At 67.1% G+C, this 56,694-nt stretch carries 50 protein-coding genes; 26 read left to right on the top strand and 24 right to left on the bottom strand.

Annotated elements, in window-relative coordinates; genetic code table 11:
- Positions 1-12 precede the first annotated feature (12 nt).
- From JANGC3_RS0125780 to JANGC3_RS0125760, 5 genes are all read left to right on the top strand, one after another.
- Positions 13-1,497 carry a DUF3138 family protein gene (locus tag JANGC3_RS0125780; protein WP_017879382.1) on the top strand — a complete coding sequence of 495 codons (1,485 nt, stop codon included), beginning with the start codon at positions 13-15 and terminating at the stop codon, positions 1,495-1,497.
- Between the two features lie 18 nt (positions 1,498-1,515).
- Positions 1,516-3,003 carry an aldehyde dehydrogenase gene (locus tag JANGC3_RS0125775; protein ID WP_017879381.1) on the top strand — a complete coding sequence of 496 codons (1,488 nt, stop codon included), beginning with the start codon at positions 1,516-1,518 and terminating at the stop codon, positions 3,001-3,003.
- A 149-nt stretch (positions 3,004-3,152) separates the two neighbouring features.
- Complete coding sequence (gene glnT, locus JANGC3_RS0125770; RefSeq protein WP_017879380.1) at positions 3,153-4,502, top strand: type III glutamate--ammonia ligase; 1,350 nt, start codon at positions 3,153-3,155, stop codon at positions 4,500-4,502.
- 11 nt (positions 4,503-4,513) lie between these two features.
- Entirely contained in the window at positions 4,514-5,851 is a 1,338-nt protein-coding gene (locus JANGC3_RS0125765) for a glutamine synthetase family protein (RefSeq protein WP_017879379.1), read from the top strand.
- A 133-nt stretch (positions 5,852-5,984) separates the two neighbouring features.
- Positions 5,985-7,349: an aspartate aminotransferase family protein gene (locus JANGC3_RS0125760; protein WP_026133534.1), complete on the top strand. Its 1,365-nt coding sequence runs from the start codon at positions 5,985-5,987 to the stop codon at positions 7,347-7,349.
- A gap of 99 nt (positions 7,350-7,448) precedes the next feature.
- On the opposite strand, the gene JANGC3_RS31905 is transcribed toward JANGC3_RS0125760, so the two are convergent.
- From JANGC3_RS31905 to JANGC3_RS0125725, 7 genes are all read right to left on the bottom strand, one after another.
- Positions 7,449-9,806 (bottom strand): PAS domain-containing sensor histidine kinase, encoded by a 2,358-nt coding sequence (locus JANGC3_RS31905; protein WP_017879377.1) that lies wholly within the window; start codon positions 9,804-9,806, stop codon positions 7,449-7,451.
- A 165-nt stretch (positions 9,807-9,971) separates the two neighbouring features.
- Positions 9,972-10,844 carry a 3-methyl-2-oxobutanoate hydroxymethyltransferase gene (gene panB, locus JANGC3_RS0125750; protein WP_026133533.1) on the bottom strand — a complete coding sequence of 291 codons (873 nt, stop codon included), beginning with the start codon at positions 10,842-10,844 and terminating at the stop codon, positions 9,972-9,974.
- 133 nt (positions 10,845-10,977) lie between these two features.
- Positions 10,978-11,490 (bottom strand): 2-amino-4-hydroxy-6-hydroxymethyldihydropteridine diphosphokinase, encoded by a 513-nt coding sequence (folK, locus tag JANGC3_RS0125745; protein ID WP_017879375.1) that lies wholly within the window; start codon positions 11,488-11,490, stop codon positions 10,978-10,980.
- Positions 11,487-12,866, bottom strand: coding sequence for a polynucleotide adenylyltransferase PcnB (gene pcnB / locus JANGC3_RS0125740; RefSeq protein ID WP_017879374.1), 1,380 nt, complete (start codon positions 12,864-12,866; stop codon positions 11,487-11,489). The genes folK and pcnB overlap by 4 nt, the downstream gene beginning before the upstream one ends.
- Complete coding sequence (locus JANGC3_RS0125735; RefSeq protein ID WP_017879373.1) at positions 12,859-13,530, bottom strand: HAD-IB family hydrolase; 672 nt, start codon at positions 13,528-13,530, stop codon at positions 12,859-12,861. The genes pcnB and JANGC3_RS0125735 overlap by 8 nt, the downstream gene beginning before the upstream one ends.
- Positions 13,530-14,198: a DnaA regulatory inactivator Hda gene (gene hda / locus JANGC3_RS0125730; protein ID WP_017879372.1), complete on the bottom strand. Its 669-nt coding sequence runs from the start codon at positions 14,196-14,198 to the stop codon at positions 13,530-13,532. The genes JANGC3_RS0125735 and hda overlap by 1 nt, the downstream gene beginning before the upstream one ends.
- Positions 14,199-14,231: 33 nt before the next feature.
- Positions 14,232-15,320, bottom strand: a complete 1,089-nt coding sequence (locus JANGC3_RS0125725; protein ID WP_017879371.1) for an AI-2E family transporter — start codon at positions 15,318-15,320, stop codon at positions 14,232-14,234.
- A 134-nt stretch (positions 15,321-15,454) separates the two neighbouring features.
- On the opposite strand from JANGC3_RS0125725, the gene purM reads away from it, so the two are divergent.
- The gene (purM, locus tag JANGC3_RS0125720) at positions 15,455-16,498 is read left to right on the top strand and encodes a phosphoribosylformylglycinamidine cyclo-ligase (protein WP_017879370.1); all 1,044 of its coding nucleotides are present in this window, start codon (positions 15,455-15,457) and stop codon (positions 16,496-16,498) included.
- A 177-nt stretch (positions 16,499-16,675) separates the two neighbouring features.
- Entirely contained in the window at positions 16,676-17,008 is a 333-nt protein-coding gene (locus JANGC3_RS31000) for a hypothetical protein (protein WP_017879369.1), read from the top strand.
- Between the two features lie 114 nt (positions 17,009-17,122).
- Here the strand turns inward: JANGC3_RS31000 and JANGC3_RS0125710 are convergent, their stop codons facing one another.
- The 6 genes from JANGC3_RS0125710 to JANGC3_RS0125685 all read right to left on the bottom strand — a co-directional run bounded on the left by JANGC3_RS0125710 (position 17,123) and on the right by JANGC3_RS0125685 (position 24,999).
- Entirely contained in the window at positions 17,123-18,337 is a 1,215-nt protein-coding gene (locus JANGC3_RS0125710; RefSeq protein ID WP_026133531.1) for a 6-phosphofructokinase, read from the bottom strand.
- 53 nt (positions 18,338-18,390) lie between these two features.
- Positions 18,391-20,388 (bottom strand): alpha/beta hydrolase family protein, encoded by a 1,998-nt coding sequence (locus tag JANGC3_RS0125705; RefSeq protein WP_017879367.1) that lies wholly within the window; start codon positions 20,386-20,388, stop codon positions 18,391-18,393.
- Between the two features lie 73 nt (positions 20,389-20,461).
- Positions 20,462-22,510 (bottom strand): sodium:solute symporter family protein, encoded by a 2,049-nt coding sequence (locus tag JANGC3_RS0125700; protein ID WP_017879366.1) that lies wholly within the window; start codon positions 22,508-22,510, stop codon positions 20,462-20,464.
- Positions 22,507-22,785 (bottom strand): DUF4212 domain-containing protein, encoded by a 279-nt coding sequence (locus tag JANGC3_RS0125695; RefSeq protein WP_017879365.1) that lies wholly within the window; start codon positions 22,783-22,785, stop codon positions 22,507-22,509. Before JANGC3_RS0125695 ends, JANGC3_RS0125700 begins: the two co-directional genes overlap by 4 nt.
- Positions 22,778-24,310 (bottom strand): sensor histidine kinase N-terminal domain-containing protein, encoded by a 1,533-nt coding sequence (locus tag JANGC3_RS0125690; protein WP_017879364.1) that lies wholly within the window; start codon positions 24,308-24,310, stop codon positions 22,778-22,780. Before JANGC3_RS0125690 ends, JANGC3_RS0125695 begins: the two co-directional genes overlap by 8 nt.
- Positions 24,307-24,999, bottom strand: a complete 693-nt coding sequence (locus JANGC3_RS0125685; RefSeq protein WP_026133530.1) for a response regulator — start codon at positions 24,997-24,999, stop codon at positions 24,307-24,309. Before JANGC3_RS0125685 ends, JANGC3_RS0125690 begins: the two co-directional genes overlap by 4 nt.
- 204 nt (positions 25,000-25,203) lie before the next feature.
- On the opposite strand from JANGC3_RS0125685, the gene recA reads away from it, so the two are divergent.
- The 6 genes from recA (at position 25,204) to JANGC3_RS0125655 (ending at position 30,657) form a co-directional block, all read left to right on the top strand.
- Positions 25,204-26,307, top strand: coding sequence for a recombinase RecA (gene recA, locus JANGC3_RS0125680; RefSeq protein ID WP_017879362.1), 1,104 nt, complete (start codon positions 25,204-25,206; stop codon positions 26,305-26,307).
- Between the two features lie 188 nt (positions 26,308-26,495).
- Positions 26,496-26,963, top strand: coding sequence for a recombination regulator RecX (recX, locus tag JANGC3_RS0125675; protein ID WP_026133529.1), 468 nt, complete (start codon positions 26,496-26,498; stop codon positions 26,961-26,963).
- A gap of 200 nt (positions 26,964-27,163) precedes the next feature.
- Entirely contained in the window at positions 27,164-27,739 is a 576-nt protein-coding gene (locus JANGC3_RS0125670) for a DUF2889 domain-containing protein (protein WP_026133528.1), read from the top strand.
- Between the two features lie 71 nt (positions 27,740-27,810).
- Positions 27,811-28,980: an ADP-forming succinate--CoA ligase subunit beta gene (gene sucC, locus JANGC3_RS0125665; protein ID WP_026133527.1), complete on the top strand. Its 1,170-nt coding sequence runs from the start codon at positions 27,811-27,813 to the stop codon at positions 28,978-28,980.
- 13 nt (positions 28,981-28,993) lie between these two features.
- Complete coding sequence (gene sucD / locus JANGC3_RS0125660; RefSeq protein WP_017879358.1) at positions 28,994-29,875, top strand: succinate--CoA ligase subunit alpha; 882 nt, start codon at positions 28,994-28,996, stop codon at positions 29,873-29,875.
- 305 nt (positions 29,876-30,180) lie between these two features.
- Positions 30,181-30,657: a pilin gene (locus tag JANGC3_RS0125655; RefSeq protein ID WP_017879357.1), complete on the top strand. Its 477-nt coding sequence runs from the start codon at positions 30,181-30,183 to the stop codon at positions 30,655-30,657.
- Positions 30,658-30,707: 50 nt separating this feature from the next.
- On the opposite strand, the gene JANGC3_RS0125650 is transcribed toward JANGC3_RS0125655, so the two are convergent.
- Positions 30,708-31,421 (bottom strand): flagellar brake protein, encoded by a 714-nt coding sequence (locus JANGC3_RS0125650; protein ID WP_017879356.1) that lies wholly within the window; start codon positions 31,419-31,421, stop codon positions 30,708-30,710.
- 121 nt (positions 31,422-31,542) lie between these two features.
- Positions 31,543-32,070 carry a cyclic pyranopterin monophosphate synthase MoaC gene (gene moaC, locus JANGC3_RS0125645; RefSeq protein WP_017879355.1) on the bottom strand — a complete coding sequence of 176 codons (528 nt, stop codon included), beginning with the start codon at positions 32,068-32,070 and terminating at the stop codon, positions 31,543-31,545.
- Positions 32,071-32,205: 135 nt separating this feature from the next.
- On the opposite strand from moaC, the gene JANGC3_RS0125640 reads away from it, so the two are divergent.
- Positions 32,206-33,789, top strand: coding sequence for a M48 family metalloprotease (locus JANGC3_RS0125640; RefSeq protein ID WP_017879354.1), 1,584 nt, complete (start codon positions 32,206-32,208; stop codon positions 33,787-33,789).
- A gap of 141 nt (positions 33,790-33,930) precedes the next feature.
- Here the strand turns inward: JANGC3_RS0125640 and JANGC3_RS0125635 are convergent, their stop codons facing one another.
- From JANGC3_RS0125635 to JANGC3_RS0125620, 4 genes are all read right to left on the bottom strand, one after another.
- Positions 33,931-34,524, bottom strand: coding sequence for a DUF2946 family protein (locus JANGC3_RS0125635; protein ID WP_017879353.1), 594 nt, complete (start codon positions 34,522-34,524; stop codon positions 33,931-33,933).
- 23 nt (positions 34,525-34,547) lie between these two features.
- On the bottom strand, positions 34,548-35,537 hold the full coding sequence (locus tag JANGC3_RS0125630; RefSeq protein WP_017879352.1) for a YheT family hydrolase: 990 nt from the start codon (positions 35,535-35,537) through the stop codon (positions 34,548-34,550).
- 15 nt (positions 35,538-35,552) lie between these two features.
- On the bottom strand, positions 35,553-35,975 hold the full coding sequence (locus JANGC3_RS0125625; RefSeq protein ID WP_026133523.1) for a YybH family protein: 423 nt from the start codon (positions 35,973-35,975) through the stop codon (positions 35,553-35,555).
- Between the two features lie 96 nt (positions 35,976-36,071).
- Positions 36,072-36,266, bottom strand: a complete 195-nt coding sequence (locus tag JANGC3_RS0125620) for a zinc-finger domain-containing protein (RefSeq protein ID WP_017879350.1) — start codon at positions 36,264-36,266, stop codon at positions 36,072-36,074.
- A 237-nt stretch (positions 36,267-36,503) separates the two neighbouring features.
- Between JANGC3_RS0125620 and JANGC3_RS0125615 the strand changes: the two genes are divergently transcribed.
- From JANGC3_RS0125615 to JANGC3_RS0125575, 9 genes are all read left to right on the top strand, one after another.
- The gene (locus tag JANGC3_RS0125615) at positions 36,504-37,244 is read left to right on the top strand and encodes an AzlC family ABC transporter permease (RefSeq protein WP_017879349.1); all 741 of its coding nucleotides are present in this window, start codon (positions 36,504-36,506) and stop codon (positions 37,242-37,244) included.
- Positions 37,244-37,576: an AzlD domain-containing protein gene (locus JANGC3_RS0125610; RefSeq protein WP_017879348.1), complete on the top strand. Its 333-nt coding sequence runs from the start codon at positions 37,244-37,246 to the stop codon at positions 37,574-37,576. Before JANGC3_RS0125615 ends, JANGC3_RS0125610 begins: the two co-directional genes overlap by 1 nt.
- 66 nt (positions 37,577-37,642) lie before the next feature.
- Positions 37,643-38,857 (top strand): phosphoglycerate kinase, encoded by a 1,215-nt coding sequence (locus JANGC3_RS0125605; RefSeq protein WP_017879347.1) that lies wholly within the window; start codon positions 37,643-37,645, stop codon positions 38,855-38,857.
- Positions 38,858-39,037: 180 nt separating this feature from the next.
- A complete protein-coding gene (gene pyk / locus JANGC3_RS0125600) occupies positions 39,038-40,486 on the top strand; it encodes a pyruvate kinase (protein ID WP_017879346.1) in 1,449 nt (482 codons plus the stop codon).
- Positions 40,487-40,569: 83 nt separating this feature from the next.
- Positions 40,570-41,634 carry a class II fructose-bisphosphate aldolase gene (fba, locus tag JANGC3_RS0125595; protein ID WP_026133521.1) on the top strand — a complete coding sequence of 355 codons (1,065 nt, stop codon included), beginning with the start codon at positions 40,570-40,572 and terminating at the stop codon, positions 41,632-41,634.
- A 120-nt stretch (positions 41,635-41,754) separates the two neighbouring features.
- Complete coding sequence (locus tag JANGC3_RS0125590; protein WP_017879344.1) at positions 41,755-42,648, top strand: phosphoribosylaminoimidazolesuccinocarboxamide synthase; 894 nt, start codon at positions 41,755-41,757, stop codon at positions 42,646-42,648.
- Between the two features lies 1 nt (position 42,649).
- Complete coding sequence (gene purE, locus JANGC3_RS0125585) at positions 42,650-43,162, top strand: 5-(carboxyamino)imidazole ribonucleotide mutase (RefSeq protein ID WP_017879343.1); 513 nt, start codon at positions 42,650-42,652, stop codon at positions 43,160-43,162.
- Complete coding sequence (locus JANGC3_RS0125580; protein ID WP_035789071.1) at positions 43,162-44,400, top strand: 5-(carboxyamino)imidazole ribonucleotide synthase; 1,239 nt, start codon at positions 43,162-43,164, stop codon at positions 44,398-44,400. The genes purE and JANGC3_RS0125580 overlap by 1 nt, the downstream gene beginning before the upstream one ends.
- An 11-nt stretch (positions 44,401-44,411) precedes the next feature.
- Positions 44,412-45,446 carry an L-threonylcarbamoyladenylate synthase gene (locus JANGC3_RS0125575; RefSeq protein ID WP_017879341.1) on the top strand — a complete coding sequence of 345 codons (1,035 nt, stop codon included), beginning with the start codon at positions 44,412-44,414 and terminating at the stop codon, positions 45,444-45,446.
- Positions 45,447-45,501: 55 nt separating this feature from the next.
- Here the strand turns inward: JANGC3_RS0125575 and JANGC3_RS0125570 are convergent, their stop codons facing one another.
- Positions 45,502-48,360 carry a bifunctional diguanylate cyclase/phosphodiesterase gene (locus JANGC3_RS0125570; RefSeq protein ID WP_017879340.1) on the bottom strand — a complete coding sequence of 953 codons (2,859 nt, stop codon included), beginning with the start codon at positions 48,358-48,360 and terminating at the stop codon, positions 45,502-45,504.
- 284 nt (positions 48,361-48,644) lie between these two features.
- Between JANGC3_RS0125570 and JANGC3_RS0125565 the strand changes: the two genes are divergently transcribed.
- The 3 genes from JANGC3_RS0125565 (at position 48,645) to JANGC3_RS30175 (ending at position 52,947) form a co-directional block, all read left to right on the top strand.
- Positions 48,645-49,373, top strand: a complete 729-nt coding sequence (locus tag JANGC3_RS0125565; protein ID WP_026133520.1) for a Crp/Fnr family transcriptional regulator — start codon at positions 48,645-48,647, stop codon at positions 49,371-49,373.
- Between the two features lie 102 nt (positions 49,374-49,475).
- The gene (locus JANGC3_RS0125560) at positions 49,476-51,737 is read left to right on the top strand and encodes a PAS domain S-box protein (RefSeq protein WP_017879338.1); all 2,262 of its coding nucleotides are present in this window, start codon (positions 49,476-49,478) and stop codon (positions 51,735-51,737) included.
- A gap of 43 nt (positions 51,738-51,780) precedes the next feature.
- A complete protein-coding gene (locus JANGC3_RS30175) occupies positions 51,781-52,947 on the top strand; it encodes a response regulator (RefSeq protein WP_017879337.1) in 1,167 nt (388 codons plus the stop codon).
- 16 nt (positions 52,948-52,963) lie between these two features.
- Here the strand turns inward: JANGC3_RS30175 and JANGC3_RS30170 are convergent, their stop codons facing one another.
- From JANGC3_RS30170 to JANGC3_RS0125535, 4 genes are all read right to left on the bottom strand, one after another.
- The gene (locus JANGC3_RS30170; RefSeq protein WP_017879336.1) at positions 52,964-54,298 is read right to left on the bottom strand and encodes a hybrid sensor histidine kinase/response regulator; all 1,335 of its coding nucleotides are present in this window, start codon (positions 54,296-54,298) and stop codon (positions 52,964-52,966) included.
- An 11-nt stretch (positions 54,299-54,309) separates the two neighbouring features.
- Positions 54,310-55,776 carry an ATPase domain-containing protein gene (locus tag JANGC3_RS0125545; RefSeq protein ID WP_026133519.1) on the bottom strand — a complete coding sequence of 489 codons (1,467 nt, stop codon included), beginning with the start codon at positions 55,774-55,776 and terminating at the stop codon, positions 54,310-54,312.
- A 4-nt stretch (positions 55,777-55,780) separates the two neighbouring features.
- Positions 55,781-56,185, bottom strand: coding sequence for a hypothetical protein (locus JANGC3_RS0125540; protein ID WP_017879334.1), 405 nt, complete (start codon positions 56,183-56,185; stop codon positions 55,781-55,783).
- Between the two features lie 214 nt (positions 56,186-56,399).
- Positions 56,400-56,694, bottom strand: a 295-nt coding sequence (locus JANGC3_RS0125535) for an IS4 family transposase (protein ID WP_026133518.1), incomplete at its 5' end; no start/stop codon positions are given.

Here is a 56,694-nt window from a genome sequence, read left to right as displayed (position 1 = left end):
GAGGGAGTCACCATGCACTTGCTGAAGAAAATCGTGGTCGCCGTCGCCATCGCCTACCCGGCCGTGGCCATGGCGCAAAGCACCAAGGAACTGAAGGCCGAACTGGAGGCGTTGAAAACCCACGTCAAGAAGCTCGAGGCGATGATCGAAAAGGTCGGCGCCCAGGCGCAGCAGGCCAACACGGTGGCGGCCGCCGCCAGCACCGAGGCGGTGCAGGCGACAGCGGCGGCCAAGGCCGGCAACGCCGGCGGCGAGTCGGTCGACGTGGCCGAGTTCAACCGCATCCGCATCAAGACCGAGGCGATCGAGGACGCCACCGAGGCCAGCGGCTTGAAGGGCTTGAAAATTTCCGGCTACGTCGACCCGACCTATATCTACAACCGCAACGCGCGCACGTCGAGCTTCGTTTTCCTCAACAATAACAGCAGCATCAACGGCTCCGGCGAGGCCTTCAGCTACGACAACACCTTCTTCGGCAGCGGCATGCTGAACGTCGAGAAGGAACTCGAGGGCGGCACCAAGTTCAAGATGACGCTGATGCCGAGCAAGAGCGCCGGCGCCGGCTACAACTTCGGCAACCTGGTGCACGAAGCGTCGGTGTCGATTCCGCTGGGCGACCTGAGCACGCGCCTGATCGCCGGGCAAATCCCGGACTGGGCCGGCTACGAGTACATCCCGTCGACGCAGAACAAGCTGATCACGCACAACCTGCTGTTCGACTTCTCGGCGGCGAACTTCTACACCGGCGCCGGTGTCGAACTGTCGCGCGGAAAGTGGCTGTCGAAGATCATGCTGGGGAATCTGAACCTGGCCCGCGTCAACACCGCCAAGCAACAGGCGCCGGGGCTGTTCTACCGGGTCGACTACGCCAAGGGCGAATACAACGGCTTCGGCTTCGCCGGCATCCATTCCGGCTTCGACGACAAGGCCCAGTTCGGCCGCCTCGACCTGCTGGAAGTGGACGGTTACTTCACCCGCGGCGACTGGAATGTGCAGGGCCAGTTGTCGTACGGCCGCCAGGGCGCGACCGCGTCGAACGGCTATAGCGCCGACAAGCAAAAATGGTGGGGCCTGTCGACGCTGGCCTCGTTCAAGGTCACGCCGCGGCTGGAAACCATCGCCCGTTTCGACTACATTAACAACAAGCGCAACGGCGGCGGCCTGTTCGGCTCGACCTACGGTTCCGGCGACAGCGTCAACGGCATGTGCCGCATCCTCAACGGCGGCCCCGACGACGAGGCCAACTGCCCGGACGGGCGCAACGGCTTCGGCTCCGGCATGGTGTTCGACGGCACCGGCTGGGTGCTGGCCGACCCGAGCGAGGGCAGCAACCGCTACGCGCTGTCGCTGGGCCTGAACTACGCGCTGATGCCGGGCGTGAGCCTGAAGGGCGAATACCGCTACGACCGTTCCAGCAGCAACGTGTTCAAGACCTCGGACGAGCAGTACCGCCGCGACAACCACGTGGTGGGCGTCTCGACCGTGGTGAGTTTTTGATTTTATTGGGGAGTCAGCATGACAACAACACTGTGGCATGAGCGCGCCAGCGCCCTGCAAATCGACGGCCGCGCCTTCATCGACGGCCAGCGCGTGTGGGCCAAATCGGAACAGCGCTTCGACGACCTGTCGCCGGTCGACGGGCGCAACCTGGGGCCGGTGGCGCGCTGCGACAGTGCCGACGTCGACGCCGCCGTGGCGGCGGCGCGCGCCGCCTTCGACGACCGCCGCTGGGCCGGCAAGTCGCCGGCCCAGCGCAAGCGCGTACTGATCAAGTTCGCCGACCTGGTGCAGCAATACGGGGCCGAGCTGGCGCTATTGGAAACCCTGGACATGGGCAAGCCGATCAAGTACAGCCAGAGCGTCGACGTCGGCGCCACCGCCAACTGCCTGCGCTGGTACGGCGAGGCGATCGACAAGATCTACGATGAAATCGCGCCGACCGCCGCCAACAGCCTGGCCCTGATCACCCGCGAACCGGTCGGCGTGGTGGCCGCCATCGTGCCGTGGAACTATCCGATGATCATGGCGGCGTGGAAGATCGCGCCGGCGCTCGCCGCCGGCAACAGCGTGATCCTGAAACCGTCCGAGAAGTCGCCGCTGACGGCGCTGCGGCTGGCCGAAATCGGCCTGGAGGCGGGCCTGCCGCCGGGCGTCTTCAACGTCGTGCCGGGCTACGGCCACGAGGCCGGTTCGGCGCTGGCGCTGCACATGGACATCGACTGCATCGGCTTCACCGGCTCGACCCGCACCGGCAAGCTGATCATGCAGATGGCCGGCCAGTCGAACCTGAAGCGCGCCTGGACCGAGTTGGGCGGCAAATCGGCCAACATCGTCTGCGCCGACTGCCCCGACCTCGACGCCGCCGTGCAGGCGGCCATCGGCTCGATCTACTTCAACCAGGGCGAGAGCTGCAACGCGCCGTCGCGGCTGTTCGTGGAAGAGTCGATCAAGGAGCGCTTCCTGGAGAAGGCGTTGGCGATGATGCCGAGCTTCCAGCCGGGCGACCCGCTCGACGAGGCCACCGTGATGGGCGCCATCGTCGACGCGACGCAGCTGAAAACGGTGATGGGCTACATCGACGCCGGCAAGGCGGCCGGCGCCGCCCTGCTGTCGGGCGGCGAACAGGTGCGCGGCGACAGCGGCGGCTACTACGTGCAGCCGACGCTGTTCGACAAGGTCGACAGCGGCATGAGCATCGCCCGCGAAGAGATCTTCGGACCGGTGCTGTCGGTGCTCAGCTTCAGCGACATCAACGACGCCGTCAAGCAGGCCAACGCCAGCCCGTTCGGCTTGCAGGCGGCGGTATGGACCGCCAACATCAGCAAGGCGATCCAGACCGCGCGGGCGCTGCGCGCCGGCACCGTGCACGTCAACCAGTACGACGGCGACGACATCACCGTACCGTTCGGCGGCTACAAGCAGTCCGGCAACGGCCGCGACAAGTCGCTGCACGCCTTCGACAAATACACCGAGCTGAAAACCACCTGGATACAGATCGGTTAGCGTTAAGTTAGCGTGTCGTGGGTCGGGTTAGCCCATCCCCGTTACACGGCGTGGCTAACCCGACTTGCGACAATCGCGCTCACTTAACGCCATCAGGGCTGACCCCAGGTTTTAATGCATCCAGCGCCCCGCTTTTAAAAGACGAGACCATGAGCACAGCGGAATCAGAAATAGCCCAGTACCAGGCCAGCCTCGCCGCCAGCGGCGTCAAATTCGTCTTCGCCCAATTCACCGACATCCACGGCGCCGCCAAGGGCAAGCTGATCCCGCTGGCGCACCTGGCCGACATCGTCCACCCGGGCGCCGGCTTTTCCGGGCCGTCGATCTGGGGCACGGGTCTGCCGCGCACCGGCGTGCGCTCCGAATATTACGGCCGCGCCGACCTGGCCACGCTGCAAGCGATGCCGTGGCTGCCCGGTTACGCGCGGGTGGCGCTGGACGGCCACGTCGCCGGCGCGCCGTTCGAGGTGTGCCCGCGGCAGATCCTGCGCAAGCAGGTGGCGCGGCTGGCCGAGCGCGGCTGGACCCTGAACGCCGGCCTGGAACCGGAATTCTTCCTACTGCAAAAGGGCGCCGGCGGCGCCGACGCCGAACCCGGCGACAAGCTGGAAAAGCCGTCCTACGACAGCAAGAGCCTGCTGCGCCGGCGCGGCTTCCTGGAAAAACTGACCGCCTCGCTGGACGCCTGCGGCCTGCAGGTGTTCCAGATCGACCACGAGGACGCCAGCGGCCAGTTCGAGCTCAACTACCACTACGCCGACGCGCTCAAGGCGGCCGACAATTTCATGCTCTTCAAGATGGCGGCGCACCACATCGCCGAGGAGGAGGGCATGCTCTTCTCGATGATGCCCAAGCCCTTCGCCGACCGCCCCGGCAGCGGCCTGCATTTCCACCTGTCGCTGGCGGACCAGGCGGGCCGGCCGGTGTTCGCCAGCGACAGCGACGCGAATAAGCTGGGATTGTCGCAGACCGCCTACCATTTCATGGCGGGCCTGCTGCACCACGCGCCGGCGCTGGCCGCCCTGTGCGCGCCCACCGTCAATTCGTACAAGCGCCTGATGTGCGGCCAGTCGCTGTCCGGCACCAGCTGGGCGCCGGCCTTCATCGGCTACGGCGACAACAACCGCACCACGGTGGCGCGGGTGGTCTACAAGCGCATCGAGTGGCGCCTGCCGGACAGCGCCGCCAACCCCTACCTGGCGTTGGCCGGCGTGATCGCGGCCGGGCTGGACGGCGTCGAGCGCGCGCTCGACCCGGGCCGGCCGGTGAACCGCGACGTGTACGAAATGACGGACGCCGAGCGCGCCGAACTGGGGCTGGCGATGCTGCCGCAGAACCTCGGCGTCGCGGGCGAGGCACTGCGCCGCGACGCGGTGCTGGCGGCCGCGCTGGGCCAGGCCTTCGTCGACGAATACGTGGCGCTGAAAAGCGCCGAGTGGATCGAATACAGCCAGCAGGTCAGCGCCTGGGAAACCGCGCGCTACCTCGAGCGCTTTTAAGGAGAGACGAGATGACCCAGGCCATGCGCGAGTTCCTGCGCGAGCACAACATCCACGAGGTCGAGTGCGTGATCGCCGACATGACCGGCATCGCCCGCGGCAAGATCCTGCCGAAGGACTTGTTCCTCAGCGAGGGCGAGATGCGCCTGCCCAAGAGCGTCTTGCTCAACACCGTCAACGGCGAGCAGCCGAACAATCTGCCCTACGTCGGCGCCACCGACCCCGACATGATCTGCGTGCCCGACCTGGCCACCATCCGGGTGGTGCCTTGGGCGGCGGAGTCGGTCGCGCTGGTGATCCACGACTGCCAGGATTTCGAGGGCAATCCGGTCGGCCTGTCGCCGCGGGCGGTGCTGCGGCGGGTCCTGAAGCTGTACGCCGAACGCGGCTGGCAGCCGGTGGTGGCGCCCGAAATGGAGTTCTACCTGGTGGCGCGCAACAGCAATCCGCACGAGCCGCTGTCGCCGCCGCTGGGGCGCAGCGGCAAACCGGAGTCGGGCCGGCAGTCGTACTCGATCGACGCGGTCAACGACTTCGACCCATTTTTCCTCGAACTGACGACGTTTTGCAAGCTGCACCAGCTCGGCGTCGAAACCCTGATCCACGAGGCCGGCGCCGGCCAGATGGAAATCAACTTCAGCCACGGCGACGCGCTGGAACTGGCCGACCGCGTGTTCCTGTTCAAGCGCGCGGTGCGCGAGACGGCGCTGCGGCACGGCATCTTCGCCACCTTCATGGCGAAACCGATGGAGGCCGAGCCGGGCAGCGCGATGCACATCCACCAGAGCCTGCTCGACAGCGGCAGCGGCGAGAACATCTTCAGCCGCCGCGACGGCAGCGCCAGCCCGTTGTTCTTCAACTACCTGGCCGGGCTGGAAAAATACCTGCCGGCGGCGACCCTGCTGCTGGCGCCGCACGTCAACTCCTACCGCCGCCTGTCGCGCTTCATGTCGGCGCCGACCAACGTGCGCTGGGGCTACGACAACCGCACCTGCGGCCTGCGCATCCCGAATTCGACGCCGGCCAACCGCCGCGTCGAAAACCGCGTGCCGGGCGTCGACGTCAACCCCTACCTGGCGATGGCGGCCACGCTGGCCTGCGGCTACCTCGGCATGATCGAGGACCTGACGCCGTCGGCGCCGACCGCCGACAGCGCCGAACACGTGCACGACGAACTGCCGCGCAACCTGGAGGACGCGATCTCGCGCATGCGCCAGTGCGGGCCGCTCAGCGACATCCTCGGCGAACTGTTCGTGCGCGCCTTCTGCGAGGTCAAAGAGCTGGAGTTCGCCACCTACAGCCGGGTCATCAGTTCGTGGGAGCGCGAGCATCTGATGTTGCTGGTGTGAGCGCCGGCGACGCCGGAAAAAGACCGCGGCGTGGAGCCGGGGCCAGCCCCTGGGGGTCTGGCCCCGGGGGACGCCCCCGGTTGACGGCGAGCCGGCGGCCCGCACAATCTATTCGACTGCATTTGGAGTGCGCATGACGCTGCGACACGGAGTGAACTGGGAGCGCGCGCTGGCGCTGGCCGGCGCCGAACGGGCCTTTTTCGAGCGGAACAACCCGGCTTCGCGGGCGCTGGCCGCGCGCGCCGCCGAGCACATGCTATTCGGCGTGCCGATGCACTGGATGCGCGACTGGTCGACGCCGTTCGCGTTGACGGTGGACGAGGCCGGCGGCGCGCGCTTCAGCGACGCCGACGGCCACGAATACGCCGACTTCTGCCTCGGCGACACCGGCGCCATGTTCGGCCATGCGCCGGCGCCGGTGGCGCGGGCGATCGCGCGCCAGGCCGCGCGCGGCTACACCGCCATGCTGCCGTCGGAGGACGCGGTGTGGGTCGCCGCCGAGCTGGCGCGCCGCTTCGCGCTGCCGTTCTGGCAGTTCGCGCTGTCGGCCTCGGACGCCAACCGCTTCGTGCTGCGCTGGCTGCGCGCCGCCACCGGCCGCGCCAAGATCCTGGTCTTCAACGGCTGCTACCACGGCACCGTCGACGACGTCTTCGTCGACCTGGTCGACGGCGTCGCCACCCAGCGCGACAGCCTGCTGGGCCAGGTGCACGACTTGACCGCGCACACCCGCGTGGTCGAGTTCAACGACCTCGCCGCGCTGGAGGCGGCGCTGGCCGACGGCGCCGTCGCCTGCGTGCTGGCCGAACCGGTGATGACCAACATCGGCATGGTGCTGCCGCGGCCCGGCTACTGGGAAGCGGCGCAGCGGATCCTGCGCCGCCACGGCACCTTGCTGGTGATCGACGAGACCCACACCATCAGCAGCGGCCCGGGCGGTTACGCGCGCGCGCACGGCATCGAGCCGGACGCGCTGGTGCTGGGCAAGCCGATCGGCGGCGGCGTGCCGTGCGCCGCCTACGGCTTCACGCGCGCGCTGGCCGGCCGGGTCGAGCGGGCCAAACGCTCGGCGCCGCCCGGCCATTCCGGCATCGGCACCACGTTGACGGCGAATATGTTCGCGCTGGCGGCGATGCGCGCCAATTTGGACGAGGTGATGAGCGAGGCGGCCTACGCCAGCATGTTCGCGCTGGCCGGCCAACTGGCGGCGGGCCTGCGCGCGGTGATCGCGCGGCGCCGGCTGCCGTGGTGCGTAACCCAGGTTGGCGCCCGCACCGAGTTCCAATTCGCCGCCGCCGCGCCGGCCAACGGCAGCGAAGCGGCGGCCATCCTGGACGGCGAGCTGGAACAGATCATCCACCTGTACCTGCTCAACCGCGGCATCCTGATCACGCCCTTCCACAATATGCTGCTGGTGTGCCCGGACACGCGCGCCGCCGACGTCGACCATCTGCTGCGCGTGTTCGACGACTGCGCCGCCGCCCTCATGACTGGTTAAGCTTTCGTAGGTCGGATGCGGGGGCCGCCGAGGCAGCGTAATCCGACGCCGGGCCGCCGCCGACGCCAGTCGGGTTACGCCCTGGCGGGTTAACCCGACCTACGAAAACCCGGCGGCGTCGGCCGAGATCGGCAGCCAGAAGCGGAAGCGGGCGCCTTGTCCGGGCGTGCTGGCCATCTCGAAATGGCCGCCGTGGCGTTTGACGATGCCGTAGGAAACCGACAGCCCCAGGCCGGTGCCCTTGCCGACCGGTTTGGTGGTGAAGAACGGGTCGAAGATGCGCGCCTGCACCTCGGGCGCGATGCCGCAGCCGTTGTCCTCGACCTCCAGCCAGACCCGCTCGGCGTCGACGCCGGAGCGCACCACCAGCTGGCCCTGGCTTTCAATCGCGTGGGCGGCGTTGACCAGCAAATTCATCAACACCTGGTTGATTTGCGCCGCGTTGCAGTGCACCGGCGGCAGTTGGCCCAGTTCGAGCCTGACCTCGGCCTTGTATTTGATCTCGTTGCGCACCATGTTCAGGGTGCTCTGGACCCCGGCGTTCAGGTCGGCCTCCTGCCATTCGCCCTCGTCGACGTGGGAAAAATCCTTCAAGTCCTGGACGATGTCGCGCACCCGCAGCAGGCCGTCCTGCGACTCCTGCAGCAACGCGGCGACGTCGCCGCGCAGGTAGTCGATGTCGGCGGCCTGGCGCGCGGCGGCGATGGCGCGCGCGGCCGGCGCCGGCAGCGCCACGCCGTCCAGCGCGTCCTGGTAGCCGTCCAGCAGCGCCAGCAGCTCGCCGACGTAGCGGCCGAGCGAGCCGAGGTTGGAGTTGACGAAGCCGATCGGGTTGTTGATCTCGTGGGCGACGCCGGCGGCCAGTTGACCGATCGAGGCCATCTTTTCCGACTGCAGCAGTTGCGCCTGGGCCGCCTCGAGCTGGCCGTGGGTTTCCTTGAGTTCGGCGTAATTGCGCTGCAGCGCCTGCTCGGTTTGCTTGAACGCGGTGCGGTCCTCGATGATCCACCAGGTGCCGCGGGTCGGGTCGGCGGGGTCGGCCACGTAGCCCGACAGGTTGCCCCAGAAGTCGCTGCCGTCGCGCCGGCGCAGGTACATTTCGCGGCGCACCGGCTTGCCGGTCGACAGCGCCGGCGCGACCTCGTCGGCCATGTCCTGATATTCCTCGTCGCTGCGGTACAGCGCCCGCCCGGGCAGGCCGACCACGCCGTCGTCGCTGTAGCCGAACATCGCCTCGAAGGCGGCGTTGCAGCGCTGTATCTTGCGTTCGCTGGTCAGTACGATGCCCAGCGAGGCGTTGTTCAGCACGCCCTGGTAGTCGCGCAGCGCGCTGTGCAACTGCTCCTGGGCGGCGCGCGGCGCGGTCAGGTCCTGGACGATCCAGACGGTGCCGCTTTCATTGCGCTCCGGGTCGAGCATTTTGGCGCAGACGTGGCACCAGACCATGCTGCCGTCGCGGCGCCGCAGTTCGCAGTCGATTTCGTAGGCGCGCCCGGCCGCCAGCGGCGGGTTGGCCCGCTGGCGCGCCAGTTCATAGCTGTCCGCGTCGGGGAAGATGGTGCTGGTGGGCAGGCCCTCGAGTTCGTCGACGCCGTAGCCGAGCATGGCCGCGACGTGGGCGTTGCAGCGCTGGATGGTGCGGCCGTTGGTGACGCCGATGCCGACGGTGGCGCTGTTGAAGATCTCCTCCCACTCGAACAGCGAGGCGCGCAGCAGGCTTTCGGCGCTCTTGCGCACGGTGATGTCGCTGACGATCCAGATGGCGCCCTGGTCCGGTTCGGCCGGGTTGGACGGGAAGCCCCAGGCGCCGCCCCAAAAGGTGCTGCCGTCCTGGCGCCGGAAGCGGATCTCGTCGTGGAATGACCCCTGTTCGAGCAGCTTGGCGTAGGCGTGCCGGCCGACTTCCTCGTAACTGGCCTCGGACGCGTACAGCGCGCGCGCCAGCTGGCCGACGCCGTTGCCGGCGTCGAAGCCGAACAGGCGGGCGAACTCGTCGTTGTAGCGCACGATGCGCCGCGAAATGACGAACACCACGCCGACCGGCGCGTTCTTCATGATGGCCTGGTATTCCAGCAGGGCCCGTTCGCGCCCGGCGAAGGCCTGGTCCAGGCCCGCCATCGGACTGACCGAAAAGATCCGCGGCGCGGCGGCGGCGGTCGGCACCCAGCGCAGATACACCGGCAGCTTGGCGTCGGCGCCGCGCAGCAAGGTGGCGATCTGGCTGGTTTTGGCGCCGTCGCCGGCTTGCGCCAGGAAGTCGCGGCAGTCGGCCAGCGGCAGCAGTTCGGCCAGCAGCAGCCCGGCCGCCGGCAGCGGCCCGAGCATGGCCGCCAGCGCGGCGTTGACGCGCAACAGCTGGCCGTCGGCGCCGACCATGCCCAGCGGCAGCGCAAAGCTGTCGAGCGACAGGCCGGTGTCGGCCGGGTCGCGCGGCTTGCTGCTGTCGGCTCGGTGCATGCTCACGTCGCGGCGCCTCTGCTGTCGTGGATAAAGATGTCCTACCGCAATTTACCACCAAGTGGCGCGCAAGGACAGGCCGCGATGAACGGCGTGTCCGGCGCGCGGCGGTGGCGCAGGTCGGATACGCGGCGGGCGTACTCCGACCAGCAAAACCTGGCTCCCCTAGAAGCAGTGTTCCAGCGCCGGGAAGCTGCCGTCCTTGACGGCGCGCACGTAGGCGATCACGGCGGCGTCGATGCTGCTCTGGCCTTCCATGAAGTTTTTGACGAAGCGCGCCTTGCGGCCCGGGAAGACGCCGAGCAGGTCGTGCATCACCAGCACCTGGCCGGAGCAGTCCGGGCCGGCGCCGATGCCGATGCTCGGCATCGCCAGCAGTTCCGTCACCTCCTTGCCCAGCTGCGAGGGAATCGCCTCCAGCACCACCAGCGCGGCGCCGGCGGCCTGCAGCGCCAGCGCGTCGGCCTTCAACTGCTCGGCGCTTTCAATGCTTTTGCCTTGCACCTTGTAGCCGCCCAGCTGGTGCACAGACTGCGGCGTCAGGCCGAGGTGGGCGCACACCGGCACCGAGCGCTCGGTCAGGAAGCGCACCGTGTCGGCCAGCCAGGCGCCGCCCTCGATCTTGACCATGTGGGCGCCGGCCTGCATCACCTGCACGGCGTTGGCGAAGGCCGTTTCGGGGGTGCCGTAGGCGCCGAACGGCAGGTCGGTGACGATCATCGCCGACTTGCTGCCGCGCGCCACGGCGGCGGTGTGGTAGGCCAGCTCGGCCACCGTCACCGGCAGCGTCGACTGGTGGCCGTTGCAGACCATGCCGAGCGAATCGCCGATCAGCAGCACCTCGACGCCGCAGCGGTCCATCAGCGAGGCGAAGCTGGCGTCGTAGCAGGTCAGCATGCTGATCTTCTCGCCGCTGGCGCGCAGCGCGTTCAGCGACGGGATCGTCACGGCCTTGGTGTGGACCGGCTTGGCCGGGGCGGGCGCCACTGGCGCGGCGGCTTTCCCGGCCAATTCTGTTCCTTGCAAATATGCTGACATCGGAATCCTTTAGTGAGTGTGTTGGCTGCCGGCGCGCGCGGCGAATCCGCCATTCTAACTGCGAACGGCAGCACCGGGGACAGACCACGATTTCCGAGAAAGTTTCTCGGAAATCGTGGTCTGTCCCCGGTGTTCAGTCGAGTTTGTCGATGGCTTGCGCGGCCACGGCGGCGCTGGCGGCCAGCGCGCGCGCCGGGCCCAGCCCGGGTACGACGATGGCCGGCGCCAGTTCCAGCAGCGGCACCAGGACGAAGGCGCGTTCGCCCAGGCGCGGATGCGGCACTTGCAGCGTGGCCGTGGCGATCCGCTCGTCGCCGTACAGCAGCAGGTCCAGGTCCAGCGTGCGCGGGGCGTTGCGGTAGGGCCGTTCGCGCCCGTGCGCGCTTTCAATCGCGTGCAGCGCCAGCAGCAGCTCGTCGGCCGCCAGCGCCGTGTCGAGGCGCGCCACGGCGTTGATGTAGTCGTCGCCGCCGGCGTCGATCGGCGCGGTGCGGTACAGGCTGGAGGCGCCCAGCAGCGCGCTGTCGGGCAGGCGCGCCAGCCGCGCCAGCGCGTCCCGCACGTTGCCGCGGGCGTCGCCCAGGTTGGCGCCGATGCCGATGTAGGCCGGTTGCCGCGCCGGCGCCGGGTGCGGCGAGTCGCTCATTCGCCGCCGGCGGCGCCGCCGGTGGTGCCGCTGGCGGGGCGGCTGCGCGGGCCGCGCCGCGGCGCGCGTTTTTTCTTCGCGGCGCCCGGCGCGGCGGCCGGGTTGGCGCCGCTGGCCACCAGTTCGTCGCGGTTCTCTTCGTCGCTTTCGTAGAAGTCGGTCCACCATTCGCCGATTTCGGCGTCGATCTCGCCGGAGGCGCAGCGCAGCAGCAGGAAGTCGTAGCCGGCGCGGAAGCGCGGGTGCTCCAGCAGCTTGTGCGGGGTCTTGCCGCTGCGCCGCTCGAAGCGCGGCTGCATGGCCCAGATGTCGCGCATGTCGGAGCCGATCTTGCGCTGCAGCGCCAGCTTCTCGGTCTGCGAGTCGAGCACGTCGTCGGCCGCCAGGTGCAGCGCCGGGATCGGGAATTCGCCGGCGGCGCGGTAGGCGGTCCATTTCTCCAGCACCTGGTGCCACAGCAGCGCGGCGAACAGGAAGCCCGGCGAGACCGTCTTGCCGGCGGCGATGCGGGCGTCGGTCGAGTCCAGCGCCAGCGTGACGAACTTGGCGCCCAGCGGCTGCTCCAGCACCACGTCGAGCAGCGGCAGCAGGCCGTGGTGCAGGCCCGATTTGCGCAGTTGCACCAGGCACGCCAGCGCCCGCCCGCTCATCAACAGTTTCAGCATCTCGTCGAAGACGCGCGCCGCCGGCACGTTGTTGATCAACGGCGCCATCACGGCGATCGGCGCGGCGGTGCCGGGCTCGATGCTGAAGTTCAGGCGCGCCGCGAAGCGCACCACGCGCAGCATGCGCACCGGGTCTTCGCGGTAGCGCGCCTCCGGCTGGCCGATGATGCGCAGCGTCTTGGCGCGGATGTCGGCGCTGCCGCCGTGGTAGTCCCACACCTCTTCGTTGGCCGGGTTGTAGTACATGGCGTTGATGGTGAAGTCGCGCCGCAGCGCGTCCTCGTGCTGCGGGCCGAAGGTGTTGTCGCGCAGCACGCGCCCGTGCTCGTCGGTCGGCGCCGAGTCCGCGCCGATGCCGCGGAAGGTGGTCACCTCCAGCAGGTCCTGGCCGAACATCACGTGGACGATCTGGAAGCGCTTGCCGATGATGAAGGCGCGCCGGAACAGGCGTTTGACCTGTTCCGGGGTGGCGTTGGTGGCGATGTCGAAGTCCTTCGGCTTGACGCCCAGCAGCAGGTCGCGCACCGCGCCGCCGACGACGAAGGCGTCGAAGCCGGCCTCCTGCAGGCTGCTGGTGACGCGGATCGCGTTCGACGACACCAGTCGCGGGTCGATGCCGTGCTCTTGCGCGCGCAGCACCACGGCCACGCTGTGGTCGCGCGCCGCTGCTTCTTTGACGCCGAGGATCTTGCGGATGAGTTTTTTAATCATTGAATAAATGGAGTAATGGCCAGCCGTGGGTCGACGCGTGCGCCGTCAGCGCGGCGTTGGGGTTGGTGGCGACGGGGTCGGTGACGACCGACAACAGCGGAATGTCGTTGTGCGAGTCGCTGTAGAAATGGCTGCGCGCGAAGCCCTCCAGGCGCTGCCCGCGCCCGGCCAGCCAGGCGTGGGTGTGGCTGACCTTGCCGGCGCCCTGGGTCGGCGTGCCGAGCAGCTTGCCGGTGACGTTGCCGGCGCCGTCGAACTCGGGCGTGGCGGCGATCAGGTGCGCGACCCCCAGCGCCCGGGCGATCGGCGCGGTGACGAAGGCGTTGGTGGCGGTGATGATGGCCACCAGGTCGCCGTTGTCGTGGTGCCGTTGCAGCAGCGCGCGCGCGGCCGGCAGGATCGCCGGCTCGACCACCTCGGCCATGAACTGGGCGTGCATGCGCTCCAGTTCCGGGCGCGGGAAGCGCGCCAGCGTGCCCAGGGCGAATGCGAGGTATTCGACCGGGTCCAGCGTGCCGGCCTGGTACTGGGCGAAAAAGGCGTCGTTGCGGCCGGTGAAGGCGGCGCCGTCGACGGCGCCGATGCGGACCAGGAACTGGCCCCATTCGTGGTCGGAGTCGATCGGCAGCAGCGTGTGGTCGAGGTCAAACAGGGCCAGATTCATCATTCTTTCGCTTCCGCCTGCAACAACTCGCGCAACAAAGGCAAGGTGATCGGGCGTTGGGTTTCCAGGGAGTATTGGTCGAGGGAGTCCAGCATCGTCGACAGCGAGCGCATGTCGCGCCGGAAATGCGACAGCAGATAGGGTAACACGCCCGGCGACAAGGTCAAGCCGCGGGTGGCCGCCGCGTGGGTCAGCGCCGCCACCTTTTCGTCGTCGGTCAAGCCGTGGATCTGGTAAATCAAGCCCCAGCCCATGCGCGTGCGCAAATCCTCGCGCACCGGCAGCACCGCCGGCGGCACCGCGCCGCTGCAGACCATGAAGGCGCCGTTGGCGCGGATTTCGTTGAACAGCGCGAAGGCGTCGATCTGCGCCACCGGCGACAGTTTTTCGCAGTCGTCGAGCATGTACAGGTCGACCTCGGGCGAGTAGACGAATTCCGACTCGATCGAGAACGGCGAGATGTAGCGGGCCGCAGCGGTGTTGCCCAGTGCCTGCAGCAGATGGGTCTTGCCGGCGGCCACTTCGCCCCACAGGTAGGCGAAGTGCTCGCGCGAGGTGCGCGCGGCGAACTGGCGCATCAGTTGCGCCACCTCGGCATTTTGTCCTACCTCGAAGGAATCGAGGCTGTGCGCCTGGTCTGCGCCTAAATCGAGCACCAGTTGTTTCATGGCGTTCGCCCTGTCCTAGTATTTTGCATAGCTTTATATAGACGCATTATAGAAGCTGCTGCTCAGGTAGTGGCGGCGAAGGTGCTTAAAAGCGACCATTAAGATGGCCGAGGCCGGCAAAGCGAGCAAAACGCCGACGAATCCGAACAATTGGCCGAACGCCAGCAGCGCGAAGATCACCGCCAGCGGGTTCAGGCCGATGCGCTCGCCGACCAGGCGCGGCGTCAGGAAGAAGCCCTCGATGACCTGGCCGCAGCCGTAGATGACGGCCACGGCGACGACCCCGCTCCAGTCGCTGAACTGCAGCACGGCGGCGATCAGCGCCAGCACCAGGCCCAGGCCGAAGCCGAGGTAGGGGATGAACACCAGCAGGCCGGTGATGATGCCCACCGGCAGGGCGACGTCGAAGCCGGCGATCATCAGCGCCGTCGAGTAGTACACGGCCAGCACCAGCATCACCAGCAACTGGCCGCGCAGGTATTGCGCCAGCAGCGCGTCGACCTCGTTGGCCATCGCCACCGTCTGGCCGACCCAGCGCCGCGGCACCGCGGCGGCGATGCGCGCCAGCATCGGGTGCCAGTCCAGCAGCAGGTAGAACAGCAGCACCGGGATCAGCACCACGGTGGCCAGCCAGCCCAGCACGGCGGTGCCGCCGACCCGCGCCGAGGCCAGCACGGCGCTCCAGATTTCGTCGCCGCTGGTGGTCATCTGCTGGGTCAGCAGGGTTTTCAGGCCGGCGCTGTCGAGCCGCACCTTGATGCCCATTTCCTGCAACTTCGGCCCCAGCAGCTCGTTGAGCTTGACCAGGAACAGCGGAATTTGCGCCTGCAGCAGCGGGATTTCCTTTTGCAGCACCGGAATGACGATCAGCGCCAGCGCCCCCAGCGCCAGGAAAAACAACAGCACCACGACCACCACCGCCAGCGGGCGCGGCACGTCGAAGCGGCGAAAGCGCAGGTGGTCGAGCCGGTCGACGCCGGGATTGAGGGCGTAGGCCAGGATGGCGGCGGCCAGGAAGGGCGTCAGCACCGGCCCCAACGCCACCAGCAACAGCAGAAACGCCAGCCAGACCGCGACCCAGAATGCCGTTTGTTTTTGTTCTAGCGTGAGGGGGAATGGCATGGATTGTCGAGTATGTATAAAAAATGGCAGGGTTGACGGGGCAGTTTGATAAAATAGCGGATTGTCCGGACTTGCACGCGCGCGTGCGCAATCGGTCTCCGCCCTCTATTTTACCGCCTCCGCTGCCACACACCATGACCCAAACAACTAATGTTTCCCTTTCCTACCGCGATGCCGGCGTCGATATCGATGCGGGCGACGCCCTAGTCGAAGCAATCAAGCCGTTTGCCAAGCGCACCATGCGCGAAGGCGTGATGGGCGGCATTGGCGGCTTCGGCGCGCTGTTCGAGATTAGCAAGAAATACAAGGAACCGGTGCTGGTGTCGGGCACCGACGGCGTCGGCACCAAGCTCAAGCTGGCGTTCGAACTGAACCGCCACGACACGGTCGGCATCGACCTGGTCGCCATGAGCGTCAACGACATCCTGGTGCAGGGCGCCGAGCCGCTGTTCTTCCTCGACTACTTCGCCTGCGGCAAGCTCGACGTGCCGACCGCGACCGACGTCATCAAGGGTGTGGCCAAGGGTTGCGAACTGGCCGGCTGCGCGCTGATCGGCGGCGAAACGGCGGAAATGCCGAGCATGTACCCGGCCGGCGAATACGACCTGGCCGGCTTCGCCGTGGGCGCGGTGGAAAAGTCGAAAATCATCGACGGCACCAAGATCGTCCCGGGCGACGTGGTGCTGGGCCTGGCCTCGTCGGGCGCGCACTCGAACGGCTACTCGCTGGTGCGCAAGATCATCGAGGTGGCCAAGCCGGACCTGGAAGGCGACTTCCACGGGCGCAAGCTGGCCGACGTGCTGATGGAGCCGACCCGCATCTACGTCAAGCCGCTGCTGGCGCTGATGGACGCGATGGAAGTCAAAGGCATGGTGCACATCACCGGCGGCGGCCTGGTCGAAAACATCCCGCGCGTGCTGCAAAGCCACCTGGTGGCCGAGCTGGACTCGACGGCGTGGACCATGCCGCCGCTGTTCCAGTGGTTGCAGCGGCACGGCGGCGTCGCCGACGCCGAAATGCACCGCGTCTTCAACTGCGGCATCGGCATGACCGTCATCGTCTCGGCCGAGAACGCCGACGCCGCCTTCGCGCAGCTGACGGCCGCCGGCGAAAGCGTCGCGCGCATCGGCACCATCCGCGCCCGCGTCGGCGACGAGCACCAGACCATCGTCGTTTAAGTTTTCCCCCCGCGGGAAAATGGCGGCCTGTCCTTGCGGACCGGCCGCCATTTTTTTATCCCGTGGCGCAGGCAGCCGCGCCGGGGCGGCGCGTGTAACATTTACTCACGCTATTTACCCTGACGTGCGGGTGTTTTGGGACATAAGGGCGTAATATTATTCCCAAGGAGAAATAACATGAATATAAATACAAAGAAAATCGCGGCGACCCTGATGCTGGGCGCGCTGGCGTTGGTCAGCTATGGCGCGCTGGCGGCGCCCGTTGACGTTGACGTCAGGATCATCTTGCCGGTTGCGCCGCAGCCGGTGTATGTCGCGCCCGCGCCCGTGTATGTGCAGGAACGGCCGATCTATGTGCAACAGCGGCCCGTGTATGTGCAACAGCGGCCCGTGTATGTGGAACAGCGGCCCGTGTATGTCGAGCATGACGATCGGTATTGGGATTGCAAAAAAAATAAGTGCAAGCAAAAGAAGGAAAAGCATCACAAGCACGAGCGCGACGACGACTGAGGCCAGCGCTAACGCGCGCCAACTCGATGCGCCGCCCGCGCCTTGGCGCGGGCGGCGCGTTTCAACGCGCGGCGTCGGTGCCGCGTCACGCGCGGCCGCTCGACTACCTGGCGTCTAGCGCTTGAGCACCTTCGGCACGGCGGCGGCGCGCAGGCGGAACGCGTCCGGCATGCCGGAACCCAGCAGCGGGCGCAGGTACAGGCGGAAGGCGTCGGTGACGTCGGTGCCGCTGGCGCTGATAAACTCGTCCTCCATCGTGCGCGTCTTGCCGGCCACCGCGCTCAGCTCCAGCAAGTCGTAGTCGACCGAGTAGTAGCCGGTGCGCTTGATCGCCACCGAGCCGCAGCGCTCGCCCCACATGGCGAACTGCACCGCCTTTTCGCCCACTTCGCGCGCCTCGCGCTGGTCGACGTCGGAGACGCAGCCGATGAAGGAGCGCTGCAGGTAGCCGAAGGTGTCGCCGCGCACCCGCTTGATGCCCAGCTTGGCCTTGATCTCGTCGCACAGCAGGTCGGCCAGCGCGCCGTTGCCCGACAGTTGCACGTTGCCGTGGGCGTCGCGCTCGACTTCCTTGGCCAGCAGGCTGGCGATCGGCTCGCCGCTGGCGTCGTGGATGCCCTCGGAGACGGCGACGACGCAGCGGCCGTAGCGTTGGTGTACCGCCTTGACGTCGGCGAGGAACTGCTCCAGCACGAAGGTGCGCTCGGGCAGGTAGATCAGGTGCGGGCCGTCGTCGGGGAATTTCTTGCCCAGCGCGGCGGCCGCCGTCAGGAAGCCGGCGTGGCGCCCCATGACGACGCCGACGTAGACGCCCGGCAGCGCCGCGTTGTCCAGGTTGGCGCCGGCGAAGGCCTGGGCGACGAAGCGCGCCGCCGACGGGAAGCCCGGCGTGTGGTCGCTGCCGACCAGGTCGTTGTCGATGGTTTTCGGGATGTGGATGCAGCGCAGCGGGTAGTTGGCCTGGCGCGCCTGCTCGCTGACGATGCGCACCGTGTCGGACGAGTCGTTGCCGCCGATGTAGAAGAAGTGTTCGATCTGGTGCGCCCGCAGCACCTGGAAAATTTCCTGGCAATACTTGGCGTCCGGCTTGTCGCGGGTCGAACCGAGCGCCGACGACGGCGTCGCCGCCACCAGTTCGAGGTTGTGGCTGGTCTCCTGGGTCAGGTCGACGAAGTCCTCGTTGACGATGCCGCGCACGCCGTGCAGCGCGCCGTAGACCCGGGTGACGTCGCGGAAGCGGCGCGCCTCCAGCGCCACCCCGGCCAGCGACTGGTTGATGACGGCGGTCGGGCCGCCTCCCTGGGCAACCAATATCTTTCCAGACGGCATGGCGTTCTCCTGAGTTGGCGAACCCCTAGCGTACCCCGAAAACGCCGCCGCCGTTACGGTTTGCCGATATGCCGCGCCAAAAATTTCTCGACCCGGCTCCAGAAGTCGATGCGGTTCTTCGGCAGCGTCCAGCCGTGGCCCTCCTCCTCGTAGACCACCCATTCGACGTCGGGGTTGCTGCCCTTGACGGCGTCGCGCAATTTAGTGCCGTGGTACAGGGGCACGCGCCGGTCGGCGGCGCCGTAGGCCAGCAGCAGCGGGCGCTGGATGCGGCTCGCCTGCTGCAGCGGCGAGGTGGCGGCCAGTTGCGCGGCGTCCTTGAGCGGGTCGCCGATCAGCTCCGGCATGACGTATTGTTTCCACGCGTCGCTCGTGTTGGAGCTGAAACTCCAGTGGCCGGTGTACAGCAAATTGATGTCGGTGACGCCGGCCCAGTTGACGCCGCACTGGTACAGCTCGGGGTCCTTGACCAGCCCCATCAAGGTGGCGTAGCCGCCATAGCCGGTGCCGGCGATGCAAATGCGCGCGGGCGCGGCGATACCCTGGGCGATCGCCCACTTGGCGCCGTCGGCGATATCGTCCTGCATCTTCAAACCCCATTGCTTCCAGCCGGCGCGGTAGTGCTTGTCGCCGAAGCCGGTGCTGCCGCGGAACTCCGGCTGCAGCACCGCGTAGCCGCGCGAGGCCAGAAATTGCACTTCGGGGTTCCAGCCCCAGGCGTCGCCGCGCACGTACGGTCCGTCGTGCACCAGCACCACCAGCGGCAAGTCCTTGCCCTTGCCGCCGGCCGGCAGCGTCAGCCAGGCCGGAATCGGCAGCCCGTCGCGGGCTTGGTAGTGCACCAGGTCGGCTTTCCCCATTTGCGCGGCGAGGATCGCCGGGCGCCTCTCGCCGACTTGTTTCAGGCTGCCTTTCTCGGTGTCGAACAGGGCGTAGCGGATCGGTTGCCGGTCCGAGTACGACAGCACCAGCAGGTTCGGCGTTTCCGGCCGCAGCGGCGGCGTGATCAGATTGACGGTGGACGGCAGCAGCGCGTCGACCTGTTTCTGCAGCGCCTGCATGGCGGGGGCGAACCAGGTCGTCGCCTCGGCGTCGCTCAGGTAGTGGACGCCGAGCAGGCGGTTCTTGTCGGAGACCAAGCTGCCGTAGAAATCGTAGCCGTCCAGCGACACCACCGGCGTGTCGACGATGCGCTTGGCGGCCAGGTCATAGGCGTACACCGCCGTGTGGTCGCGGCCCATGTTGCTGCGCACGTAAAAGGTGCCGTCCGGGCCGAAGGCGAGCGGCTCGAAGCCGTCGCGGCCGCCCTGATAGGCGTCGAATTCGGCCAGCTTGCGCCATTTCCCGCTGGCCGGCTCGCGATACCACACCGTCGCCGTCTTGCCGTCGAGCGTGGTGGCAATGCGCGGCTCGCCCTGCTGGTCGAGCAGCCATTGGCGCGTCTTGCCGGGGCGCTCGACTGGCCGGCCGATACCGCTGACGGTGTCCAGTTGCAGCAGGTTGACGTAGTCGAGTTCGCCGTCGCCGTCGTACTTGCGGCTGAGCACGTATACCGAGTTGCTGTCCTGGGCGCCGCTCTGTCCCATCAGGAAGGTATGCCAGGGCAGTAGCTTGCGCCGGCCCGAGGGTTCGGCGAGAGAATCGATGTTGTGGTCGGCCAACTGGCGCCACTCGCCGCCGTCCCGGTTGACCGCGTACAGGCCGGGGCCGAAGCGCACGTCGCCCTGGCCGATCCGCTGGTCGGCCAGGTTGAACACCAGGCGCTGTTCGCTGATCCAATGGAAGTCGCCGACGTCGGTGTCGGAAAACTGCGCCACCACCTTGATGCTGTCGTCGTTCAGGTCGACGACGGCCAGGCGTTGGCGCGCGGCCGGGCCGCCGAGGCGCACGGCCAGGAAACGCGCCGACGGCGACAGCGCCGCGCCGGTGAACTCGGGGTTGGCAAAAAAATGCTCGATCGGAGGCGGCGCCTGCGCGGCGGCGCCGCCTCCGGCGCTGGTGGCCAGCGCCAGCAGGGCGGCGCGGGTGAATCTGGCGATGCGGTGGGGCATAAGGGCTTTCGCGGCGCGTGGTTCGCCGAATGGATAAATATGCAACACTAGCATGGTTGTTGCTGTAAATCCACTATTCGGGGGCGCGGATATGCTCGACCAGGGCGGCGCTGCGGCGCCCCGGCGGCGGCGTCAGCCAGCTCACCAGCGCCGTCGCCGCCAAGCCGGCCGGCACGCCGAAGATGCCGGCCGAAATCGGCGCGATGTGGAACCACTGGCCGGCCGCGCTGCCGCCGAGCATCGGGTTGGTGTGCAGCATGTAGTACAGGCACACGCCGAAGCCGGCCAGCATGCCGGCGATGGCGCCCTGGTGGTTGGCGCGGCGCCAGAACACGCCCAGCGCCAGCGCCGGGAACAGCGTCGAACCCGCCAGCGAGAAGGCGGCGCCCACCAGCGACAGGATGTCGGCCGGCTTTTGCGAGGCGGTGTAGGCGGCGATGAAGGCCACCGCCAGCAGCAGCAGCTTGGAAATGGTCACCCGCTTCTGCGTCGACGCGGCCGGGTCGACCACCTTGTAGTAGACGTCGTGCGATAGCGCGTTGGAAATGGCCAGTAGCAGGCCGTCGGCGGTCGACAGCGCCGCCGCCAGGCCGCCGGCGGCGACCAGGCCGGAGATGACGTAGGGCAGGCCGGCGATTTCCGGCGTGGCCAGCACCAGCACGTCGGCGTCGATGGCGATCTCGGCCAGTTGCACCACGCCGTCGCGGTTGGTGTCGACAATGCTCATCAAGGGCGCCAGCTTGTCGACGTTGGCCCAGTACGCCACCCAGGTCGGCAGGTGGGCGTAGTCGCTGCCCACCAGCGCCGTGTAGATGTCGTACTTGACCAGCACCGCCAGCGCCGGCAGCGTCAGGTAGATCAGCAGGATGAAAAACAGCGCCCAGCCGACCGAGACGCGGGTTTCGTGCACCGACGCCGTGGTGTAGGAGCGCATCAGGATGTGCGGCAGCGCCGCCGTGCCCAGCATCAGGCAAAACACCAGTGCCAGGAAGTTGTTGCGCTTGACGTCGGAGGCGGCCCGGTCCGGCGCCGGGAACGGCAGCGCGTGCGGCACCGGCGGCTGCGCCCGCGCCAGGTTCAGCGCGCGCGCGGCGCGCCATTCCAGGCGCGCCTCGTCGGGGTTTTTCGGGTAGGCGATGAGCGCCCGCTCGGCGCCGCGGATATCGCTCAGGCTGGCGTTGCGGGCGCGCGCGGCGTCCAGCTGGCGCTGCGCCGCCAGGCGGCCCTGCTCCCACGACACCGGCAGCGCCAGCAGCCTGGCGTCGAAGCCGGCGGCGCGCCGCAGGAAGACGGCGCGCACCTGCAGCTCGCGCGGGTCGGCGTCGATGGCCCGCTCGCGCGCGCCCAGCAGCGGCAGCACCTTGCCGTAAGCCAGTTGCGGCAGCGGGTTGTCGGCGTGCTTGACCGCCAGCCACATCGCCGGGATCAGGAAGGCCACCAGGATGATGATGTACTGCGCCACCTGGGTCCAGGTGATCGCCCGCATGCCGCCGAGGAAGGAGCAGACCAGGATGCTGGCCAGGCCGAGGAAGATGCCGACCGAGAAGTCGACGCCGGTGAAGCGCGAGGCGATCAGGCCGACCGCGTAGATCTGCGCCACCACGTAGATGAAGGAGACGACGATGGTGGCGGCCACCGCCATCATGCGCACCGGGCCGCCGCGCCCGCCGGCGCCGCCGCCGTAGCGCGCCGCCAGGAAGTCGGGGATGGTGTACTGGGCGAACTTGCGCAGGTAGGGCGCGATCAGCAGCGCCACCAGGCAGTAGCCGCCGGTCCAGCCCATGATGTAGGCCAGGCCGTCGAAGCCGTGCAGGTACAGGCCGCCGGCCAGGCTGATGAAGCTGGCCGCCGAGATCCAGTCGGCCGCCGTCGCCATGCCGTTGAACATGGCCGGCACGCGCCGCCCGGCGACGTAGTATTCGGCGACGTTGGAGGTGCGGCTGAGCACGCCGATGCTGGCGTACAGCACGATGGTGGCCAACATGAACAGGTAGCCGATCCAAATGCGCGGCATGCCCTCTTGCTCAAGCACCGCCAGCGACAGCAGGAAGGCCGCGAAGCCGCCGCTAAAGAGCAGGTAGTAGCGCCGCAGGCGGCGCAAAAAGCGCGCCGCGGCGCTCACGGCGGCGCCCCGGCGGCGCGGTCGAGCCGCCGCATGCGCCAGGCGTAGGCGACGACGATGGCCAGGTAGACCAGCGACGAGCCCTGCGCCGCCATGTAGAACGACAGCGGCCAGCCGAACACGCTGTACTGGTACAGCTCGCGGGCGAAGAATACGCTGCCAAAGCCGGTGGCGAACCACAGCGCCAGCAGCAGCGCCGTCAGGCGGCGGGTCTGGCGCCAGTGCGCGGCGCGGCGCGCCGCCAGGGCGGGGCCGGCCTCAGGGGTGTTATCCATGCTTGCTCTCGGTGTCGGCGGGCGCGTCCTCGCCCTGCGGCGCGAAGCCCAGGCGGAACAGGCAGCCCGGCCATGTCGGCGGCCGGCCGCGCGGGTTGGAAAGGACCTCGACGTCGGCGCCGTGCTGCTGGGCGATTTCGCGCACGATCGCCAGGCCCAGGCCGCTGCCGTCGGCGTTGCTGCCGAGGATGCGGTAAAAGCGCTCGAAGACGCGCCCGCGCTCGGCCGCGGCGATGCCCGGGCCGGTGTCCTCGACCTCCAGCAGCGCCCGGCCGGCGGCGCCGTCGCGGCGCACGCGCACGGTGACGCTGCCGCCGGCCGGCGTGTAGCGCAGCGCGTTGTCGATCAGGTTGGAGAGCAGCTCGCGCAGCATGATGGCGTTGCCGGCGATGCCGGCCGGGCCGTCCGCTTCCTCGAAGCCGAGGTCGATGCGCAGCTTGAACGAGGCCGGCACCCAGTCGCGCACGGCGTCGCGCGCCAGCGCGTTCAGTTCGACCCGCTCAAACGGCGCGCCGGCCTGCGGCTGGTTCTCGGCGCGCGCCAGCGCCAGCAACTGGTTGACCAGGCGCGTGGCCGCCTCCGAGCTTTTCGCCAACTGCTGCAGCGAGCGGTGGATTTCCCGCTGGTCGGTTTGGCGCAGCGCCAGCTCGGACTGCATGCGCATGCCCGCCAGCGGCGTCTTCATCTGGTGCGCGGCGTCGGCGATGAAGCGCTTTTGCATCTCGATCGACAGCGACAGGCGCGCCAGCATGTCGTTGAGCGAGCCCACCAGCGGCGAAATCTCCTCCGGCACCTGGCCCGGCTCGATCGGGCTGAGGTCGTCCGGGGCGCGCGCGCGTATGCGCTCCTGCAACTGCGCCAACGGCGACAGGCCGCGCGCCAGCGCGAACCAGACCAGCGCCAGCACGATCGGCAGGATGATGAACTGCGGCAAAATGACGCCCTTGATGATCTCGTTGGCCAGGTGGGCGCGCTTGTCGAGGGTTTCGGCGACCTGCACCAGGGCGCGCCGCGGCTCGTCGGCGCCGGCGTCGGCCAGGTCGAGGTAGGTGAAGGCGACGCGGATCGGCGTGCCGTGCATGCTGTCGTTGCGAAACAGCACCCGGCCGCTGCGGAAGCGGTCCTCGTCGAGCGGCGGCGCCAGGTCGCGGTCGCCGTCGACGTATTCGCCGCGCCGGCCCAGGATCAGGAAGTAGACGCTGTCGACGTCGTCGGCGCGCAGCATGTCGCGCGCCGAGCCGGGCAGGCGCTTGACCAGCTTGCCGTCGACCTCGCGCACCTGCTGCGCCAGCACGGTGACGCTGTCTTCGAGCGCGTGGTCGAACGGCTGGTTGGCGATGGCCTTGGCGACCAGGTAGGTGATGGCGATGCTCATCGGCCACAGCAGCAGCAGCGGCGCCAGCATCCAGTCGAGGATCTCGCCGAACAGCGAATGCTGGACGCCGTCGTCGCGTTCGGCGGCGAACGGCTCGGCCCAGGCGGCGTCGGCGTCGTCGTCGGCCGGCTCGGCGTCGCGCTGGCTCACCGGGCGTCGGTCTTGCCGGCCGGGTCGCTGAATTTTTCCAGGCAATAGCCGAGGCCGCGCACGGTGACGATGCGCACGCCGCCGACCTCGATCTTCTTGCGCAGGCGGTGCACATACACTTCGATGGCGTTGTTGCTGACCTCTTCGCCCCATTCGCACAGGTGGTCGACCAGTTGTTCCTTCGACACCAGGCGGCCGGTACGGCCCAGCAAAATTTCCAGCAAGCCCAGTTCGCGCGCCGACAGGTCCAGCATCTGCTCGTGGATGTAGGCGCTGCGCCCGACCTGGTCGTAGCTGAGCGGGCCGTGCTTGATGACGGTGGCGCCGCCGCCGCCGCGGCGCGTCAGCGCGCGCACCCGCGCCTCCAGCTCGGAGAGGGCGAAGGGCTTGGCCATGTAGTCGTCGGCGCCCAGGTCGAGGCCGTTGACGCGCTGCTCGATCGAGTCGGCCGCCGTGAGTATCAGCACCGGCAGCGCCGCGCCGCGCCCGCGCAGGCGCCGCAGCACCTCCAGGCCGGACAGCTTGGGCAGGCCGAGGTCGAGGATCAACAGGTCGAATTCCTGGGTCGACAGGGCGGTGTCGGCCTCCTGGCCGTTTTTGACGCAATCGATGGCGTAGCCGGACTGGCGCAGCGAGCGCGTCAGCCCGTCGGCCAGCACGCTATCATCTTCAGCAAGTAAAATACGCATTGGGCGACATCCGGCGTCGAAAGTCTGTATTGTGTGGCATTTTGGGCGGGGTGGCGAGCGTTTGCGCCAAACGGCGCGAAACGACCGCACTGGTTGACCGGTTTCAAACAAATTCACGTGGCGCTTGCAATAACCACTGTTTTTTTATACAGTATCGCTTGTGACGAATTTAACCCACGCGCTAGTTCAGGCTGAAAGAACATAATGGACGATAGAAAAGCTGTAATACCGCCGGCGGAAAAGGCCAAGGCGCTTGCCGCCGCGTTGGCGCAGATTGAAAAGCAGTTCGGCAAGGGTTCGGTCATGCGCATGGACGCCAGCGCGCCGATCGAAGAAGTGCAGGTCGTCTCGACCGGCTCGCTCGGCCTGGACATCGCGCTGGGCGTAGGCGGCTTGCCGCGCGGGCGCGTGGTGGAAATCTACGGCCCTGAATCGTCGGGCAAGACCACGCTGACGCTGCAAACCATTGCTGAAATGCAAAAGTTGGGCGGCACCTGCGCCTTTATCGACGCCGAGCACGCGCTCGACGTCGGCTACGCGCAAAAACTCGGCGTCAACCTGCACGAGTTGTTGATCTCGCAGCCGGACACCGGCGAGCAGGCATTGGAAATTTGCGACGCGCTGGTGCGTTCGGGCAGCGTCGACCTGGTCGTCATCGACTCGGTGGCCGCGCTCACGCCGCGCGCCGAAATCGAGGGCGACATGGGCGACTCGCTGCCGGGCCTGCAGGCGCGGCTGATGTCGCAGGCGCTGCGCAAGTTGACCGGTTCGATCAACCGCACCAACACGCTGGTGATCTTCATCAACCAGATCCGCATGAAAATCGGCGTCATGTTCGGTAGCCCGGAAACCACCACCGGCGGTAACGCGCTGAAGTTCTACGCCTCGGTGCGCCTGGACATCCGCCGCACCGGCTCGATCAAGTCCGGCGACGAAGTCATCGGCAACGAAACCAAGGTCAAAGTCGTCAAGAACAAGATCGCGCCGCCGTTCAAAGAAGCCCATTTCGACATCCTGTATGGCGAAGGCACGTCGCGCGAAGGCGAGATCCTCGATCTGGGGTCGGATGCGAAGATCGTCGAGAAGTCCGGTTCGTGGTACAGCTACAACGGCGAACGCATCGGCCAGGGCAAGGACAACGCCCGCACCTTCCTGAAGGAGCGTCCGGCCTTGGCGCGGGAAATCGAAAACAAGGTGCGCGCCTCGCTGGGCGTGCGCGAACTGCCGCCGGTGCTGGAAGCGAAGGCCGACAAAGCCGAGAAGGCCGACAAGGCCGAGACGGCCGCCAAGTTGAAGGCCGTCGAGTAGGCGTCAAGCGGTAGTAGTAAATAGTAAATATCACCGTGCCGCGCCCTGCGGCCGGTGATTTTGTGTTTTCGGGGTAGGTTTCAGTGCGCTGACGCGCCGTGAAAGTCAAAAAAACCACAGGCTGGGCCCCGGGGTGACGCCCTTGGTTTGCACCGCCCCCCCCCCCCGCACAGCCACTGGAGACGCCGATGCCCCGACCACAATTAAGCCTGAAGGGCCGCGCGCTGCGCTTTTTATCGATGCGCGAGCACAGCCGCCTGGAGCTGGGCCGCAAGCTGGCGCGCCACGCCGAGGAGGGCGACGACGTCGAAGCCCTGCTCGACGCGCTGGAGGCGGCCAACTGGCTGTCGCAGGAGCGCTTTTCCGAAGCGTTGATCCACCGCCGCTCCGCGCGCTACGGCAACAGCCGCATCGTCGCCGAGCTGCAAAGCCACGGCGTCGGCGGCGAGGCCTTGCAGGAACTCAAGGCCGGCCTGGCCGACGGCGAGGCCGAGCGCGCCTGCGAAGTGTGGCGGCGCAAGTTTGGCACGGTCGCGGCCGACGCCGAGCAGCGCTCGAAACACATCCGTTTCTTGATGCAGCGCGGTTTTTCGCAGCGCGCGGTGTTCGCCGCCATCAAGGGCGCGCCCAACGAGGACGCGTTCGGCGACGACTAGGCGCGCGGCGTATTTGTTGCGCATTTTTCTACTATCCAAGGACGGCAATCGCATGTTGCAGCGCAACTTGTGGCGCGGTGTGCTACACTTTTGTGGTTTTTGCAGCGCCGCATGAGCGGTAGTTGTCCGTAGAAGCTACGGCAACGTGCGTAGGCACATGGCTGCTAACTATTACTGCCGCGATTGCGGCGCCGGTATTTATGCCCCTGTCACCCCCAGTTTCCCGACGTGCGTTGAGGCATACTCGCGCAATAGACGTCCAAGCGTATGCCCGCGACGACGGCTTGTGGGATCTCGACGCCCGTATAAGCGACATCAAGACTTTCGACACTACGCTGGCCTCCGGTGTGCGTGCCGGCGGCGCGCCGCTGCACGACCTGCGCCTGCGCCTGACCATCGACCTCGACATGACCATCGTCGCCGCCGAAGCGGCCTCCGACGCCGTGCCGTATCCGGGGTTCTGCGACACCATCGGCCCGGCCTACCGCGCGCTGATCGGCCTGAACCTGATGAAAAGCTTCCGCCACGAACTCAAACAGCGCGTCGCCGGCATCGCCGGCTGTACCCATTTGACCGAACTGGCGCAAATCCTGCCGACGGCGGCGATCCAGGCCTTCGCCAACGACGTCTGGTCGCCCAACGACAGCGCCGACGCCGACGCCGCCACCGCCCTGGTGCAACCGTTTCAACTCGATAAATGCCACGCGCTGCGCACCGACGGCGGCGCCGTGGCACGGTACTACCCGCGCTGGGCGGTCAAGGCAGGGCCGGCTTAGCGTCTTGTTTCACTTGTTTTTTTCGCAGTATCAACCGCATTTTACACATCAGCATCAGAAGGGAAGCCAGCATGAAAATCCATGAGTATCAAGGCAAAGAAATCCTCCGAAAATACGGAGTGACGGTTCCGCGCGGTATCCCGTGCATGTCCGTAGAAGACGCAGTCAAGGCGGCGGAAACTCTGGGTGGCCCGGTGTGGGTAGTCAAGGCGCAAATCCATGCGGGCGGCCGCGGCAAGGGCGGCGGCGTGAAAGTGGCCAAGTCGCTGGAGCAGGTCAAGGAATACGCCGACCAAATCATGGGCATGCAACTGATCACGCACCAGACCAGCCCCGAAGGCCAACTGGTACGCCGCCTGCTGGTCGAGGAAGGCGCCGACATCCAGAAAGAACTGTACGTCTCGCTGGTCACCGACCGCGTCAGCCAGCGCGTGGTGCTGATGGCGTCTTCCGAAGGCGGCATGGACATCGAAGAAGTCGCCGAGTCCCACCCCGAATTGATCCACCAGATCGCCATCGACCCGGCCGTCGGCCTGACCGACGCCGAAGCCGACGACATCGCCACCAAGATCGGCGTGCCCGCCGCTTCGCTGGCCGATTGCCGCACCCAATTGCAGGGTCTGTACAAGGCGTACTGGGAAACCGACGCCTCGCTGGCCGAAATCAATCCGCTGATCCTGACCGGCTCCGGCAAGGTCATCGCCCTGGACGCGAAGTTCAACTTCGACGCCAACGCGCTGTATCGCCAGCCTGAAATCGTCGCCTTCCGCGACCTCGACGAAGAAGACGCGGCCGAAGTGGAAGCGTCGAAATTCGACCTGGCCTACATTTCGCTCGACGGCAACATCGGTTGCCTGGTCAACGGCGCCGGCCTGGCCATGGCCACCATGGACACCATCAAGCTGTTCGGCGGCGAGCCGGCCAACTTCCTCGACGTCGGCGGCGGAGCGACGGCGGAAAAAGTGACCGAGGCGTTCAAGATCATGTTGAAGAACCCGGGCCTGAAAGCCATCCTGGTCAACATTTTCGGCGGCATCATGCGTTGCGACGTCATCGCCGAAGGCGTGATCGCGGCATCCAAGGCGGTTTCGCTGCAAGTGCCGCTGGTGGTGCGCATGAAGGGTACCAACGAAGATCTGGGCAAGAAAATGCTGGCCGAGTCCGGTTTGCCTATCATCGCTGCCGATACCATGGAAGACGCGGCCAAGAGCGTTGTGGCTGCCGCTGCCGGCCACGCTTAATTAAGGAATCACTATGTCCATTCTGATCAATAAAGATACCAAAGTCGTTACCCAAGGGATCACCGGCAAGACCGGCCAGTTCCACACCCGCATGTGCCGCGACTACGCGAACGGCAAAGCCGCTTTCGTGGCCGGCGTCAACCCTAAAAAGGCTGGCGAAGACTTCGAAGGCATCCCGATTTTCGCCAACGTCGGCGAAGCGAAAAAAGAAACCGGCGCCAACGTGTCGGTGATCTACGTGCCGCCGTCGGGCGCCGCCGCGGCGATCTGGGAAGCGGTCGAAGCCGAAATGGACCTGGCCATTTGCATCACCGAAGGCATTCCCGTGCGCGACATGATGGCCCTGAAGGACCGCATGGCCAAGTCGGGCAGCAAAACCCTGCTGCTGGGGCCGAACTGCCCGGGCCTGATCACGCCTGACGAAATCAAGATCGGCATCATGCCGGGTCACATCCACAAGCAAGGCCGCATCGGCGTGGTGTCCCGTTCGGGCACGCTGACGTACGAAGCGGTCGGCCAGCTGACCGCGCTGGGCCTGGGCCAGTCGAGCGCAGTGGGCATCGGCGGCGACCCAATCAACGGCTTGAAGCACATCGACATCATGCGCATGTTCAACGACGATCCGGACACCGATGCCGTCATCATGATCGGCGAAATCGGCGGCCCCGACGAAGCCAACGCCGCGTATTGGATTAAAGACAACATGAAAAAACCGGTGGTCGGCTTTATCGCCGGCGTCACCGCCCCTCCGGGCAAGCGCATGGGCCACGCCGGCGCGCTGATCTCCGGCGGCGCCGACACCGCGCAAGCGAAACTGGAAATCATGGAAGCATGCGGCATCACCGTGACCAAGAACCCGTCCGAAATGGCGCGTTTGCTGAAAGCCATGCTGTAATCACAGCGTTGCCAAGGCAGTCAAGGTGGTACCCAACGGGGAGCTTCGGCTCCCCGTTGCTATTGGCGCCGCCGACACGCGCGGCGCGGCCGATGCGGCCTGACAAAAATTGTCAAGCGGCGGCGCCGGAATGGCCGACTGACAATAAATGGCGCGCCGATTGACAAATATCGTCAACCGCCGCCGCGTAACATTGCGCAAATTTCATTCTTGGCGCCCGCGGCGGGCTGTTTTGCGCCTGGCACGCCAATTGCTCTTATCCCGGTGTGACACCACTTTTCGATACACCACCCAGGAGCGCTAAAATGAAATCGATGAAAATGATCAAGAAACAAGCACAAGCCGGCTTCACCCTCATCGAATTGATGATTGTCGTGGCCATCATCGGCATCCTGGCGGCGGTGGCGATTCCGGCCTACAGCGACTACACGGTCAAGGCGAAAGTGGCCAACGCCATGTCGGCGGCCGGCGCGATGAAAACCGCGATTGCCTTGTGCGCCCAGGAAGCCGGCGGCGAGCTGACCAACTGCAACACTGCGTTCGTCGGCAACACCCTGCCAGCGTTTACCGCGACCAAGGAAGTGGCAAGCGCAACCGTCACGCTGCTCGGCGTCATTACGCTGACCTTGAACGATATCGGCAAGGGCACGTCCGGCAAGACCATCACGATGATCCCTACCGTTCCGGCCGGCGGCAGCGCCATGACCTGGGCCAACTCGACCAACATCCTGGCCGCGGACAATCCAGCGGCGATCGCGGCGATTACCAAAAACAACATCTAAAACCGGCTTCGCCCGCCCGGAAAAGCCGCCTTTTGGCGGCTTTTCCCGTGCTACACGATCTTCTGGCGGTCGGCGATCAGCGCCTCGTAGGTCAGGTTTTGCAGCATCGTGTAATGGACCGGTTCGAGGTCGGTGAATTGGACGCCGTAGGTGAACACCTCGGTGCGCGCGCCGGCGGCCGGCTTGACGACGTTGACGTTCTGGATGGTGGCGCCGGTCTTCACGCGCACCTGGTGGTTGCCGGGCTGGGCGATCAGGGTGAACGACAGCGTCACGCTGGGCTCGTCCGGCGACAATTTCCTGGGCGACTCGATCAGCGCGCCCGACACGCTCAGATTGACCAGGAACACCGACACCGACGGGTGCTCGGCCGACGCCAGCTGGGCTGGAATGTCGACTTTCACGCGCATCGCCGCGCGCAGGCTGGTGCCCTGGATCGTGTCGGGGAAGGACAGGTGCACATAATGCAGCGGGCGGGCGAAAATGCGCATCACGGTGCAGGCGAACGAGCACACGGTGACGCCGGAAAACACGCGGATGGTCAGCTTGTCGCCGTCGTTGAGGGCGATCGGCGCGCCGGCCTCGTTGGGAATCTTGACGATCAGGTACTCGTCTTTGACGTAGCCGATCAGCGTCGAGAAATGCTGGATGGGTTTGATGGTGCGGTGCGTGATGAACTGGATCCTGCCGCCGACTTGCAGATTCATCGAGTCGAACTCGAAGGCCTGCACCTTGGGCGCGCCTGGGGGCTTGTTGCTTGTCATTCGTGAGGCCTTTTGGACATGCACTGCGGAAAGTATTTGATACTATACCAACAGTATTGGCCGTAAGCTACGAAAACCGCCCTCGCCACCGCAATCGCCGCGCGCCGGCGCAGCCGCGCGATTACTCCTTGTCGATGTCGGCGCGCCAGTCGCCGCTTTTGCCGCCGTGCTTTTCCAGCACGCGGATGTCGCCCATGACCATGCCGCGGTCGACCGCCTTGCACATGTCGTAGATTGTCAGCAGGCCGATCTGCACCGCCGTCAGCGCCTCCATCTCGACCCCGGTCTTGCCGAAGGTTTCCACCTGGGCGCGACAATGCACCTGGTGGCGCGCGGCGTCGGTGTCGAAGTCGACCGCCACGCGCGTCAGCGCCAGCGGATGGCACAGCGGCACCAGGTCGCTGGTGCGTTTGGCGCCCATGATGGCGGCGATGCGGGCGATGCCGAGCACGTCGCCCTTCTTGGCGTTGCCCTCGACGATGAGGGCGAAGGTGGCCGGCTGCATGCGGATGCTGCCGGCGGCGACGGCGACGCGCCGGGTTTCCGCCTTGGCGCCGACGTCGACCATGTGGGCCTGGCCGGCGCCGTCGAAATGGCTCAGTTGCGCTTCGGTGGCGGGGAGGGCGTCGCGGTCGTTTATGCTGGTCATGGATCGGTCGTATCGGGTGGCTTGCACGGGCTGGTAACAAAGTATTCCAACCGGCCGAGGCCGTGCGGAACCAGGCCGGTTACAGGGTATCATAGCACCGTGAACGCAAAACTCCCCCCCCAATCGCTGGTCGGCTTGAGCGGCGCGCGGGCGCCGCTCAAGCGCGCCGTGGCGCTGCTGGCCGCCGCCGCCCTGGCTTCGCTGGCGCTGGCCGCGCCGCTGTCGGCGGCGCAGACCCGCCCCGCCGCGGCCGCCGCGCCGAATTTACCCTTGCTGGGCGACACCGAACGGCAAGACCTGTCGCCGGCGATGGAACGCAAGCTGGGCGAGGAGATCATGCGCGACATTCGCGGCGACCGCGACTACCTCGACGACGCGCCCATCCTCGAATACCTGAACAACTTCGGCGGCGCGCTGGTGTCGGCGCGCCCCGAGGTGCGCGGCGAAAGCAGTTTCGACTACTTCTTCTTCGCGGTGCGCGACGGGCAGTTGAACGCCTTCGCGCTTCCCGGCGGCTACATCGCGGTGCATTCGGCGCTGCTGTTGGCGGCCCAGACCGAGTCCGAACTGGCCTCGGTGCTGTCGCATGAAATCGGCCACGTGGCGCAGCGCCACATCGCGCGCATGCTGGGCCAGCAGCGCCAGGACATGCTGATTCCGCTGGCGGCGATCGTGCTGGCCGCGCTGGCCTCGCGCGCCGGCGGCGACGCCGCCGTCGGCGTGTTCGCCGCCGGCCAGGGCCTGGCGATCCAGCGCCAGCTCAACTTCGGCCGCGACGCCGAGCGCGAGGCCGACCGGATCGGCTTCCAGATCATGGGCGAGGCCGGCTTCGACACCACCGGCATGGTGGCCTTCTTCGGCCGCATGCAATCGGCCAGCCGCTCCTACAGCGACCTGACGCCCGCCTATTTGCTGACCCATCCGTTGACCACCGAGCGCATCGCCGACATCCAGGCGCGCATCCGCGAGCAGCCGTACCGGCAGCGCAACGACAGCCTCGACTTCCAGCTGGTGCGCGCGCGCGCCCGCGTGCTGCAAGACGAGAGCACCCAGGGCTTGCTTGAGGCGACCGCCTTTTTCCAGATCCAGCTGGAGCAGCCGGGCCGTTTCCAGCAGGCCGCCGCGCACTACGGGCTGGCCCTGATCGCGCTGAAGAGGGGCGACACGGCCGCGGCGCAAAGCCGGCTCGACGCCGCGCTCGGCGCGAGCGTCGCCAAGGCGCCCGCCGCCGGCGCCTTCAGCGCCGCGCCGCGGCCGCTCGGGCCGAACGCGATCCTGACCAGCATGGCGCTGGAGATCCGACTGGCGCCGAAGCAGGGCGCGGCGGTGGCGCAGCAGGCGCTGCGCGAGGCCGAGGCCGCGCGCCTGCAATTTCCGCTGTCGCGCGGCATCGCCCGGCAATACGCGGCGGCGCTGCTGGGCGCCGGCCAGCCGGAGCGGGCCGCGCGCTACTTGCGCGACCAGGTGCAGTTGTACCGCGACGAACCCGGCCTGCACGACTTGCTGGCCAAGACTTACGCGGCGCAGGGCAAGATGGCGTTGCAGCACATGGCGCTGGCCGAGTCGTACGCGCTCAGCGGCGCCAGCCTGGCCGCGCTCGACCAGCTCGGCATCGCCCGCAAGGCCAGCGACGCCAGCTTTTACGAAATGGCGGTGATCGACGCGCGCGAGCGCGAGCTGCAGGAATACCGCCGCGAGCAATTGAAGGACAAGAAGTAGGCGACGTTGGGTTGGCGCGGCATAGGTCGGATTGGCGCAGCGGCGTCCGACCCTGTTGGCAAAAGCGCGCCGCGCCGCCGCTGGCCAACGTTGCCGGCTTGCGCCCGATGGCTTAAACCGAGCTACGCAAATCGCGCCACCTCAAGGCGGGCTGGGCGAACGTTCGAAGCCGAAGCGCGCCGCGACGGCGTCGTGGGCGAGCCGCTGCAGCGCCAGCGCGCGCCCCTGGTGGCGCAGGTACAGATTGCCGGCGCCGCCGTCCAGCCAGGCCATCAAGGCCTCGTCGTCGACGCCGCCGCCATCGTCCAGCTCCAGCGCGGCCAGCGTCTGGGCGGCGTCGCGGTCGTCGAGCTGGGCCACCACGTCGCCGCTGCGCAAGACCAGTTCGCCGCCCGGGCACAGCAACGCCTCGTCCAGCGGGCCCAGCGGCGCGCCGGTGTGCAGCACCAGGCCGAGCCCCGGGTCGGTACGGGCGATGTAGGGCGCCGCTTCGAGTTGCAGGTAGACCCGCTGCGGGCCGTTCTGGAAAAACCAGCAGCCGCGCTCGTCGTGTCCGTAGTTGCGCGCGATAAAGCCCAGCAGCGCGCCGTGCACGATGGCCTCGCCGGGCAGGCCGAGCGCCTGCGCGCGCTCGTCGCGCATGCGCCAGCGGCCGCGCGCGTCCAGGCCCAGCCAGCCATAGCAATGCGGAACGTCCGGCCATTTGGCGATGGCTTGTTTGACTAGTTCGTCCATGTCGATGTGCTCAGTGTGCGGGTTTAGGTGCCGGCAGTGTCGCACAACGCGGCGTCGCCGCGCGCGCCGCTGGCGGCGCCGTGTTCGAGGAAGTGCAGCAGGCGCCCGGGCAGCCAGTCGAGGTGGCCGGGCGGGCGGCCGGCGGTGAAGCCGGCGTGGCCGCCGTGGCGCGGATATTCCAGCAGCACCTGGCGCGAGGCGTGCCGCGGCAGATAGCGCGCCGGCAGGAACGGGTCGTTCTGGGCGTTCAGCACCAGCGTCGGCACGGTGATGTCGTCGAGCACGTGCTTGGCGCTGGCGCGGTCCCAGTAGTCGTCGGCGCTGCGGTAGCCGTGCAGCGGCGCCGTGACGACGGTGTCGAAGGCGTGCAGGTCGTTCGCCGCCAGCAGGGCCTGGCGGCAGAACAGGCCGGGGAACTGGTCGAGCTTGGCCAGGCACTTCGGTTTCAGCGTGTTCAGGAACATGCGCGTGTACATCCGGTTGACGCCGCGCGCCAGCGCCCTGCCGCCCTGCGCCAGGTCGAGCGGGGCCGACACGGCGCAGGCGGCGTCGACGATCCCGGCGGCGTGCTGCGACTCGCCCAGCCAGCGCAGCAGCGCGTTGCCGCCCAGCGAGACGCCGGTGGCGTAGAAGCGCCCGGCGGCGCGCCGGCGCAGGCGGCGCACGATCCAGTCGATCTCGCCGGCGTCGCCCGAATGGTAGAAGCGCGGCGCCCGGTTGCCGTGGCCGGAACAGCCGCGGAAGTGCGGCACCGCGCCGGACCAGCCGCGGGTGGCCAGTTCGGCCATCAGGGCGCGCGCGTAGTGGCTGTGGGACGAGCCCTCCAGGCCGTGGAACAGCAGCACGAAGGGGTGGCCCGGCTGGCCGTCGACGAAGTCGACGTCGACGAAATCGCCGTCGGGCGCGTCCCAGCGCTCGCGCCGGTAGGCCGGCGCCGGCGTGCCGACGCAGACGGCCGGATAGATCGTTTGCAGGTGGCCGTTGGGCAGCCAGAGCGGGGCGGTGTAGCGCATCTTGGCCGGGTGTGCCTAGTGCAGGATGGGCGCGTCGGCGTCGAACGGCGCTTCGCCGGGCGCCACCGAGACGTGGTGCAGCACGATGCGCCAGCCGCGCGGGGTCTTGACGTAGACGTTGGTGGTCAGCTGGTGGGCCGGTTCGCCCTCGCCGGCGCTGATGTCCTCGACGACCGTGTGCACCGAACTCATCAGGTTGTGCGTCTCGTGCAATTGCGACGGCCGGAAGTGCAGGTTGCCGGCGGCCAGTATGCCGGTCCACGAGGCGCGGATGGCGGCGTGGCCGATCAGCCGCGCGCCGCCCGCGTGGATGCAGACGATTTCCTCGTCGTCGGCCCAGAGCGCCATCAGGGAGTCGATATCGGCGCGGTTGAGGGCGTCGTAGAAAGCCGTTTCCACTTCGACTGCACTGCCATTTAACTGTTTGTCACGTTTCATGAACACTCCGGCAAAGACACGACGGTTGCTAGGTTGCCCCGACGGGCGCCGGGCGGGCACCCATCGAGGGGGGGGGATTGCTTGGTGCTTGCTGGCTTAGTGGTGGCCGAGCGTCGCGCCCGCTTTTAGACGGTAGGCGGTGCCGCAGTACGGGCACTTGGCGACGCCGTCGTGGTTGAAATCGAGAAACACGCGCGGATGCGAGGACCACAGCGGCATGGCCGGGTTGGGGCAGTGCGCCGGCAAGTCCTTGCCGTCGAGTTCAACGGCTGGCGTGGTGGGGTTGCTCATCTTGTTGTTCTCCGTGATGCGAATGGGGGGGGCTGAAAACCACGATTTTAACGGATTCGGGCAAGCAACAAAATTCATCGGTAAAATACCCCCTTAATAATCACCGGCCGGCCGCGTATTTTTCCGACGAAACAACGCGCGCGGCGACAACATGACCCCGTCCCAGCCTTTGTCCGCACCGCGCCGCGCCAGCGCCGCCGCCGCCCCTGTGGCGGGAAAACCACAGCGGTGGCGCGCATGAGCGATCCTTCCCGCCGCGCCGCCGCGGCCTATGGTGCGGAACACGACGAGGCGTCCTGGCGCGCCGGCCTGAGGACGGGCGCGCCGACCTTGTTCGGCATCGCCGCTTGGGGCTTGGTGGTCGGCGTGGCGATGGTCAAGAGCGGCTTGAACGTGCCGCAGGCGCTGGCCATGACCTTGCTGGTGTTCGCCGGCTCGGCGCAACTGGCCTCGCTGCCCCTGATCGCCGCGGGCGCGCCCATCTGGGTTATTTTCACCACGGCGCTGGTGATCAATTTGCGCTTCGTCATATTCTCGGCGTTGCTGGCGCCGCATTTCGGCCATTTGCCGTGGCGCCAGCGCTTCTTCCTCGGTTACGTGTCCGGCGACCTGGCGGTGCCGCTGTTCCTGCAACGCTATCCGAGCGACAAGCCGGCGGTCGGCAAAGTGTCGTTCCTGAAAGGGTTGGTGATTCCTAACTGGACCACCTGGCAAGTCGGCTCGATCGCCGGCATTTTCCTCGGCAGCGCCGTGCCCGCCGAATGGGGGCTGGGCTTTGCCGGCACGCTGGCGATTATCTGCATCATGGTGCCGATGGTGGCCGGGCGCGCCGCGCTGTGCGGCGTGCTGGTGGCCGGCGCCGTGGCGGTGTTGACGGCGGCGCTGCCATACAAGCTGGGCCTGCTGGCCGGGGTGCTGGCCGGCATGGTCAGCGCGATGGCGGTGGAAGAATTGTCTGGAAAACGGAAGGATAAATAATGGCTGAATGGGAAATCTGGGCCACCATCGCGGTGCTGGCCGTGGCCACGGCGGCCACGCGCAGCTCGTTCTGGCTGGTCGGCCACCACATCACGATACCGCCGCGCGTCAACGAAATGCTGCGCTTCGCGCCCAGTTGCGCGCTGGCCGCCATCATCGCCCCCGACTTGCTGCTGGAGGGCGGCCGCCTGCACCTCGACGTGTCGAACGTGAAGCTGCTGGCCGGCGCCGCGGCCATTGTTTTTTACCTGGCGCGGCGGAATATGTTGCAAACGATTGTATTCGGCATGGTGGTTTTCACCGGCTTGCGTTTGTTGCACGTTTTGTCATAAACGGCTTGGCCGGGCCGCCCTTGCGGTAAAATAGCGCACTTCCTTCCACCCATCATTTGGATCGCCATGACCGCTGTGCTCAACTTCATCCGTTTGCAAGACTTGATCGCGCAAGATGCGCTGCAGGGCAAGCGCGTTTTCATCCGCGCCGACTTGAACGTGCCGCAAGATGACGCGGGCAACATCACCGAGGACACGCGCATCCGCGCCTCGGTGCCGGCGATCCGCGCCGCGCTGGCCGGCGGCGCCGCCGTCATGGTCACTTCGCACCTGGGCCGTCCGACCGAAGGCGAGTTCAAGCCGGCCGACAGCCTGGCGCCGGTCGCCGCGCGCCTGGCCGAGTTGCTGGGCCAGCCGGTCGAGCTGAAGCGGGACTGGATCGACGGCGCCGGCCTGGAGGCGCTGGCCGCCGGCCAGGTGGTGCTGCTGGAAAACGTCCGCGTCAACAAGGGCGAGAAGAAGAACAGCGACGAACTGGCGCAAAAAATGGCCAGGTTGTGCGACGTGTATGTCAACGACGCCTTCGGCACCGCCCACCGCGCCGAGGCCAGCACCCATGGCATCGCCAAGTTCGCGCCGGTCGCCTGCGCCGGCCCGCTGCTGGCGGCCGAGCTGGACGCGCTGGGCAAGGCGCTGGGCGCGCCGGCGCGCCCGCTGCTGGCCATTGTGGCCGGCTCGAAAGTGTCGAGTAAGCTGACCATCCTGAAGGCGCTGGCCGACAAGGTCGACCACCTGATCGTCGGCGGCGGCATCGCCAACACCTTCATGAAGGCGGTTGGCTTGAACGTCGGCAAGTCGCTGGTCGAAGCCGACCTGGTCGAGGAAGCCAAGGCGATCATCGAGATGATGGCCGCGCGCGGCGCCCAGGTGCCGATTCCTAGCGACGTGGTGTGCGCCAAGGAATTCTCGCCGACGGCGGTGGCGACAGTGAAGGCGGTGGCCGACGTCGCCGACGACGACATGATCCTCGACATCGGCCCGCGGACGGCGCAACTGCTGGCGGCGCAAATCGCCGGCGCCGGCACCATCGTCTGGAACGGCCCGGTCGGCGTGTTCGAGTTCGACCAGTTCGGCGAAGGCACCAAGACGCTGGCGCTGGCGATTGCCGAATCGAAGGCGTTTTCGATCGCCGGCGGCGGCGACACGCTGGCCGCTATTGCAAAATACGCTATTACCGATAAAATTAGCTATATCTCTACCGGCGGCGGCGCCTTCCTGGAATTCCTGGAAGGCAAGACTTTGCCGGCGGTCGAGATCCTGATGCAGCGCGCCGCCAAGTAAGGCGGCAAACCAGCGGCGCGGGGCCGGGGTCGGACCCCGGGCGCCAAGGCGGCAAGGCCTGGCCGCGGATTCGCGGCCCTGGTTTACATATTGTCAACACCGGCGCACGTGCACTTGGACGCTGCGCTTTTTTACCTTGCCCTCCGGGGCCGTCGTCGCAATCCACGCACAAGGAATCCTATGTCCCGCGGTACCAAAATCGTTGCAACCATCGGCCCCGCATCCACCGATCTGGGCATTCTGATCCGCATGATACGGGCGGGCGTCGACGTGGTGCGCTTGAACTTCTCGCACGGCAAGGCGCAAGACCATATCGAGCGCGCCGCGCTGGTGCGCCAGGCCGCCGCCGAATGCGGCCGCGAAGTGGCCATCATGGCCGACATGCAGGGTCCGAAGATCCGCGTCGGCAAGTTTGAGCAGGGCAAGATCCAGCTGGAAAACGGCGACAAGTTCATCCTCGACGCCAAATGGGGCGAGAACGGCGAACTGGGCAACCAGGAGCGCGTCGGCCTCGACTACAAGGCGTTGCCGCGCGACTTGCACAACGGCGACGTGCTGCTGCTCAACGACGGCTTGATCGTGCTGGTGGTCGACAAGATCGTCGGCAGCGAAATCATGACCACCGTCAAGGTCGGCGGCGAGTTGTCCAACAACAAGGGCATCAACCGCCACGGCGGCGGCCTGACCGCGCCGGCGCTGACGGCCAAGGACATGGAAGACATCAAGACGGCGATGAGCTTCCAGGCCGACTACCTGGCGATCTCGTTCCCGAAAAGCGCCACCGACATGGAAATGGCGCGCCAGCTGGCCAATATCGCCGGCGAGCCATACCACCACAAGCCGATGATGATCGCCAAGATCGAGCGCGCCGAAGCCATTCCGGTGTTGCAGGAAATCCTAGACGCCTCCGACGGCATCATGGTGGCGCGCGGCGACCTGGCCGTGGAAGTGGGCAACGCGGCGGTGCCGGCGCTGCAAAAGCGCATGATCAAGATGGCGCGCGCCTCCAACAAGCTGGCCATCACCGCCACGCAGATGATGGAATCGATGATCGTCAACGCCGTGCCGACCCGCGCCGAGGTGTCCGACGTCGCCAACGCGGTGCTGGACGGCACCGACGCCGTGATGACCTCGGCCGAGACCGCCTCCGGCAAGTACCCGATCGAAACCGTCGAGATGATGGCGGCGATCTGCGTCGAGGCCGAACAATCCGAATACAACAAGCTCGACGCCGACTTCCTCAACGTGCGCTTCACCCGCATCGACCAGTCGATCGCCTACGGCGCGCTGTTTACGGCGCACCACCTGCGCGTCAAGGCCATCGTCGCCCTGACCGAGTCCGGCTCGACCGCGCTGTGGATGAGCCGCCACAGCATCGACACGCCGATCTTCGCCCTCACGCCGAGCATCGCCACGCTGCGCAAGGCCAGCCTGTACCGCAACGTGCGCGCCTACCATCTGCTGCAGAAGGACGACACCGCCGCCGTGCTGAAACAAGCCGAGGATTTGATGGTCGCCAACGGCATCGTCAAAAAAGGGGACATGATAGTCGTCACCTGGGGCGAACCGATGGGCCAGGTCGGCGGCACCAACGCCTTGAAGATCGTCAAAGTCGGCGAATTTGAATAAAGAATGAATAACAGCCGGCAAGCGGCGGCCCGTCCCGGCCGCGCTTGCCGCCCCCAGGTTTTTCTATTGTTTGGAGTATTACCATGTCTCTCGTATCGATGCGTCAACTGCTGGACCACGCCGCCGAACACGGCTACGGCCTGCCCGCCTTCAACGTCAACAACCTTGAACAAGTGCAAGCCATCATGGCCGCCGCCGACGCCGTCGGCAGCCCGGTCATCATGCAGGCTTCGGCCGGCGCCCGCAAATACGCCGGCGAGGCCTTCCTGCGCCACCTGATCGACGCCGCCGTCGAAGCGTATCCGCACATTCCGGTCGTCATGCACCAGGACCACGGCCAGTCGCCGGCGGTGTGCATGGGCGCGATCCGCTCCGGCTTCACCTCGGTGATGATGGACGGCTCGCTGGAAGCGGACGGCAAGAGCGTCGCCTCGTACGACTACAACGTGGAAGTGTCGCGCGAAGTGGTCAAGTTCTCGCACGCCATCGGCGTCACCGTGGAAGCCGAACTGGGCGTGCTCGGTTCGCTGGAAACCATGATGGGCGACAAGGAAGACGGCCACGGCGCCGACGGCGCGATGACCCGCGAGCAATTGCTGACCGACGTCGCGCAAGCGGCCGACTTCGTCGCCCGCACCCAGTGCGACGCCCTGGCGATCGCCATCGGTACCTCGCACGGCGCCTACAAGTTCTCGCGCCAGCCTACCGGCGACATCCTGGCGATCGACCGCATCAAGGAAATCCACGCGCGCATCCCGAACACCCATCTGGTCATGCACGGTTCCTCGTCGGTGCCGCAAGAGCTGCTGGCGATCATCCGCGAATTCGGCGGCGACATGAAGGAAACCTACGGCGTGCCGGTCGAGGAAATCCAGGAAGGCATCCGCCACGGCGTGCGCAAGATCAACATCGACACCGACATCCGCCTGGCGATGACGGCCGCGGTGCGCAAGTACATGTACGAGAACCCGTCCAAATTCGATCCGCGCGACTTCTTGAAGCCAGCCCGCGAAGCCGCTACCCTGGTCTGCAAGGCGCGCTTCCTGTCGTTCGGCTGCGAAGGCCAGGCCGCCAAGATCAAGGTCATCCCGATGGACAAGATGGCCGAGCGTTACAAGTCGGGTGAGTTGTCCCAGATTGTGAAGTAGAATTCTGTTTGGAATGGACTGATTCCCACAAAAATCAGTCCAAATCTCTTGACCGGCTAGCAAGGTTTTCCCTGCGCCGGTTTTCGCTTTTCTATACCGCTAGTCTATTTACCTCCCGCTATGAACAGCCTTTACCAAACCTCTATTACGTCCCTGCCACTCCTTGGCCATGGCAAAGTCCGCGACAACTACGCCGTTGGCGAGGACAAGATCCTGATCGTCACCACCGACCGCCTGTCGGCGTTCGACGTCGTCATGAACGAGCCTATCCCCGGCAAAGGCATGGTCTTGAACCAGATGAGCGACTTCTGGTTCGACAAGCTCGGCCACATCGTGCCGAACCACCTGACCGGCGTGGCGCCGGAATCCGTGGTGGCCGCCGACGAAGTAGAGCAGGTCAAGGGCCGTGCCGTGGTCGCCAAGCGCCTGAAGCCTATCATGGTCGAGGCGGTGGTGCGCGGCTACCTCATCGGTTCGGGCTGGAAGGACTACCTGGACACCGGCAGCGTCTGCGGCATTACGCTGGCGCCCGGTTTGCAGCAGGCGCAAAAACTGCCTGAGCCGCTGTTCACCCCGGCCGCCAAGGCCGACCTGGGCGAGCACGACGAGAACATCAGCTTTGCCGACATGGAAAACCGCATCGGCGCCGAACTGGCCGCCAAGATGCGCGACGTCAGCATCGCCCTGTACCAGGCCGCCTCCGAGTACGCGGCCACGCGCGGCATCATCATCGCCGACACCAAATTTGAGTTCGGCCTGGACGAGAACGGCGTCATGCACCTGATGGACGAAGTGCTGACCGCCGACTCTTCGCGTTTCTGGCCGGCGGACTCCTACCAGCCTGGCATGTCGCCACCGTCCTTCGACAAGCAGTTCGTGCGCGACTATCTGGAAACCCTGAGCTGGGGCAAAACCGCGCCGGCGCCGGCGCTGCCTGCCGACGTCATCGACAAGACCCAGGCCAAGTATTTCGAAGCCATCGAGCGCCTGACCGGCCAGAAGCTGAAGGCCTGATATGAGCGAGCAAAAGCAGTTGCACAATATGCCGCTGGTCGGCGTCATCATGGGTTCGTCTTCGGACTGGGACGTGATGCAGAACGCGGTCGCCATCCTCAAGCAGTTCGGCGTACCGTTTGAAGCGCAAGTGATTTCGGCGCACCGCATGCCCGACGAGATGTACGCTTATGCCAAGAGCGCGCGCGCGCGCGGCCTGCGCGCCATCATCGCCGGCGCAGGCGGCGCCGCCCACCTGCCTGGCATGGTGGCCGCGATGACCATCGTGCCTGTGCTGGGCGTGCCGGTGCCGTCGAAGTATCTGCGCGGCGAGGATTCGCTGCTGTCCATCGTGCAGATGCCCAAGGGCGTGCCGGTGGCCACCTTCGCCATTGGCGAAGCCGGCGCCGCCAACGCCGCGCTGACGGCGGTGGCCATCCTCGCCACCACCGACGCCGTGCTGGCCGACCAGCTCGAAGCATTCCGCCAGAGCCAAACCGATGCCGCCAAGGCCATGATCTTAGCGCTTGCATAATGAGTAATCCGCTTTCACCTCAGCTTTCCCCGCAGTTGCCAGCGCAGTTGCCTCCCCTGCTGCCTGGCGCCAATCCGCCCGCCTGGCTGGGCGTGATGGGCGGCGGCCAGCTCGGCCGCATGTTCGCCCAGGCCGCCCAAGGCATGGGTTATCAGGTGGCCGTGCTGGAGCCGGCCGATGACTGTCCGGCTGGCCAGGTCGCGCAGCGCCTGGTCAAGGCCGGCTACAGCGATGCCGCCGGCCTCGACGCGCTGGCCGCGCAATGCCTGGCCGTCACCACCGAATTTGAGAACGTGCCGGCTGACAGCCTGTCGCGCCTGGCGCAGCAGGTGTTTGTCGCGCCCAACGCGCATGGCGTGTCGGTGGCGCAGGACCGCATCGCCGAAAAACGCTTCTTCGTCGATTGCGCGCCCAGGTCGGGCGTGATGCCGGCACCGCACAAGGTGATTGCCTCGCACGAAGACATCGCCGCCATCGGCGACGAGCTGCTGCCTGGCATCCTGAAAACCGTGCGCCTGGGCTACGACGGCAAGGGCCAGTTGCGCGTGCGCAGCCGCGACGACGTGCGCGCCGCCTTCGACAGCATGGACGGCGTGACTTGCCTGCTGGAGAAGATGCTGCCGCTGGCCTACGAGGTTTCGGTACTGACCGCCCGTGGCGCCGACGGCGAATCGGTGGTCTATCCGATCGCCGAGAACGTGCACCGCGACGGTATCCTGTTTACCACCACCGTGCCGGGGCCGAACGTCTGCGCCGCCAGCGCCAAGATGGCGCAGCAGGCGGCGCAAGCCATCGTTGCCGAGCTGGGCTATGTCGGCGTGCTGTGCATTGAATTCTTCGTGCTCAGCGACGGCAGCCTGGTCGTCAACGAGATGGCGCCGCGGCCGCACAACAGCGGCCACTACACGATGGATGCCTGCGTCACCAGCCAGTTCGCGCAGCAGGTGCGCGCGATGGCGCGCCTGCCGCTGGGCGACGTGCGCCAGCATTCACCGGCCGTGATGCTCAACATCCTCGGCGACGTCTGGTTCAGCGACGACTCCGACGCGACGCGCGAACCGGCCTGGGACCAGGTGCTGGCGCTGCCGGGCGCCTGCCTGCACCTGTACGGCAAGGATGATCCGCGGCGCGCCCGCAAGATGGGTCACCTGACCTTTATTGCGCCGACGCTGGCGCAAGCGCAGCAGCAGCTCGACGCCGCCTGCGCCATCCTTGCGATTGACAAGGCGGCAGCGTGAAGCAGCCGGCTATGGGTCCAGCTGACGCTGGCCAGGACAGCACTGCCATCGCCACGGCGGCGGCGATCCTGGAGCAGGGCGGCCTGGTCGCTTTTCCCACCGAAACCGTCTACGGTCTGGGCGCGGACGCCGAAAACCCGGCCGCCGTGGCCCGCATTTACCAGGCCAAGGGCCGTCCGCTCGACCATCCGGTGATCGTCCATCTGGCGCCCGGCGCCGATCTCGACTACTGGTCCGACGACATTCCCGAGCAGGCCCGGCAACTGGCGGCGGCCTTCTGGCCCGGCCCGCTGACCTTGATCCTGAAACGCGCCGCGCGCATCCCCGACGCCGTCTCCGGCGGCCAGGACACGGTCGGCCTGCGCTGCCCGTCGCACCCGGTGGCGATCGCCTTGTTGCGCGCCTTCAAGGGCGGCAAGGGCGGCGTCGCGGCGCCGTCGGCCAACAAGTTCGGCAACGTCAGCCCGACCACGGCGGCGCACGTGCGCGACGAGTTCGACGCCGAATGCGACAGCGACTTCATCGGCGAGGTGCTCGACGGCGGCCAGAGCCAGGTCGGCATCGAGTCGACCATCGTCGACCTGTCGCGCCTGGCCACGCACGGCCCGGTGCTGTTGCGGCCCGGCCACATCAGCGCCGAGCAGATCGGCGCCGTCATCGGCCAGTTGCCGGCCGCGCCGGACGCGGCCGCGCCGCGCGCCTCCGGCACGCTGGACGCGCACTACGCGCCGCGCACGCCGGTGGCGATGCACAGCGGCGACGAGCTTGCCTGCACGCTCAACCGCTTGCTCAACGCCGGCCACCGCGTCGCGTTGATCCATTACTCCGACTTGCCGCCGGCCAGCGCCAGCGTGCGCCTGCCGGAGACGCCGGACGGCTACGCGCACGCCTTGTACGCCTCGCTGCGCACGATGGACCACGTCGGCGCCGAGCTGATTTTGGTCGAGGCGCCGCCGTCCGGCCCGGACTGGCTGGGCGTCAACGACCGGCTGCGGCGCGCCGCCTTCGGCTCCGCCGGCGTGTTGCAGCGTTTCCTCGACGAGTAAGTCCAAGGCCATCGGTCGGGTTAGCCGGCCCGGCGTCACCCGTCGGCCCGCCCGCTCAGGCGCAGGCCAGGCTGGGCAGGCCGCGGCCCTCGCGCAGCAGCTGCTCGAACGCCGCCGCCGGCAGCGGCCGGCTGAAGTAGTAGCCCTGCATCTGCTCGCAGCCGTGGGCGCGCAGGTAGTCCAGTTGCTCGGCCGTCTCGACGCCCTCGGCGACGACGCTCAGGCGCAGGCTGTGCGCCAGCGAAATGATCGATAGCACGATGGCGGCGCCCTCGGCGTCGTTGGCGATGTCGTTGACGAAGGACTGGTCGATCTTCAACACGTCGATCGGGAAGCGCCGCAGGTATGACAGGCTGGAGTAGCCGGTGCCGAAGTCGTCGATGGCGACGTGCACCCCCAGGCCCTTCAAGTTGCGCAGGATGGCGATGGCCTGGTCGACGTCGTTCATGACCATGCTTTCGGTCAATTCCAGGTCGAGCAGGCGCGCCTCCAGCCCGGTCTCGCCCAGGACGTCGGCGATCGATTGCAGCAGCCCCTTCTGGGTGAACTGGCGCGCCGACAGGTTGACGGCGACGCGCAGCTCGCCCAGCCCGGCCAGTTGCCAGGCGCGGGTCTGGGCGCAGGCGGTGCGCATGACCCAGGCGCCGATCGGGATGATCAAGCCCATTTCCTCGGCCATGCCGATAAACAGGCCCGGCGCGATCTGCCCCAGGCGCGGGTGGTTCCAGCGCAGCAAGGCCTCCATGCCGACCACGCGGCCGCTGTGCAACGCCAGCTGCGGCTGGTAGTGCAGCTCGAATTCGCCGCGTTCGAGCGCGTGGCGCAGGTCGCCCTCCAGGCTCAGGCGCTCCAGCGTGCGCTGGTTCATCGCCGCCGTGTAAAACTGGAAGTTGTTGCGGCCCAGCTCCTTGGCGCGGTACATGGCGATGTCGGCGTGCTTGGTCAGCGCCTCGGCGCTGGCGCCGTCGGCCGGGTAGATCGCCACGCCGATGCTACAGGTGAGGAAAAATTCGTGCCGCTCCAGGTACAGCGGCTGGGCCACCGCGTCCATGATGCGTTCGAGCACCGCCAGGCCGGCGCGCTCGTCGCTGTACTGCGGCAGCACCAGCACGAACTCGTCGCCGCCCAGGCGCGCCACGGTGTCGGCGTCGCGCGTGGCCGCCTGCAGCCGCCCGGCCAGGGTTGTCAGCAGCGCGTCGCCGGCCTCGTGGCCGAGGGTGTCGTTGACAATCTTGAAGCGGTCCAGGTCGACGAACACCACCCACAGCGGGTTGCCGTCCTGTTCGGCGGCGGCGATCGCCTGGCCCAGGCGCTCGCGCAGCAAGTTGCGGTTGGCCAGCCCGGTCAGGGTGTCGTGCTTGGCCTGGAACTCCAGCTCGGCCTCGAAGCGCATCACCGCCGTGACGTCGTACTGCGCCACGACGAAATGGCTGACGGCGTCGCCGCCCTCTTCGCGCACCGGGGCGATGAACAGGTCGCTCCAGTAACTGCCGCCGTCCTTGCGGTAGTTGCGCAGCAGCGCGTGGCCCTCGCGCCGTTCGCGCAGCGCGGCGCGCACCTCTTCCAGGTTTTGCTGGTCCGCCACGCGCCCCTGCAGACATTCGATGTTGCGCCCGAGCACCTCGGCGGCGCTGTAGCCGGTGATGCGCTCGAAGGCCGGGTTGACGTATTCGATCGGGTAGTCGGGCGCCGCGGCGCCGCAGATGACGATGGCGTTGGCCGATACCTCGATGGCTTTTTCGCGCAGGCGCAGCGCGCGTTCGTTGCTGGCGCGTACGGCGAGGTCTTCGGACAGGCGCAGGTTGGCGAACTGCAGCGCGGCGGTGCGCGCGCCGGCGACGCGCTCGATGGTGCCGTTGCGCGACACCAGGGTGTAGACGTGGGCGGCGGCGAACAGGCTCGACAGGATGCCGCCGAGCAGCGCGTACAGCGAGCCGTGGCGGCCGTCGGTAATATGCGCCGGCGCCCGCGCCACCTCGACGTACCAGGGTTGGCCGGCGACGTCGAAGGAGGTGCCCTGCGGCGCGCCCTGGTCCAGCCAGAGCCAGCGCGGCAGCGGCCAGCCGGCGCCGGCGGCGCCGGCGTCGCCGTGGCGGAACGCCAGCTGGCGCCGGTCGGCGCCGGCCGCGGCGTAGACGTCGACGCTGACCCCGGGGGCGTCGAGCAGGCCGCCGGCGCCGAGCAGGGTGTGGATCAGGCGGTCGACGCGGAACATGGCGGCGGTTTCGCCGACCACCGCGCGGCGCCGCGCGGCGGCCGTGTCGAGCGGCGCGCCGCGCAGGTAGACCGGGGCCAGCACCAGGAAGCCGGTGTGCCAGCCCTGCTGCTGGGCCAGCGACAGCAGGCCGGTGGCGGCCGGCCGGCCGCTGGCGCGCGAGCGCTCGCGCGCCTCGCCCTGTTCGCGCGCGACGGCCGTGTCGAGGCCGAAGGCGGCGACGTTGCCGGCCGGCGGTTCGAGGTAGTCGACGACGTTGTAGCTGTCGCGCACGCCGGCGCGGCGCAGGCGGCCGTCGGCCAGTTCGTTGATCTGGAAGTCGGGGAAGCGGCGCCGCATCGCGCGCTCGAAGGCGGCGCGGTCCTGGTGCCGTACCAGGCGCTGGAAGCTGAGCGCCTGGATCTCCGGGTAGCGCTGCAGCAGCGGCGCGGTGAAACTGCGGAATTGTTCGCGGCTGACCGGGTCGACGCTGCGGAACAGTTGGTTGAGCACCGTCAGTTGTTCGACCGCGTCGGCCAGGCCGCCGGCGACGGCGTTGCTGCGCAGTTTGGCGGCCTGCTGGAACTCCAGCGCGCGGGTGTGCGACTCGACTTTGCGCACCGAGGCGAACAGCAGCGCCGTCAGGCCCAGCCCGACCGCCAGCGTGATCAGCGCCGACACCGACACCGACACGCGCACCCGGCGAAATAGTTTGTCCATGCGTGACTCCCCGCAATCAGCGCGTGTCGGGATCGAACCAATGTCAAACCGGCATCAAGCTGTTGCCGACTATAGGCCGGCGCCCGCCACCCATACCTACGCTCGCGTACATAGCGGTGGCGACATCGCTATGTACGGTACCGAACAGACGGTGCTAGCCCGAGGGCAATACAGTCCGGGCGGACGGGCGCGCCTGTGTTACCCTGTCCTGTGGCGACTCTCGTTCGGACGCCTTCATCCTCTCCCCCCCGCTAGCTGACGACTGGAAGCAGGAATACCGATATATGGCACGTGCGCACGATCCGAATCAAAACCACATTCTGGCCGCCTTGCCGCACGCCGACTTCGAGCGTCTGGCGCCGCATCTGGAACTGGTGCCGATGTTGCTGGGCGACGTGCTCTACGAATCCGGCGGCAAGTTGCACCACGTTTATTTTCCCACAAGCGCCATCGTTTCGCTACACTACTTGCTTGAAAATGGAGGCTCGTCCGAGATCGCCGGCGTCGGCAACGAGGGCGTGCTGGGCGTGTCGCTGTTCATGGGCGGCGACACCACGCCCAGCCGCGCGGTGGTGCAAACCGGCGGCCACGGCTACCGCCTGAAGGCGCAGTTGCTGATGGAGGAGTTCAACCGCGCCGGGCCGGTGATGCGCCTGCTGCTGCGCTACACCCAGGCGCTGCTGACGCAAATGTCGCAGACGGCCGTGTGCAACCGCCACCACTCGGTCGAGCAGCAACTGTGCCGCTGGCTGCTGCTGACGCTGGACCGCCTGCCGACCAACGAATTGACAATGACGCAGGAATTGATCGCCAACATGCTCGGCGTGCGCCGCGAGGGCGTCACCGAGGCCGCCGGCCGCCTGCAGGGCTACGGTTTCATCAGTTACCGGCGCGGCCACATCACGGTGCTGGACCGGGCCGGCCTGGAGGGCGACGTCTGCGAGTGCTACGCCGTCGTCAAGAAGGAGTTCGCGCGCCTGCTGTCGGACGTGCGCCAGCGCCAGGCGGCCTAGGCCTAGTCAACACCAGCATGCCGGTGCGCCGGCATCGCGGCATTGCCGCCACCTTGTGGGAGCCGAGGCTTGCGCTCCCAAGCAGTTGATCAAGGTTACAATATGATGCAAACGAATCACACCATGCCGGCCGAGCGCCTATTGTCCATCGGCTTCGGCGCCACCTTGCTGGTGCTGCTGGCGCTGGGCGTCGTGCTGGCCTGCGGCGGCGCCGCATCGCTGCCGGTGCTGCTCGCCGTCGAGGCGGCCATCGCCGGGCTGCTGCTGTTCCTGGCGCTGCTGCACCGGCGCATCCGCCCGCTGCTGCTGCGCCCGGAGGTGCCGGTCTCCGAACCGTTGCTGAAGGCCGGCGCGTTGCAGGACGCCATTTTCAACAGCGCCAACTTCTCCAGCATCGCCACCGACGCCCAGGGCGTGATCCAGATTTTCAACGTCGGCGCCGAGCGCATGCTGGGCTACGAGGCGGCCGACGTCGTCGACAAGATCACCCCGGCCGGTATTTCCGACGCCCAGGAGGTGGTCGCCCGCGCCGCCGCCCTGAGCCTGGAACTGGACACGCCGATCACCCCCGGCTTCGAGGCGCTGGTGTTCAAGGCCTCGCGCGGCATCGAGGACATCTACGAGCTGACCTACATCCGCAAGGACGGCAGCCGCTTCCCGGCCATCGTCTCGGTGACGGCGCTGCGCGACGCCGAGGGCAAGGTCATCGGCTACCTGCTGATCGGCACCGACAACACGGCGCGCAAGCGGGTCGAGGCCGAGCAGGCCGTGCTCGACCAGCGCCTGCGCGACCAGCAGTTCTACACCCGTTCGCTGATCGAGTCGAACATCGACGCCTTGATGACGACCGACCCGCGCGGCATCATCAGCGACGTCAACCAGCAGATGGAGGCCTTGACCGGCTGCACCCGCGACGAGCTGATCGGCGCGCCGTGTAAAAACTACTTCACCGAGCCGGAGCGCGCCGAGGCGGCCATCGGCCGCGTGCTGCGCGAGGGCAAGGTCACCAACTACGAGCTGACCGCCATTTCGCGCGACGGCACGGAGACGCTGGTGTCGTACAACGCCAGCACCTTCCACGACCGCGAGCGCAAGTTGCAGGGCGTGTTCGCGGCGGCGCGCGACATCACCGAGCGCAAGCAGTTCGAGCGCACGCTGCAGGAAAACAACGTCGAACTGGAAAGCGCGACGGCGGCGGCCGAGAAGGCCAACCTGGCCAAGTCCGAGTTCTTGTCGAGCATGAGCCACGAATTGCGCACGCCGCTCAACGCCGTGCTCGGCTTCGCCCAGTTGATGGCGTCGGAGACGCCGCCGCCGACGCTGCCGCAGCAGCGCTCGATCGACCAGATCCTCAAGGGCGGCTGGTATCTGCTGCGCCTGATCAACGAAATCCTCGACCTGGCGATGATCGAGTCGGGCAAGGTCACCATGTCGCAGGAGGCGATGTCGCTCACCGACGTGCTGCAGGATTGCCAGGAAATGATCGAGCCGCAGGCGCAAAAGCGCGGCATCCGCATGCAGTACCCGTCGTTCGACCTGCCGCTGTACGTGCACGCCGACCGCACCCGGGTCAAGCAGGTGATGATCAACCTGCTCTCGAACGCCATCAAGTATAACCAGAACGGCGGCTCGGTCGCCGTCGAGTACGCGCTCGGCGAGACCGGCCGGGTGCGCGTGAGCGTGCGCGACACCGGCGCCGGGCTGGCGCCGGAGCAGCTCGAGCAGTTGTTCCAGCCGTTCAACCGCCTGGGCCAGGAAAGCAGCACCGAGGAGGGCACCGGCATCGGCCTGGTCGTCACCAAGCAACTGGTCGAACTGATGGGCGGTCAGATCGGCGTCGAAAGCGAAGTCGGCGTCGGCACCACCTTCTGGGTCGAGCTGGAGGCGTCCAGCGCGCCCGTGCTGGAGGCCGGCCACGCCACCGCGCCGCAGATGGCGCAGCAGGAGTCGGCGCTGCGCACCCTGCTCTACGTCGAGGACAACCCGGCCAACCTGGCCCTGGTCGAGCAATTGATCGCCCGCCGCAGCGACCTCAAGCTGTTGACCGCGATCGACGCCCACCTGGGCATGCAACTGGCGCGCGCCTACCAGCCCGACGTCATCCTGATGGACATCAACCTGCCCGGCATCAGCGGCTACGGCGCGCTCAAGCTGCTGCACGACGACCCCGTCACCCAGCACATCCCGGTGATGGCGCTGTCGGCCAACGCGGTGCCGCGCGACATAGAAAAAGGCCTGGACGCCGGCTTCTTCCGCTACCTGACCAAGCCGATCAAGGTGCTCGAATTCATGGACGCGCTCGACCTGGCGCTGCGCCACGCGACCGAGCACGGCCTGGCCGAGACCGACGAGGCCGGACGATAATGCCGCACACCACCCGTACACCGTTTTTTTTGGGAACACCGTAATGTTGCAAGCCTCCGAAATTCTGAACGCCAGCATCCTGATCGTCGACGACCAGGAAGCCAATGTCATGCTGCTCGAACAAATGCTGCACAGCGCCGGCTACACCCGCATCGTCACGACGATGGACCCGCGCGCGGTGCACGCCCTGCACACGGCGCAGCGCTTCGACCTGATCCTGCTCGACCTGCAAATGCCCGAGATGGACGGCTTCGAGGTCATGGACGGCCTGCGCGGGATCGAGCCGGACGGCTACCTGCCGGTGCTGGTCATCACCGCCCAGCCGGGCCACAAGCTGCGCGCGCTGCAGGCCGGCGCCAAGGACTTCGTCAGCAAGCCGTTCGACCTGGTCGAGGTGAAAACCCGCATCCACAACATGCTCGAGGTGCGCCTGCTGTACCGCAAGCTGGACGACTACAACAAGGTGCTGGAACAGACGGTGCTCGAGCGCACCGCCGAGCTGCGCGAGAGCGAGGCGCGCTTCCAGCGCTTCACCGAGCTGTCGTCGGACTGGTACTGGGAGCAGGATGCGCAGGGCAAGCTGACCAAGTTTTCCGGCCCGGTGCAGGAAATGCTGGGCATCGGCGCCGAGGCGGGCGACGCCGGCGTCATGGCCGGCCGTTGGAACGCCGACGAGCGGGCGCTGTTGAACGACAACATCGCCAACCGCCGGCCCTTCCTCGACTTCATCTACAGCCGCGTCAACGCCGACAACAGCATCCAATACCTGCAGGTCAGCGGCGAACCGATGTTCGACGCCGGCAGCCGCTTCGCCGGCTACCGCGGCATCGGCATGGACGTCACCGAACGGATGCGCCCGAACCGCGAGCAACTGCGCTTCCGCGGCGCCATCGACGCGCTCGAAGTGGGCATTTGCCTGCTCGACCCGGCCACGCTGCGGGTGGTCGACGCCAACGAGACCGCCTGCGCCATGTCGGGCTACAGCCGGCAGGAGTTGTACGCGCTCGACATGGCCGACTTAGGCGTCGGCGACGGCGCCCAGTTGCAGCAACGCTTCAACGCGCTGCTGGCCGGCGGACCGGTGCACCTGCAAAGCGCGGAGCTGCGCCACAAATCCGGCGCGATACTGCCGGCGGCGATCAACTGGCGCGCGGTGCAGAGCGGCGGGAAATGGGTCATCGTCGGCGTCATCGCGCGCGTAGGCGCGTAGGCGCGGCGGCGCCGCTTCAGGCCGAACGCGCCTGGCCGCGCGCCGCGCAGTGGGCCGCTATCGCCGCAGTCAAGGCGTCGGGGTCGACCGGTTTGACGAAATACCCGTCGAAGCCGGCCGCGATGGCGTCGGCGCGGTCTTGTGGTTGGCCGTATCCAGACAAGCCCAGCAGCAACGGCTGGCGGCCGCGCGCCGAGGCGCGCAGGATGCGCGCCAGTTCAATGCCGCTCATCTCCGGCATGCCGATGTCGCAAATCACGACATCGTAGAGGTCGTCTTGCACCATCGCCAGCGCGGCTCTGGCGCTGGGGGCCGTGCTGACCTTGTGCAGGTCCAGTTCGAGCAGCAGTTGCAGGGTCTCGGACGCGTCGGCGTTGTCGTCGACCAGCAGTATTGTGCAGGTCGGACACGCCGGGTGGGCGTCCGGCGCGGCCGCGCAGCCGCAGGGGGCGACCGTCGGCAGGGTGACCAAAAACACGCTGCCGCAGCCGGGGCCGGCGCTACCGGCCGTCACCGTTCCGCGGTGCATCTGCACGATGTTGCGGACAATGCTTAAACCGATGCCGAGTCCGCCTTCGGTGCGCGCCGGCGAGCGCGAGCCCTGGGTGAACAGGTCGAAAATATGCGGTAACAAGTGCGCGCTGATGCCGGCGCCATTGTCGCTGACCGCCACCTCGACGCGCTGCGCCAGCGCTGTCACGACAACGCGGATGCAACCGCCCTCCGGGGTAAATTTGGCGGCGTTGGCGAGCAGGTTCGAGAACACCTGCGTTAGCCGCACATGGTCGCCGTCGATGCCGACCGCGCCGGGCGGCGCCTCCAGGATCAGCCGCTGCCGGCGTGCGTCCAACGCCGGCTGGACGGCTTCGACGGCCCGCTCGAGTACGTCGGCCAGCAGGATCGATTGTACTCGCAGCGAGATCTTGCCGCTGTTGATGCGGGCCGCGTCCAGCAAGTCGTCGAGCAGGCGTGATAAATGGCCCGCCTGGCGGCCAATGATGGCTTGCAGTTGGCCGAGCTGGGGCGAGGCGTCGGGCGTCTTGCCGATCAGCGCGGCCGCACCGCTGATCGGCGCCAGCGGGTTGCGCAATTCGTGCGCCAGCATCGCCAGGAACTCGTTTTGGCGCTGGTTGCTCGCCTCGGCCTCGTCGCGCAGGTTTTGCGCGTTGATGGTGGCCAGCACCAGGTTCTGGTTCGCTTCGAGCAACTGCGCGATCAAGTCTTCGCGCGCGTCATAGCCGCGCACCGGCGCGCGCCGTTCGGTGATCTGGTCCCACAGCGCGGCTTGGCTGGTCCGCGGCCCAGGGCCGCCGCCGCTGTCAAGTATCGCGCCGCTGTCAAGTATCGTCATGGCGCTGTCGCTTAATCCGACGTTGTGCTTGCTCTGGGGTGGCCCGAGAGCAGGCCTTCGAATGGCATCGGTCGCTCGTCGATCTCGATGCCGCGGTCGGTGATGACGTAGTGGCGCAGGTCGGTGCTGTGGGCGCTGCCGCGCACCTTGACGACGGAGATCACTTTGCTCAGGCGGCCCTCGATCTCGACGTAGCGCATGGCGACGATGGCGTCGACCAGGAAGGAGGTGTCGGCCTGGCTGAAGCGCATGTCGGTGAAACGGTCCTCCAGGCCGATGGTCACCAGCACGGTGACGCCCAGATTGGCCAGCGTGGCCAGGATGCGAAACACCGACTCGCGGAAATCCTGGCGGCCTTCGGGCGCCAGGTACAGGCCCAGTTCCGACAGCGAGTCGATGACGACGCGGGTGGCGCCGGTGCGCACGACCTCCTGCACCAGCTCGTCGAGTAACTCTTCAACCGGCAGGTCGAGTGCGCGGCCCTGGACAACGCTGACGGCGTCGCGCTCGAGCAGTTGCGCCAGGCGGGCGTTGCGGACAATGGCGGAACCCTTTTCAAAGCAGGCCAGCACGCCTTTCTCGCCCAGGCGCGCGCCCTCGGCCAGGAAGGCCGCGCCGAGAATGGTCTTGCCCGAGCCGGACGGCCCCACCACCAGCACCGCGTGACCCAGCGGCAAGCCGCCGTCCAGCAACACGTCTAGCTGGGATACGCCCGTCGAGACGCGGCGGGTGTTCTGGTCGACCGGCAGGGCGCGGTCCCTGGCGGCCAGCGGCGGCAGCAGGCGTGGATAGATGCGTAAGCCGTCGCCGGTGATGCGGAAGGTATGCGAGCCAGACAAATGGGCGTGGCCGCGCATCTTGATGATGCAGATCTTGCGCACCGCCGAATTTTGCTCGACTTGCTGCGACAGCGAGAACAGGCCGTCGGCGACCGTCATCACCGGATTAGCCTCGACCTCGGCCGGCGCGTATTCGCCGATCAAGAACGTCGTCGCCTGCCAGCTGGTCATGCGCGTGCCCAGTTCCTGGACGAAGTGCTGCATGTCGGAGACGCCCTCGTTGCCGCTCTTGGCGGTCTGGATCACCGAGCGGAACGAGTCGACGAACACCAGCCCGGGGGCGAAGGTTTCGACCTCGCGGGTGATGCGTTCGAGCACGCCGCTGAAGTCGCCGGCGCGCAGGTTCTCGGCCAGGTTGACGTAGCGGATACAACTGTCGACCTTGTCGATGTCGAAAAACGCGAATTGTTGCTGGTAGCGTAGCATTTTCAGCGGCGGCTCGCCCAGCACGGTGAAGAACAGCGCCTTCTTCTGTGGGCTGGCGAGGCCGAACATGATCTGGTGCGCCAGCGTGGTCTTGCCGGTGCCGGGCGCGCCGGCGATCACGTTGAAGGAAAATTCGCTGAGGCCGCCGCCGAGCAGCGCATCGAGTCCCGGCACGCCACTCGGTTGGACTCCCAGGCTCACTTTGTCATTCATTTTTCTATCCTTCAGGCTCATCTGCCCATGCGGTGTTCAGAAGCCGAGTGGTGAGCGCCTCGCCGATTAAACCCGACAGCAGCCCGGTGAAGCTGTCGAGCAAAGCGAGGTTCGCGTTGTCCGCGCTGGCCGGGTCGATGGACGAGAGGTTTTCCTTCAAGCTCGAGAGGAGGGCGTCGATTGCCTGCGGCGACGGGCGGGGCGTCAACCCTGGATGCCTGTCGCCGACCAGACGCAGGGCCCGTCCATACAGCGCGCAGTAACCGGCCTCGCCGATCAACGGGCTCAAATGCCCCGCCAGCCGCGCCCAAACGCGCAACGCCCGGGCGACCGGATCGGCGCCGCCATTGCGCGCTACGACGGCCATCGCCCGCCGCACTAATAGTTGCGTGTCGTCATCTTTGTCCATTGCCGCTAGCTTTGCTGTGTGTATTGAACGCTACAGGCCCTGTTGCGCCACGCAATAGAGGTGAACTGGCTGCATTTAGTATAGCACCTTTACTATGGATAGCAGAAGTCATTTGTGTTTTAACTAAACACTTGGATGTGGACGATCCAATGCGGATTGGAAACTAAACTACCTTTTGGAATATAGCTATATTTGCCTAGTTTAAGACACCTCGTTATACACAACTCTTGAGCGCCCCCATTTCGCGTAGGGTGCGTATCGTTTCCGCCGCCACGTGAACATCCTTCAATCCAAGCCAGATCGTCTTGACGCCGGGCTCGCCATCGCTCTTGCGAGCGAGGAAGCCGCCGACGCAGGCGACTTGGCGCAGAACGTCGTTCAGGCGTGGCTTGTTCGGTGGCGTCTTTTTGCGCAGCAAATAGGCCGCTTGAATCTCATCCGGATCGAAGAACAGTTCCGCGTCCAGGTCCGGACAGGTCCGGCCCAAGCGCATCAAACGCGCAATGCGC

This window comes from Janthinobacterium sp. CG3 (assembly GCF_000344615.1).
Classification (GTDB): domain Bacteria; phylum Pseudomonadota; class Gammaproteobacteria; order Burkholderiales; family Burkholderiaceae_D; genus Janthinobacterium.
This window is presented reverse-complemented; position numbering and strand designations above follow the sequence as displayed.

Bases quoted from the DNA above. Each gene is read 5' to 3' on its own strand.
- JANGC3_RS0125780 (WP_017879382.1), top strand. From the start codon at position 13: ATGCACTTGCTGAAGAAAATCGTGGTCGCCGTCGCCATCGCCTACCCG.
- JANGC3_RS0125775 (WP_017879381.1), top strand. From the start codon at position 1,516: ATGACAACAACACTGTGGCATGAGCGCGCCAGCGCCCTGCAAATCGAC.
- glnT (WP_017879380.1), top strand. From the start codon at position 3,153: ATGAGCACAGCGGAATCAGAAATAGCCCAGTACCAGGCCAGCCTCGCC.
- JANGC3_RS0125765 (WP_017879379.1), top strand. From the start codon at position 4,514: ATGACCCAGGCCATGCGCGAGTTCCTGCGCGAGCACAACATCCACGAG.
- JANGC3_RS0125760 (WP_026133534.1), top strand. From the start codon at position 5,985: ATGACGCTGCGACACGGAGTGAACTGGGAGCGCGCGCTGGCGCTGGCC.
- JANGC3_RS31905 (WP_017879377.1), bottom strand. From the start codon at position 9,806: ATGCACCGAGCCGACAGCAGCAAGCCGCGCGACCCGGCCGACACCGGC.
- panB (WP_026133533.1), bottom strand. From the start codon at position 10,844: ATGTCAGCATATTTGCAAGGAACAGAATTGGCCGGGAAAGCCGCCGCG.
- folK (WP_017879375.1), bottom strand. From the start codon at position 11,490: ATGAGCGACTCGCCGCACCCGGCGCCGGCGCGGCAACCGGCCTACATC.
- pcnB (WP_017879374.1), bottom strand. From the start codon at position 12,866: ATGATTAAAAAACTCATCCGCAAGATCCTCGGCGTCAAAGAAGCAGCG.
- JANGC3_RS0125735 (WP_017879373.1), bottom strand. From the start codon at position 13,530: ATGAATCTGGCCCTGTTTGACCTCGACCACACGCTGCTGCCGATCGAC.
- hda (WP_017879372.1), bottom strand. From the start codon at position 14,198: ATGAAACAACTGGTGCTCGATTTAGGCGCAGACCAGGCGCACAGCCTC.
- JANGC3_RS0125725 (WP_017879371.1), bottom strand. From the start codon at position 15,320: ATGCCATTCCCCCTCACGCTAGAACAAAAACAAACGGCATTCTGGGTC.
- purM (WP_017879370.1), top strand. From the start codon at position 15,455: ATGACCCAAACAACTAATGTTTCCCTTTCCTACCGCGATGCCGGCGTC.
- JANGC3_RS31000 (WP_017879369.1), top strand. From the start codon at position 16,676: ATGAATATAAATACAAAGAAAATCGCGGCGACCCTGATGCTGGGCGCG.
- JANGC3_RS0125710 (WP_026133531.1), bottom strand. From the start codon at position 18,337: ATGCCGTCTGGAAAGATATTGGTTGCCCAGGGAGGCGGCCCGACCGCC.
- JANGC3_RS0125705 (WP_017879367.1), bottom strand. From the start codon at position 20,388: ATGCCCCACCGCATCGCCAGATTCACCCGCGCCGCCCTGCTGGCGCTG.
- JANGC3_RS0125695 (WP_017879365.1), bottom strand. From the start codon at position 22,785: ATGGATAACACCCCTGAGGCCGGCCCCGCCCTGGCGGCGCGCCGCGCC.
- JANGC3_RS0125685 (WP_026133530.1), bottom strand. From the start codon at position 24,999: ATGCGTATTTTACTTGCTGAAGATGATAGCGTGCTGGCCGACGGGCTG.
- recA (WP_017879362.1), top strand. From the start codon at position 25,204: ATGGACGATAGAAAAGCTGTAATACCGCCGGCGGAAAAGGCCAAGGCG.
- recX (WP_026133529.1), top strand. From the start codon at position 26,496: ATGCCCCGACCACAATTAAGCCTGAAGGGCCGCGCGCTGCGCTTTTTA.
- JANGC3_RS0125670 (WP_026133528.1), top strand. From the start codon at position 27,164: ATGCCCCTGTCACCCCCAGTTTCCCGACGTGCGTTGAGGCATACTCGC.
- sucC (WP_026133527.1), top strand. From the start codon at position 27,811: ATGAAAATCCATGAGTATCAAGGCAAAGAAATCCTCCGAAAATACGGA.
- sucD (WP_017879358.1), top strand. From the start codon at position 28,994: ATGTCCATTCTGATCAATAAAGATACCAAAGTCGTTACCCAAGGGATC.
- JANGC3_RS0125655 (WP_017879357.1), top strand. From the start codon at position 30,181: ATGAAATCGATGAAAATGATCAAGAAACAAGCACAAGCCGGCTTCACC.
- JANGC3_RS0125650 (WP_017879356.1), bottom strand. From the start codon at position 31,421: ATGACAAGCAACAAGCCCCCAGGCGCGCCCAAGGTGCAGGCCTTCGAG.
- moaC (WP_017879355.1), bottom strand. From the start codon at position 32,070: ATGACCAGCATAAACGACCGCGACGCCCTCCCCGCCACCGAAGCGCAA.
- JANGC3_RS0125635 (WP_017879353.1), bottom strand. From the start codon at position 34,524: ATGGACGAACTAGTCAAACAAGCCATCGCCAAATGGCCGGACGTTCCG.
- JANGC3_RS0125630 (WP_017879352.1), bottom strand. From the start codon at position 35,537: ATGCGCTACACCGCCCCGCTCTGGCTGCCCAACGGCCACCTGCAAACG.
- JANGC3_RS0125625 (WP_026133523.1), bottom strand. From the start codon at position 35,975: ATGAAACGTGACAAACAGTTAAATGGCAGTGCAGTCGAAGTGGAAACG.
- JANGC3_RS0125620 (WP_017879350.1), bottom strand. From the start codon at position 36,266: ATGAGCAACCCCACCACGCCAGCCGTTGAACTCGACGGCAAGGACTTG.
- JANGC3_RS0125615 (WP_017879349.1), top strand. From the start codon at position 36,504: ATGAGCGATCCTTCCCGCCGCGCCGCCGCGGCCTATGGTGCGGAACAC.
- JANGC3_RS0125610 (WP_017879348.1), top strand. From the start codon at position 37,244: ATGGCTGAATGGGAAATCTGGGCCACCATCGCGGTGCTGGCCGTGGCC.
- JANGC3_RS0125605 (WP_017879347.1), top strand. From the start codon at position 37,643: ATGACCGCTGTGCTCAACTTCATCCGTTTGCAAGACTTGATCGCGCAA.
- pyk (WP_017879346.1), top strand. From the start codon at position 39,038: ATGTCCCGCGGTACCAAAATCGTTGCAACCATCGGCCCCGCATCCACC.
- fba (WP_026133521.1), top strand. From the start codon at position 40,570: ATGTCTCTCGTATCGATGCGTCAACTGCTGGACCACGCCGCCGAACAC.
- JANGC3_RS0125590 (WP_017879344.1), top strand. From the start codon at position 41,755: ATGAACAGCCTTTACCAAACCTCTATTACGTCCCTGCCACTCCTTGGC.
- purE (WP_017879343.1), top strand. From the start codon at position 42,650: ATGAGCGAGCAAAAGCAGTTGCACAATATGCCGCTGGTCGGCGTCATC.
- JANGC3_RS0125580 (WP_035789071.1), top strand. From the start codon at position 43,162: ATGAGTAATCCGCTTTCACCTCAGCTTTCCCCGCAGTTGCCAGCGCAG.
- JANGC3_RS0125575 (WP_017879341.1), top strand. From the start codon at position 44,412: ATGGGTCCAGCTGACGCTGGCCAGGACAGCACTGCCATCGCCACGGCG.
- JANGC3_RS0125570 (WP_017879340.1), bottom strand. From the start codon at position 48,360: ATGGACAAACTATTTCGCCGGGTGCGCGTGTCGGTGTCGGTGTCGGCG.
- JANGC3_RS0125565 (WP_026133520.1), top strand. From the start codon at position 48,645: ATGGCACGTGCGCACGATCCGAATCAAAACCACATTCTGGCCGCCTTG.
- JANGC3_RS0125560 (WP_017879338.1), top strand. From the start codon at position 49,476: ATGATGCAAACGAATCACACCATGCCGGCCGAGCGCCTATTGTCCATC.
- JANGC3_RS30175 (WP_017879337.1), top strand. From the start codon at position 51,781: ATGTTGCAAGCCTCCGAAATTCTGAACGCCAGCATCCTGATCGTCGAC.
- JANGC3_RS30170 (WP_017879336.1), bottom strand. From the start codon at position 54,298: ATGACGATACTTGACAGCGGCGCGATACTTGACAGCGGCGGCGGCCCT.
- JANGC3_RS0125545 (WP_026133519.1), bottom strand. From the start codon at position 55,776: ATGAATGACAAAGTGAGCCTGGGAGTCCAACCGAGTGGCGTGCCGGGA.
- JANGC3_RS0125540 (WP_017879334.1), bottom strand. From the start codon at position 56,185: ATGGACAAAGATGACGACACGCAACTATTAGTGCGGCGGGCGATGGCC.